Below are 44435 nucleotides of genomic sequence, written 5' to 3'. Positions count from 1 at the left end.
AGGCGTGATGCCATTGGGGGTGGCGGCGGGCAGTTGGGCCTCGCTCCAGCGCCAATGGGCCTGGATCTCAGCGGGAGGTTCGCTGATCAGCTCGTGGCGGTTGATCGGGGTGTCGTCGGCCAGGGCGCTGGCGGGCACTTCGGCCGCCACTTCGCCGTTCTGGAGCACGCGCACGATGTTGTCTTCGAGCACGCGGCCCACCACGGCGGCCTGCAGACCCCAGCGGGTGAAGCTCTGCATCAGCGCCTGCTCGCGGCCGGGCTTCACCACAAACAGCATCCGCTCCTGGGATTCGCTCAGCAGAAACTCGTAGGGGGTCATGCCGGCCTCGCGGGCGGGCACCCGGTCGAGATCGAGTTCGATGCCGAGGCCCCCCTTGGCGGCCATCTCCGAGCAGCTGCAGGTGAGGCCAGCGGCGCCCATGTCCTGAGCGGCCACCACATCACCGGTTTGGAACGCTTCGAGGCAGGCCTCGATCAGGCCCTTCTCCAGGAAGGGGTCGCCCACCTGCACGGCGGGGCGGTCGTCGAGGGAGGCTTCGGTGAGCTCGGCACTCGCAAAGCTGGCGCCGCCCATGCCGTCGCGGCCAGTGGTGCTGCCCACGTAAACCACGGGGTAGCCCACGCCCTCGGCGCCGGAGCACACGATCTCCTCGGTTTCCATCAAGCCGAGGGCCATGGCGTTCACCAGCGGGTTGCCGGAATAGCTGGCGTCAAACGCCACCTCACCACCCACGGTGGGCACGCCCACGCAGTTGCCGTAGTGGGCGATGCCGGCCACCACGCCCTCCATCAGGCCCACATTGCGCTCATCTTCGAGCGGGCCAAAACGCAGGGCGTTGAGCAGGGCGATCGGCCGGGCGCCCATCGTGAAGATGTCGCGCAGGATGCCGCCCACGCCAGTGGCCGCACCCTGGAACGGCTCCACAGCCGAGGGGTGGTTGTGGCTCTCGATCTTGAAGGCGAGGCGCTGGCCTTCGCCCAGATCCACCACACCGGCGTTCTCGCCGGGGCCCACCAGGATGCGCGGGCCGGTGGTGGGGAAGCCCTGCAGCAACGGCCGCGAGTTGCGGTAGCAGCAGTGCTCCGACCACATCACCCCGAACATGCCCAGCTCAGCGCGGTTGGGGGCGCGGCCCAAACGGCGGCAGATCTCGTCGTAATCGGCCTGGCTGAGGTTCTCCTTCTTCAGCGCTTCGGGCACGGAGTAGTTCGACTCAGCAGCGGCCACCACAACACGTGCATGCAGATCCATCCAGTGTCGCCGAGCGTCATCCCCAGCTGCCCGCGAAGCCTTCCGGCACCCCCAGCAGACAGGCCTGCAGCTGCCGGCGTTGCAACAGATCACCGGTGTAGATGGCCTCGAGCTGCTTGCCGATGCTGATCCCGAGGCCGCTCAGGCGACCGTGTTCTGTGCTGTTGAGCTTGATCCGCCGCACCCGCAGCTCCTGGGTGCTGGCCCCCAGCACCGCCACACGATCTTCGCTGCCGAGCGCCTCAATCACGTCAATGCTGCGACCGGCGACCCGGCGTCTAGCAGAGCCATCAGGCGTAATCAACAGCCAATCCACGGCCCCATCGGGCGCACTGCTGAAGCGATTGCTACCGCGCCCGCCCCACAGTTCATCGGCGCCAGCGCCGCCGATCAGGATGTCGTGGCCGCCATGGCCGAGGAGCAGATCGCCAGCCAGACCTCCGGTGAGGCGATCGGGCTGGTTGCTGCCGATCAGGCGCTGCGGCCAAGGCTGCGCCAACGGATCCACAGCCGTCTCCACCCCCCAGATGCGCTGCAAGGCATGAATGTCGTTGCTGGAAAACCAGGTGGGCCACGCCCCGAGCAGAGGATCGCGGTAGGCCATCAGCGTTTCCTCAGGGAAAGCGCTCCAGGCCGACACCCCACTCACAAACACATCGCCATCGGAGCGATCAAAGGGGTGCTCGAGGCCGAGGGCGTGGCCGATCTCGTGCAGGAGCGCATAACGCAGATAGAGCTCCTGACCCGCAAAAGCGGGGGTGTTGATGAAGAGCTCCCAGAAGTGGCGATCCGCCACGCTGTTGGAGAGGGCGATCCCGAGGGCGACGCCGTCGTCACCCAGATTGATCTCCGTGTCGAGATACAGCCGCAAGTCGGCCTGATCCACCTGATCGGTGAAGCGGAAGTCGAGCTGGATCAGAGCGTCGAGCTGGCCGAGGGCGGTCTGCAGAAATCCATACAGGCCGTCGTCCATGGCCATGGTGTTGATCCACTGGGCCCCAAAACCTCCGCCCTGCACCCAGGCCGCTCCGGCGGGGCGATGCAGGTAGAGATCCAGCACCCCATCGGGGGGAACCACCAGCTGGGTGGTGAAGTCGCGAAAGTCGGGCGCGATCAGCAGCTCAGGATCGATGCTGCGCAACTCAGTCACCAAACCCAGGCGGTGGGACAGACCCACCTGAGCCGCATCACCGGAACGCAGGAAGCAGCCGTAACACATGGTTCAGCCCTCAGAGCCAGGGATCATCGTCTTGCCCGCCCGGCCGCTGGGGGCGTGACCGGGATGGCGGAGCGTCGTAGGAATCCCGGTCGTCGTCCCAATCATCCCAGGCTTCGGCCGGCCGTCGAGGGGGCTGAGGCTGGTCGGGCTGCCGCTCCCAGCTGGGTTCCTCTTCCATCCAACCCTCCAAGCGCTCCTCGAAGCGATCGCCGGCCTGCTGGAACTGGTCGCGCAATCGCTCGGTTTCCTCCTGCAGCTGATCGCGCCAGCGGCGGCCGCGGCGCAGAAACTCCTGGCGCACGCTGGCGCGAGCTAAGGGCAGATCATCCAGCTCGCTCAGCCCTGTGAACACCTGACCGGGCTGCTGATCGCTGATGCGCTCAGGGCTGAGGCGCCAGCGGCTGCTGCCGGGCAGACGCGGGTCGCTGCGCGACACCAAGTAGTGGAGAATCCGACCGCTGCTGAGCTCCACCGCCGCATCAGCCACGGTGCCGATCGGATCACCGCGGCGATCGAGCAGCGCCGCATCAATCAGGGTGGGCAGGCGATCCACCGTGGGGAGATCGGTGTCGGCCGGGTCTCCCTGCACCAGCGCCTCCTGCTCACTGAGCCCCCGCAGCTGATCGAGCCGCCAGGCGAGGCGACGATCGCCGAAGGCCGAGGGCTTGCTGATCCAGCCCAGAAGGCGATGCACCGGCGGATGCATCCAGGCGAGCGCGCCAGCGCCGTGATCCACCCCCCGATCACAGCGCACATGGCGCCGCAACAGGTCGCTGAGCAGCAACTGCTCCGGGAGGCTCACTGGCGGATCTGCACCGGCATCACCAGGTAGGTGAAGGCCGAGGCATCCTCCGGGGCCAGCACCACCGGCGTGGTGGGGGCGTTGCAGCGCACCTCCACCCGCTCGGCGCTCATCGCCTTCAAGCCCTCGAGCACGTAGCGCACGTTGAAAGCGATCTGGATGGCGTCACCGCTCACGGCGGCGGCGATCGATTCGGAGCCGCTGCCCACGTCCTGAGCGTCGGCGCTGATCGCCAGCTGACCGGCGGCGGGATCGCTGCTGATCTTCACCACGTTGTTGTGCTGATCAGCCAGAACCGCCACCCGTTCCAGGGCGCTGAGCAACCCCTTGCGATCCAGCTTGAGGCTGCGGCCGAAGCTCTCCGGGATCAGCTGGCGGTAGTTGGGATAGGTGCCATCGAGGCTGCGGCTGGTGAGCACCTGATCAGCCCACTGGAACACCACCTGGCCGCGATCACAGAACAGGCTCACCGGATCGCTGCCGCCACGGCTGGAGAGCAACCGCTCCAGCTCCCGCAGGGAGCGGGCAGGCACGGTCACATCCAGTTCGGCTTCCGCCTCAGCGCTGTTGGGCAAGCGCAGCACCGCCAGCCGGTGGCCATCGGTGGCGGCGCATTCCAGGCCGTCGGCATCCAGGCCCAGATGCACCCCTGTGAGCAGCTGCTTGGCTTCGTCGCTGCTGCTGGCGAACAGGGTGGCCCGCAGGCCTTTCACCAGCATCTCAGGGTCAAGCTTGATCGGCGTGGCGGCCTGGGCGAGGGGCAGCTCCGGAAAATCTTCAGCGGGCATCCCACGCATCTGATAACTGCCGGAGGCGCTGGTGAGTTCCACCTGCTCGCCGCCCTCGAGCGCCGTGAGCCCGATCGGACTGTCGGCAGGCATCCGCGACACGATCTCACCCAACAAACGGGCCGGCAGGGTGATGGCACCGCTGGTCTGCACCGCGGCGCTGAGGCTGGTCTGAATGCCCAGGCTCAGGTCAAACCCGGTGAGGCTGAGGCGGCCCGTGCCGGCATCGGCCGTGAGCAGCACATTGGCCAACACCGGATGGGTTGGCCTACCCGCCACGGCCCGGCTCACCAGCTGAAGGCTGGCGTTGAGTTCGGCCTGGGAACAGACCAGCTTCATGGCATGGGCAAAGCGGCTCCCACGCTTCCACAACAGGGCGGGAAGTGCAACGGGGCCAGCGAGCGGTTTCCCCACTTCTCCCCAACCCGACGTCTAACGGATCAAGAGATTCAAAGAACAAAATCCAAATTCGCAGCCGTAGAGGGTGGGGAAACGGATCAAAACCCTTCTAAAGCACTGCAGCGCAACTGATCTTGTTTCCACAGCCCTGGTGATTGCGTCAGTGAGCGCATCCGGAAAAGCTTGTTTTCCGCTGATTCCCGCCATTGCGGAAAACTCACGGGTTCAGGCTGTGTTGGACGCCCATAGTTTTCCCTGGTTGGTCTGGCGGGTTTTCCTCAGCCTGTGAACAGACGCTTTTGTGGTTGTCTTGCAGCAAAAAGCCCCGCCGAGGAAACCCGGCGGGGCTTTTTGGGGGCGTAAACCCTCGTTTGTTCAGGTTGGTGGGTTCAGAACCCCATCACCTTCGCCACGATGCTCGTGTCAGGTTCCAGCCCCGTGTGGAACTTGGAATCGTTGTGTTCGATGGCGGTGGTCGGGTCCTTCAGGCCGTTGCCGGTGAGCACGCACACCACCGTGGCGCCGGCGGGCACCTCCTCACGGCGCTTGAGCAGCCCGGCCACGGAGGCGGCGCTGGCGGGCTCGCAGAACACACCTTCACCGCTGCCGAGCAGCTTGTAGGCCTCGATGATTTCGGTGTCCGTCACGGCCATGAAATCGCCGTTGCTTTCAGCGCGGGCTTTCAGGGCCCGTTCCTTGTTCACCGGGTTACCGATGCGGATGGCGGTGGCGATCGTGTCGGGCTGCTCCACGGTGTGACCCAGCACCAGCGGCGCCGATCCAGCGGCCTGGAAGCCCATCATCCGCGGCAGGCGGCGGCTGTGGCCTGCTGCCTTGTATTCGTTGAAGCCCATCCAGTAGGCGCTGATGTTGCCGGCATTTCCCACGGGGATGCAGAGCCAGTCGGGCGCCTCGCCCAGAGCATCCACCACTTCGAAAGCCGCCGTTTTCTGGCCCTGCAGGCGGTACGGGTTCACCGAATTCACGAGGGTGATCGGGTATTGGTTGGCCACCTCCTGCACGATGGCCAACGCGCGGTCGAAGTTGCCCTTCACCGCCAGCACCTCGGCGCCGTAGAGCAGAGCCTGGGCGAGCTTGCCCTGGGCCACGTAGCCATCCGGGATCAGCACAAAAGCGCGCATGCCGCCGCGGCGGGCATAGGCGGCAGCTGCCGCCGAGGTGTTGCCGGTGCTGGCGCAGATCACGGCCTCGGAGCCCGCTTCCTTGGCCTTGGAGATGGCCATGGTCATCCCCCGGTCTTTGAAGGAGCCGGTGGGGTTGAGGCCGTCGTATTTCAGGTACACCTTCACGCCACGGCCGATGCGTTCCGCAATCACCGGCGCCGGGATCAGCGGGGTGGCCCCCTCCCGCAGGGTGATCACCGGCGTTTTGTCGCTCACCGGTAGCCACTTGCGGTAGGCCTCGATCAGGCCGGGCCAGTCCTGCATGGCCGGGCGGGTGTGTCCCAGGCGCCGGCGAAGGGAGGACAACAGGGCCACAGGCTGCAGGGACGGTCTGAAGGCGAATCTACGGGGCGGGTTTCGTGGTGCTGCCGCCGGTCCCCCGCAGCCCATCCAGGGGCGACTCCATGAAGAACTGGGCCAGCTCGCTGATCGACTTGGCTTTCTGCAGCACCGCCAGCAGCGCCGGGATGCTCACCTCCATCTCATCCACGGGGTAGGCCTTGATGAAGCCGATGGCGCTGAGCTTGCCGTCGGTGGCCACCAGGGCATTGATCACGCCGGCCCGCAGCGCCGGGATGCCGGCCCCTTTGGCGTAGAGGGGGTAGATGATCTGCGCCACCCGGGCCAGCAGCGCTTCCCCCAGGCGGGTGCTGAGCAGGCGGCTGGTGAGCAGCAGCGGGATCGAGAGCTCGGCCTTGAGCAGCTTGCTCACCTCCTCCGGCTTCTGTTTGGCGATCTTGAGCACGTCGGCGATCAGGCCCCGGGCCTCGCCCGTGGAGGCCAACAGCTCCAGGTCGGCCACCGCGATCGAGCGGCGGAAAGCCCCGGTGACGAACACCACATTTTCGGCTGCCAGCGCTGCTGGTGAACCGCCGATCAGGCCCAGACCCAGCAGTGCGGCAACCAGACGCTGACGCTTGCGTGCGGCCATGGTGAGCGGATGAGCAACCTGGGGCCGACCTTAGGCGGGTTGCTGGGTGGGGATCGGTCGGCTGCGATCCACCCCGATCAGCACATCGCGCACCAGGTGCACCACACCGCGCTCCGCCAGACCGCGGGCCAGCTCGGCCCCCATGCGGCGCAGCTCAGTTTCCTGCAGCAGCCGCGGGATCCGCTTCAGCAGCAGCTGCGGCTCGAAGCCAGGGAGCTGGCCCAGGATGGCCACAAGCCGTTGGATCGGTTCGAGTGAGAGCAGTTCGGCGTCGTTGGCGCTCATCGGCAGGGCATCGCGCAGGCCGGGCGGCCGCAGCAGCCGTGGCAGCCGCTGGGTGATGCGCAGGGTGGTTTGCCAGCCCAGGGCATCCATCTGATTCACCGCTGCCTCCACCAGCTGCCCGCGCAGCATCCCGGCGTTGGGGGAGAACAGGAAATCGAGCACCTGATCCAGCAGGCCGTCGAGATCGAGCTGGCTGCCGCTGGCGGCGCTGCTGATCAGGTTGTCGAGCCGCTGCCAGCGGAAGATCTCGCCGTCGAACAGCATCTCCTTGAGGCTGTTGCGCAGCTGCGGATCGGGATCTTCCATCAGCCGGCGGGCGAAGTAGGGATAGGCGGCGCCGAGGATCTTGAAGTCGGGGTCGACGCTCAGGGCGATGCCTTCGAGCGTCACCAACGAGCGGATGATCAGGGCGTAGTAGGGCGGCACCTGGAAGGGGAAGCGGTACATCACGCCGCTGAGGTCGTCGGTGACGGCCTTGAAATCCATGCGGCTCACCCCCATCTCCAGGGCCTGACCGAACACCTGCTCGAAGGCCGGCACGATCGGTGAGAGATCCACGTCTTCCGCCAGGAAGCCGAGGCTCACAAAGTCTTTGGAGAGCTTGCCGAAGTTGCGGTTCACCAGGTGCACCACCGCCTGGATCAGCCCCGTGCGGCTTTCGCGGCTCACGGTGCTCATCATCCCGAAATCCAGATAGGCGAGGCGCCCATCGGCCAGGGCCAGCAGGTTGCCGGGGTGGGGATCGGCATGGAAGAAGCCGTGCTCCAGCAGCTGCTGCAGCGAGCAGTTCACGCCCACGCTCACCATGTCGTCGGGGTCGATGCCGAGCTGGCGCACCGCCTCGAGGTTGGTGAGCTTCACCCCATCGATCCACTCCATCGTGAGCACCCGCCGGGCCGTGGCATGGCGGTGGATGCGCGGCACGGCGATCCGAGGGTTGTGGGCGTGCAGTTCGGCGAAACGCTCGGCGTTGGAGGCCTCGTTGCAGTAGTCCATCTCCTCGAACACCCGCTTGCCCAGCTCATCGATCAGGGCCACCAGATCGGAGCGGATCAGGCCGATGTTGCGGTTGAGCCAGGCGGCGATGTTGCGCACGATGTAGAGATCAAGCGTGATCTGCTCGCGCAGGCCCGGCCGCTGCACCTTCACGGCCACCTTCTCGCCGTTGAGCAACACGCCCCGGTGCACCTGGCCCAGGGAGGCGGCGGAGATCGGTTCGCGCTCCAGCTCGGCGTAGATCGAGGCGATCGGGGCGCCGAGGTCGTCTTCGATGCAGGCCATCGCCAGGGCTGAATCGAAGCCCGGCAGTTGGTCTTGCAGGCCCGCCAGCTCCTCCAGCAGAAGGGGGGGCACGATGTCGGGCCGGGTGGAGAGGGCCTGGCCCGCCTTGATGAAGGCGGGGCCGAGGGAAGCCACCAGGTCGGCGGCTTCCTTGGCGCGAGCCCGCGCGTGATCGGGATTGCTGAGCCGGCGGGTGAGCCAGTCGATCCCCACGCTTACTAGGTAGAGGCCGATCGGCACCAGCGTTTGCCAGATGCGCCGAATCAGGCGCTGGGGGGCGCCGGCATAGATGCGGCTGATGGCCGCGGGGTCGTATTCGAGCAGGCCGGACACCTCAATGAAATCGCTGAGGTCGGCGTTGGGTGGCGCAGAGGGAGCGATCGGCGACGGGCTGGATTGTGTTTGGGGGAGTGTCCGGTTCTCTGTACTGTCTGTACAAAATTCTGGAAACGACGCTGATCCTTCTTTGACCGTCCCGGTCGGTCCGTGATCTGCGTGGGTGCTGGTTGTGTGGTCAGTTGTGCCCTCGGTTCGGTCGTCCCGCGTGGGGTCGTCGATCAGCTCGCCCAGAACAGAGCGGCGCATGGCGGCGCTGGCGGCTTCCAGGGGGGTGAGTGGACTGTTGGTGCCTGGCATACCGCGGGTTCGGGCCCCGGGTGCCCATTCAGTGTTGTCCCTCTTCTAAACGAAAGACGCAGCCGCTACGGTCGGGCTCAACACCGGCCGCCAGCTGTGCTCACCGGACTGCGCCTGCAGAACATCGCCCTGATCGAGCACTTGCAGCTCGATTTCAGTGGTGGGTTCACGGTGCTCACCGGTGAAACCGGCGCCGGCAAATCCATCCTTTTGGATGCGCTGGATGCACTTCTGGGTGGATCCGGAGGGCCGCGGCTGCTGCGCCAGGGGAGCGAGCGGGGTGTGATCGAGGCGAGCTTCAGCCTCACGCCGCCGCTGCAACGTTGGCTCGAGCAGCAGGAGCTCGACGCCGAAGACGGTGAAATCCTGCTCACGCGGGAGTGGCGCCTGAGCGACGAGCGCCTCAGTAGTCGCCACCGACTCAATGGTGTGGCGGTGAATCGCGCCCAGATCCAGGAGCTGCGCCCCCTGCTGCTCGATCTCACCGTGCAGGGGCAAACCCAGCACCTGGCGCGCCCGGGTCAGCAGCGGCGCTGGCTGGATCGTTTTGCCGGTGATCTGCTGCAGGGTCTACTCGCTCCGGTAGCGGAGGCTTACCGCGCCTGGCGTGCCGCTGCTCAGAAGCTCGAGCAGGCCCGCAGCAACTGGGAGCAGCTGCAGCAGGAGCGCGAGCGGCAGGAGCAACTGCTCACGGATCTGGAGGCCGCCCAGCTTGATGACCCGACGGAGCGGGAGCGCCTCCAGGCCGAGGAAAACCGCCTCGCCCATGGGGTGCGCCTGCAGGAAGGGGTGATGACCCTGCTGGGCCGGCTGGTGGATGGAGCGGAAGAAGCTCCGTCTGTGCTGGACCACCTGGCGGCCTGTGAGGGCGAGTTGGCGGCGATGCAGCAGCTGGACCCTGAGGCGGCGGCGCTGGCTAGCCGTTGCAGCGAGGGCCTGGCCCAGCTCCAGGATCTGGCCCGCGATCTCGATCGCTATGGGGCGCTGCTCGAGAGCGACCCTGAGAGCCTCGGGCAACTGCAGGAGCGCATCGCCCAGCTCAAGGCCCTGGAGCGCCGCCATGGCAAGAGCCTTGAAGAGCTGATGGCGTGGCGCGATCAGCTGCGGGAGCAGCTGGCTCCCGGAGGAGCTGAGGCCAGTTTGGAGGCGCTCGAGGCGGCTGAGTCTGCAGCCCGCCAGCAGCGCGATCGTTGCAATGCTTCTCTCAGTGCGGCTCGCCGCGCCGCTGCCGCTGAGCTGGAAAACCAGCTGATGCAGGCTCTGCGGCCGATGGGCCTGGCCAATGTGCGCTTCAGCGTGGCCATGGAAGCGGCGGCCCCTGGCGACGAGGGTGCCGATGCCGTGCAGTTCTTGTTTTCCGCCAACCCTGGCCAGCCCCTCGCTCCCCTGGCCGAGGTGGCTTCCGGCGGTGAGATGAGCCGCTTCCTGTTGGCCCTCAAAACCTGCCTCGCTGCCGCTGACCAGCACGTGACCCTGCTGTTCGATGAGATCGACACCGGCGTGAGCGGCCGCGTCAGCGGTGCCATGGCCGAGCTGCTGCAGCGCCTGGCCCAGCAACGCCAGGTGTTCTGCGTCACCCACCAGCCCCTGGTGGCCGCGGCGGCTGATCACCACTTCCGCGTGTCCAAGCAGGTGCGCGATGGTGTCACCCACACCCAGGTGTCCCAACTGCGGGACACTCAGGCCCGCCAGGCCGAACTGGCCGAACTGGCCGGTGGTGATTCCGGCGAAACCCGCAGCTATGCCGCCAGCCTGCTCAAGCGCGCGGGCTAGCCGTCAGGCCACTGCTGTCTTGGGGCTTGTGCGCTCCAGCCTCTAGCGAACAGCCGCCCTAGGCTGAAGCTGGCGTTGCGACCTGGCCATGACGCTTGCAACGGTGCCTGCTAACGGTCTGGCTCCGCTCCTCCTGCCTGAACGTCTGCGGCTGACAGCCGACCAATTTGAAGCCGTCTGCCACGCCAACCCCGATGCCGTGCTGGAGCTTGATGCCAGCGGTGAGTTGATTCAGATGACTCCCACCGGCAGTGAAACAGGTGCCAGAAACCAGGCACTCGGCGCCCTTCTTTGGCTTGGTGTTCGCGCATCTGGGCTGCCCCTCAAACTGTTCGACAGCTCCACAGGGTTTCGATTGCCCGACGGCTCGGTGCTGAGCCCCGATGCCTCGTTGGTGCGGCGCGAGCGCTGGGAGGCGCTGACGGCCGAGGAGCGGCGTGGTTTTGCGCCCCTGTGTCCGGATCTTGTGGTGGAGCTGGCCAGCCCCAGCGACGAAGGTCCTCGCGGCCTCACGGCCCTGCGTCGAAAGATGGCCGCCTACCAAGCCAACGGTGCTCAGCTCGGCTGGTTGTTGATTCCCGAGCAGCGGGCTGTGGAGGTGTGGTTGGCCGGGGCTTCACAGACTGAGCGGATCGCGCCTGCCACAACACTCGATGCCGGCAACCTCTTCCCGGGGTTGCAGATCGATCTGGCTGAGGTATGGCAGGGCTAGCCAGGTTCAGTTTCTCTTTCGTTGCTTGAGATGTTGTTCCAGCTGCTCGCCGGGGTTCTGTACAGCATGCGCAAAAGGCTGGACAGTGCTGCGGGATTGCCTTAGCGGCCACCAGGTCTTTCAGCCGTGGATCCTGAAACAGGATGGCGCCCGTATCTGGATCCACGCTCTGCTGCATCTGGCGCAGCCGCATCAATCGCATGACTGCTGAGGGCTGGTCGGCGCCCGTAGACTCCTTGATTCCCGAGCCGCCCGGATGCCCCGCGCCCTCGCCAAGAGCGTGAACGAAAAAGCGGCCCTGCAGGCGCTGAATGGCGGCTCGCTCGAGGATGTAATCCGGGTGCGGGGTGCCCGCCAGCACAACCTCAAGAACGTCGACGTCACCGTTCCGCGCAACAAGCTGGTGGTGTTCACCGGTGTAAGCGGCAGCGGTAAGAGTTCGCTGGCGTTCGACACGATCTTTGCCGAGGGTCAACGGCGCTACGTCGAAAGTTTGTCGGCGTATGCGCGGCAATTCCTCGGGCAGGTGGACAAGCCCGATGTGGATGCGATCGAAGGGCTGTCACCGGCGATCTCGATCGATCAGAAATCCACCAGCCACAACCCCCGCTCCACGGTCGGCACGGTCACTGAGATCCAGGACTACCTGCGCCTGCTGTTCGGCCGCGCCGGTGAGCCCCACTGTCCGGAGTGCGATCGCTCGATCCGGCCCCAGTCGATCGACGAGATGGTCGATCAGATCCTCAAGTTGCCCGAGGGTACCCGTTATCAGCTGCTGGCTCCCGTGGTGCGCGGCAAGAAGGGCACCCACGTGAAGCTGCTGAGCGGCCTGGTGGCGGAAGGCTTCGCCCGGGTGCGCATCAACGGCGAAGTGCGCGAGCTCGCCGACAACATCGAGCTGGATAAAAACCACGCCCACAACATTGAGGTGGTGGTGGATCGCCTCGTGTCGCGCGAGGGCATCCAGGAGCGCCTCACCGATTCACTGCGCACGGCGCTCAAGCGCGGTGATGGCCTGGCCCTGGTGGAGGTGGTGCCCAAGGCGGATGAGGAGCTGCCGGAGGGCGTGGAGAAGGAGCGCCTCTACTCCGAAAACTTCGCCTGCCCGGTGCATGGCGCCGTGATGGAGGAGCTCTCGCCGCGGCTGTTCTCGTTCAACAGCCCCTACGGCGCCTGCCCCGATTGCCACGGCATCGGCCATCTGCGCCAGTTCACGATGGAACGGGTGATCCCCGATCCTTCGCTGCCGGTGTATGCGGCGGTTGCCCCCTGGGCGGAAAAAGACAACGCCTATTACTTCTCGCTGCTCTATTCGGTGGGCGAGGCCTTTGGCTTCGAGATCAAAACCCCCTGGAACGAACTCACTCCGGAGCAGCACGAGGTGCTGCTGCACGGCTCCAAAGAGCCGATTCCGATCCAGGCCGATAGCCGCTACCGCAAATCGCAGACCTACGTGCGGCCATTTGAAGGGATCTTGCCGATCCTTGAACGTCAGCTGCGTGATGCCAGCGGCGAATCAATGCGCCAGAAGCTGGAGAAGTTTTTGGAGCTGGTGCCCTGCGCCAGCTGCAATGGCCTGCGGCTCAAACCCGAAGCCCTGGCGGTGCGGGTGGGGCCGTATCGCATTCATGAGCTCACCAGCAGCAGCGTGGGCGAGAGCTTGCGGCGCATCGAGGAATTGATGGGCGTTGGCGCCCATGAGGGTGATGAGCCTCTGCTCAATGCCCGCCAGATTCAGATCGGCGATCTGGTGCTGCGAGAGATCCGCATGCGCCTGAAGTTTCTGCTGGATGTGGGGCTCGATTACTTGAGCCTCGATCGCCCGGCGATGACGCTCTCCGGTGGCGAAGCGCAGCGCATTCGACTGGCCACCCAGATCGGCGCCGGCCTCACCGGTGTGCTCTACGTGCTCGATGAGCCGAGCATCGGCCTACACCAGCGCGACAACGACCGGCTGCTCAACACGCTGATCAAGCTGCGGGATCTCGGCAACACCCTGATCGTGGTGGAGCACGACGAAGACACGATCCGCGCCGCCGATCACATCGTCGACATCGGCCCCGGTGCCGGCGTGCACGGCGGCCACATCGTGGCCGAGGGCGACTTCAACGCCCTGATCAGCGCCGAAGACTCGCTCACCGGCGCCTACCTGAGCGGTCGCCGTTCGATCCCCACCCCCGCCGAACGGCGCGATACCGGTTCGCGCAAGCTCACCCTGGTGGGCTGCGAACGCAACAACCTTTCGGGTTTCGATGTGGAGTTCCCGCTGGGCCGGCTGGTGTGCGTGACCGGCGTGAGCGGCAGCGGCAAGAGCACGATGGTGAACGAGCTGCTGCACCCGGCGCTGGAGCACAAGCTCGGCATGAAGGTGCCCTTCCCCTCCGGTGTGAAGGAGCTCAAGGGGATCAAGGCGATCGACAAGGTGATCGTGATCGACCAGTCGCCGATCGGCCGCACCCCCCGCTCCAATCCCGCCACCTACACCGGCGCCTTCGACCCGATCCGCCAGGTGTTCGCCGCCACGGTGGAGGCCAAAGCCCGCGGCTACCAGGTGGGGCAGTTCAGCTTCAACGTGAAGGGCGGACGCTGCGAGGCCTGCAGCGGCCAGGGCGTGAATGTGATCGAGATGAACTTCCTGCCCGATGTCTACGTGCAGTGCGACGTGTGCAAAGGCGCCCGCTACAACCGAGAGACGTTGCAGGTGAAATACAAGGGCCACACCATCGCCGATGTGCTCGAGATGACGGTGGAACAGGCCTCAGAGGTGTTCTCTGCCATCCCTCAGGCAGCTGATCGCCTGCGCACTCTGGTGGATGTGGGCCTCGGCTACGTGAAGCTGGGCCAACCGGCGCCCACCCTCGAGGCTCAGCGCGTGAAGCTGGCCACCGAACTTTCCAAGCGCGCCACCGGCAAAACCCTCTATCTCATCGACGAGCCCACCACCGGCCTGAGCTTCTACGACGTGCACAAGCTGATGGACGTGATTCAGCGGCTCGTGGACAAGGGCAATTCCGTGCTCGTGATCGAGCACAACCTCGACGTGATCCGCTGCTCCGACTGGATCATTGATCTCGGTCCAGAGGGCGGCGACAAAGGCGGGCAGATCGTGGTGACGGGAACCCCTGAGGAGGTGGCGGCTCATCCCACCAGTCACACCGCTCGCTACCTCAAGCAGGTGCTGGAGCAGCATCCGCCGCAGCCCGTGGCGGCCTGACGCGCTTGGCTTGGCACCTGGTGCCAGGTTGCAGGCCTCCATCGACCGGAACGGCCGCTTGGTGCTGGTGCCCTCCAAATACGAGCCGGAGGATCTGTTCCAGGACCGCCCCAAGGTTCCGCCAGGGAGGAGATCTGGCTGATCAGCTGATTCTGGCCTTGGCCACCAACACCGCTGCCTTGCCAGTGTTGAGCTTTGACCGTCGGTTTGCCGATTTTGAACGTGTTGAACTGCACCGCTCAAGCTGAGGTGAGTGGCTCAGAGGCCACTGCCAAGGCACGGCGGTGAGGATGCTTTTCTTGGCGCCGAGCCTTGAGGAGGCCGAAGTCCAGGTCTTCATCGATCTGGCGGATGACGACCTGTTGCGCTGAGCGTTTCAGCCCAGCAGCGGCACCAGCTCGGCCACGGCTTCATGGCCGCCCAGCCCCAGGGGCTGACCGCTGCCGGTGTCATCCTCGGCCTGCAGTTCGGCTATATCCAGCCGCAGGCTGCGGCCATCGCTGAGCACGGCGGCCAGCACGTTGCTTCGAGCTTCCTGTAGATCGATCAATTGATCTCCTCGCTCGCTGAATCGCACTCCGATCTGGCCGATGTCGCCCCGTTGGCAGCGGCGCAGGCTGTTCACCGTGAGGCGTTTGAGCTGGCCGCTGCGGCTCGCCAGCAGCACGCAGCCCCCGAGGGTGACGCTGGCGGCGCCTACCACTGCTTCTCCGGGCAGCAGCCGGAACAGCACTGGTCCCTGGGCATTGCGGCCCATCACCGGCAGGTTGGCTTCATTCACCGCCAGCCGCAGCAGGCGACCGGTGGAACTCCCCACCACCAACTCGTCGCCTTCCCGGCAGAGCACCACCCGCCGCAGGCTCACGCCGTCCTTGAGCTTCAGCACCGAGGCGGCCCTGCCAGAGAGCTCCTGGAAATCCTCGATCGGCAGCCGCTTGAAGCGGCCATCGCTGCTCAAGAGGCCAACACTGGTGCCTTCGGCGTCAGCACCGCTGGGGAGAGGCAGCAGTTGCACCACCCGTTCACCGCTCATGCCTTCCGGCAGGAACTTCTCGAGCGTTCCCGGCTGCTGGCCAGCGAATTCCCAACGCAGCAACGCCACCCGGCCGGCATCGGTGAAGGCGAGCAGCGCTGGCTTCTCGCTGATCGGCAGGATCAGCCTTGCCGGTGAGGGGTTGTCGCCCAGCGGTGCCGGTTCATCCAGGTGCAGCCGGCCCAGCAGTTGCGGACCCACCACCTTCACCTGGCCATCGGCCTGGATCACCAGGCGGCCATCGCTGCTCAGGCCCTCGAAGGCGCGCTGACGCAGCAGTTCGGTGTTGGGGCGTTGGGCGGCGGTGCGCTGGGCCACCAGTTCATCGCCCCCTTCCACCAGGCGGGTGCGGCGTGGCGTGGCGAAGCGTTTTTTGAGCGCTTTGAACTCGGCCACCATGGCGTCGAGCAGGGCCGGGCGCTCATCCAGCAGGTGGCGCAGGCGGCTGCGTTCCTGGCGTAGATCCTCGGCTTCCTTGCGCAGGCTTTCCTGCTCCAGACCCGTGAGCCGGCGCAGGGGCATTGCCAGCACCGCATCGGCCTGGCGTTCAGTGATGTCGAGATGCACCTGCAGGCTGGCCCGGGCGCTGGCGGCATCGGGGGCGGCGGTGATCATCTCGATCACTTTGGGCAGGGCGTTAAGAGCGGTGATCAGACCCTCCACCACCTCGAGGCGATCTTCCGTGCGTTTCAGCGCATGGCGCGTGCGCCGGATCAGGGTGAGTTCGCGGTATTCGAGGAACTCCTGCAGCAGTTGGCGCAGGGTGAGCTGGATCGGCTTGCCGTGCACCAGCGCCAGCAGGATCGCGCCGTAGTTGCTTTGCAGAGCGGTGCGGCGCTGCAGTTCGGCGAGCACTGTTTCGGGGTTGGCGTCGCGGCGCAGCTCCACCACCACGCGCATGCCTTCGCGGTCGGATTCGTCGCGGATGTCGGCGATGCCGTTGATCTTGCCCTCGTTCACCTGCTCGGCGAGCTTCTCGATCCAGCCGGCCTTGCTCAGCTGATATGGCAGCTCGGTGATCACCACGGCGCCGCGTTTGTGGCGGCCCTTGCCGGGCTGAACCTCCTCGATGTGAGCCACGCCCCGCATCGGGATGCTGCCGCGGCCCGTGAGATAGGTGTCGCGCACACCGCTGCCCGTCAACACCTCGCCGCCGGTGGGGAAGTCGGGGCCGGGCACCAGCTCCAGCAGTTTTTCGTCGCTCAGATCGGGCTTGCGCACCAGGGCGATCAGGGCATCCACCACCTCGCCCAGGTTGTGGGGTGGGATGTTGGTAGCCATGCCCACGGCGATGCCCGTGCAGCCGTTGAGGATCAGAAACGGCAGCTGGGCCGGCAGCACCGTGGGCTCCTGTTGGGAGCCATCGAAGTTGGGGGCGAAATCAACGGTGTCGTCGCCAATTTCATCGAGCATCGCCTCGTTGGCGATCGGTGCCAGCCGCGTTTCGGTGTAACGCATGGCGGCCGGTGGGTCGTCGTCCACCGAGCCGAAGTTGCCATGGCCATCCAGCAGGGGGTTGCGGCTGGCGAAGGTCTGCACCAGGCGCACCAGGGCGTCGTACACCGCCTGATCGCCGTGGGGGTGGTACTTGCCGAGCACATCGCCCACCACGCGGGCGCACTTGCGGTAGGGGCGATCCGGGGTGAGCCCCAGCTCGTGCATCGCATAGAGGATGCGGCGCTGCACAGGCTTGAGGCCGTCGCGGGCGTCGGGCAGGGCCCGGCCCACGATCACGCTCATGGCGTATTCGAGGTAGGAGCGCTGCATCTCCTGGTGCAGCTCGATCGGCTGGATGCGCCGATCGTCGGATGGGTCCGGCAGCGGCTGATCGGGGCGCGCCTTGGGCATCCGTGGCTCAGGCCGGGGGGCTGAAAGTGGCGCTCAGCCTACAGATCACGGGCTTATTCGTCGCCCAGGTCGTCGTTGCCGCCGGCGTTGGCCTGAGCGCGTTCCACATCGGCCTTCAGGGCTGGCTCCGTGAGCAACCGGGCCGCAGCGCTGCGCAGCCTGGGGCCCCAGAGCTGCTCCTTCTGCCAGCTGTCGAGCACGTAATTGGGGTCTTCGGCCAGGGCTTTGGCCGCGAGCTCCAGGCTTTCGGCGTTGCCAGGGGTTTTGCTGTTCAGGGCAGTGGCCAGGGCGAGGTTGGGCTCGGCGGCGGGTTTGATCTCCAGCACGCGGCGCCAACGCTTGATCGCTTCAGAGTCTTTGTTTTGCTCGTAGAGCACCAGGGCCTGGTTGTTGATCGCTTCCCAGAAATCGCTGCGCAGCTTCGAGGCCTGCTCAAACGCCCCCAGCGCATCTCCCGGTTTGCCCATCAGGATGAAGGCGTTGCCGAGGTCGAAGTAGGCACCGGCGTTCTTGCCGTCGAGCTTCAGGCCCTGGCGGATGAGATCAGCGGCTTCTGAGGGGCGGCTGTCTTTGAGGGCCAGGGAGCCCTGGGCGAAGAGGATGCCGGCGTTTTTCGGATCCAGCTCCCGCGCCTTGGCCAGCGAGACCGCGGCCTCCTTGTCTTGGTTGCTGCGCAGTTGGGCTTCCGCCAGCAGCACCCAGCCGCGCGGATCGCTGGGAATCAGTTGCACGGTGAGGGCCGCCAGCCGCGCCGCGTCTTCGGCCTGGCCCAAGCGCAGCAGCCGCGCCGCTGCCTGGGCGATGCCGAGCCCCGCTCCCTCGAGGTTTTGCTCGCTCGGCACCACCACGTAAGGCACCAGCGCCTGCGCCGGTGCGGCGCTGAGGGCCGAAAACATCAACGGTGCTGCCGCCAGAACCTTCAACCAGCGCGCAGCCATCGATGCAGGGCGATCACAGCCGCAGGTTAGGCAGCAATGCTCAGGCTGACCGCGGGCTGCGGGCCCCGTTGCGGCGATTTGTGCGCTCGCACAGCTTCTGTACATACCGTACGGAACCTGTGCGTTCACCGCGCCATCTGTGCGGACCTTGCTCAGCTGTCCGCCAGCGATCGTTCGGCGCCTGCGCCTTCACCGGATCCAAGCCCTGTTGCCGCGCGGATGTTGCGTCGCCACATCGTTGGCTTGATCCGGCGCAGGGCGGAGGCGCGCAGCTTGTCGTCCCAGTCCTCATCACTCCAGCCCAGGGCCTCCTCGGCGCGCAGATCCAGCCACCAGGGGCGTGGTTGCAGATCGGGATCGCTGCTGCTCGCGAAGGGTTTCTGATTCCACGGACACACGTCTTGGCAGATGTCGCAGCCGGCCACCCAGCCTTCGAGGGAATCCGCGATGGCGCTGGGCAGTTCGGGACCGCGGTTTTCGATGGTGTGAAAGGCAATGCAGCGGCGGGCATCCACCACGAACGGTTCCGTGATGGCGCCGGTGGGGCACGCCTCCAGGCAGGTGCTGCAGGCACCGCAGGCCGGCACTGCAGGCGCATCGGCCGGTAGCTCGAGGGTGGTGAGCAGGTGGCCGATCAGCAGCCAGGAGCCGTGCTCGCGGCTGATCAGGTTGCTGTGTTTGCCGATCCAGCCCAGGCCCGCTTCCTCGGCCCAGGCCTTGTCCAGCAGGGGTGAGCTATCCACACAGGCGCGCCATGCCCCGTCGGGCACCTGAGATTCCAGCCAGCGCCCCAGGGCCCGCAGCCGCCCATCGATCACCCGGTGGTAATCGCGCCCCCAGCCGTAGCGGGCCACCTTGAGGGAGCCGGGGGCTCGCGCCGCGTCCACCCAATAGGGCAGTCCCACCGCCACCACGCTGCGCACCCCTGGCAGCAGCGCTTCCACCGCCCGCCGGCGCGGATCCGCCATCCAGGCCATGTCGGCTTGATGGCCGGCCGCGAGCCAGCGCTCCAGGGCGGCCGTGCGCAGCCGCAACCGTTCGCTGCCTGCGGCGGAAGCAATGCCCACCGCCGCAAAGCCCAGCTGCCGGGCCTGTTGCTTGAGGGTGTCAGCGAGTTCCACCACCCCTACGATTGCGCGATTGCGTCAGCACCACTGTGAGTTCAGCAGCGTCCGGCCGATTCGGCACCTTGTTCCGTTGGCTGGGCATCACCCTGGTGGTGCTGCTGTTCCTGCAGCTCCTGGCGGTGCTCAGCGTGAACGGCTGGGGCGAAGAGAGCTTCCGCCAGCTGCTCGCCACCACGCTGGTCACCCAGTCGCCCATGGCGTTTGTGGGGATGCTGCTGATGCTGATCGGTCAGCGCCTGGATGAGCCGGTGCCGGGCCGCACCCCGCTGCGCTGGTTCGTGTGTGTCGTGAGCGCCCTGTTGGCACTGGCCGTGCTGATCACGATTCCCGTGAGCATCAGCGGCGATCGCGCCGTGAGCGATCAGGCCAACCAGGCGCTGTTGGCTCAGCGCGGCCAGCTGGAGATGGCCAAGGCCCAGCTGGATAACCCCCAGGTGCTGGAGCAGGTGATTGCCCAGGGCGAGCAAGCCGGTCAGATCCCTGCCACCGCAAGCGATGAGCAGAAGAAGAAGGCTGCTCAGGCCTTCATGAACCGCCAGCTGGACCAGGCGGAACAGCAGCTCAAGCAGGCTGAAAACCGCCGCGACCTGGCCGCCAATCAGCGCCGCATCGGCGGCACCGGCACGGCTGTGGTGCTCCTGGTGGCCTTCACCTTGCTGGCGGTGGTGGCCGTTCTGTGAGGGCGGCTGGCTAAGTTGCGGATTGGACTTTTTTCACCGGACGCCCCGGCCTGTCATTGGTGCAATCCAGTCCCAGACCTGAGCAGCCCCTGGGCGATCGCCTCCAGCAGGACCTCAAGAACGATCTGATCGCCGGCCTGTTGGTGGTGATCCCATTGGCCACCACGATCTGGTTGGCCACCACGGTGACGCGCTTTGTGCTGGCGTTCCTCACCTCGATCCCCAAGCAGCTCAACCCGTTCAACACCCTGGATCCGATCCTCCAGGAGTTGATCAACCTGGGCTTGGGTCTGCTGGTGCCCCTGCTGGGGATCTTGTTAATCGGCCTGATGGCCCGCAACATCGTGGGCCGCTGGCTGCTCGAATTCGGCGAGGGCACCCTGCAGCGGATCCCCGTGGCGGGCTCGGTTTACAAAACGCTCAAGCAGCTGCTGGAAACCTTCCTGCGCGACAACTCCACGCGCTTCCGCCGGGTGGTGTTGGTGGAATATCCCCGCGAGGGCCTGTATGCCCTGGGTTTCGTTACCGGTGTGCTCGGCGCCACCCTCTCCGCCGGCTTTGATCAGCCGATGTTGAGCGTGTTCATTCCCACCGCCCCCAACCCCACCACCGGCTGGTATGCCGTGGTGCCGGAGGCTTCGGTGAAGGATCTCAACCTCTCGGTGGAGGATGCTTTCCGCACGATCATCTCGGCCGGCATCGTCAATCCCGACGAGCGCGAAACCCCCGCCAGCCGCAGCTTCTCCAGCCTGCTGGCGCAGCTCCGGGCCCCGGCCTACTCCCCTCTTCCTTCCAACAAGGCCTGATGCAGAGCCGCACCGTTGCCCGTGAACTGGCCCTGCTGATGCTCGGTCAGATCAGCGATCGCCAGCCAGCGGCCGACACGCCGCTCGATGCCTTGTTGCAGCAGGCCCAGGCGACGCTGAGCCAGCACGTGCGCGAGGCTCTCGATCAGGCCGCCACCGACCTCCAGGCCGCTCAGCAGCAGTTGCTCGACAGCGAATTGCAGGATCAGGGTGGTGTCGAGCAGCTGCCCCGCATCCGCCAGCACCTGCAAGACGGCCTCGCCCACGCGGAGCAGGGCCTCAACCGCCTCTCCGCCAGCCTCGAGTTGCCGCGGCTGCTGATGCTCTCCGATCAGGACGAGGTCCGCCGTGGTGCAGTGGAGCGTGCCCGGGCTGTGCTCAGGGGCCGTGAAGATCTCGATCAACGCCTCGATGCCGTGATGGAAGGCTGGCGCCTCACCCGCTTGCCCCGCATCGACCGCGACATCCTGCGCCTGGCTGCGGTGGATATCGAGCAGTTCAACACCCCCGCCGCCGTGGCTTGCAACGAGGCTGTGGAACTGGCCAATCGCTACAGCGACGAACAAGGCCGCCGCATGATCAACGGCGTGCTCCGCCGTTTCACCAGCGCCCCCGCCAAGGGCTGATCAGGAGGCGCCCATGGTTTTCGACTGGTTCAAGCGCAGCGCGGCCCCCCAGAACCCCGAGGAGCCCCAGCCGGAACAAACCTCGCCGCCTCCGGCCGCCGCTGAGGCACCTGCCGTGCCAGCGCCCGAGGCTGTTCAGCCGGAACCAAACCCTGAGCCTTCCCTGGCGGCTCCTGCTACCCCCGCTCCTTCCGCCGCGGCACCCGCGTCAGCGCCAGCTGTTGGTGCCGTCGATCAGGACGCCCTCGATTGGGCTCGTCAGGCCTATGCCCGGTTGAAGGCCCAGCAAGAAGCTGAAAAACAGCCCGCATCGGCGCAGCCATCGCCCCAATCAGCGGCTCCTGCCGCGCCAGTCGACCTCTCTCCATCGTTGCCAGCGCCGCAGCTGACCGCTGCAGATCCACCTGCAACACCTGTCCAGGAGTTTGTTCAGTCTGTACAGATTCCTGGGCAGCTCTCCCAGATCACGCAACAGCCTGCTCCGGAGTCGGCCGGTGATCAGGCGGCTCCTGCGCCCTCCGCTCCGCCAGAGCCTTCTGCCCCGGCGGCTGGTTTGTCGTTGCTGGAGCAGGCCGCCGCCCAGCGGGCGCAGCGCCAACAGCAGCTGTTGGAGCGGGCGATTGATGTGCCCGCGGCGGCCCCCCCTGCGCCAGCGACCCCGGTTGCAACACCCGCCGATGATGCGGCCCCGCAGCTCGGTGCCTTCGATGAGGAGTTCACCTGGTCGGCCGAAGTGCTCGCCGCCCAGGGCCGCCAGCTCAGCGACATCTCGCTTGAAGAGATCGACTGGCTTGGCCGCTTGCGGCGTGGCATGGAGAAGACCCGCCGCGGCTTCGTCACCCAGCTGCTCGACAACCTCGGCGACGATCCCCTCACCCCCGAGGTGCTCGACGACCTCGAGAGCCTCTTGCTTCGCGCCGATGTGGGCGTCCAGGCCACCGATCAGGTGCTCGAGGCCCTGCGCAAGCGGCTCAACGAAGAGGTGGTGGAGCCCGCGGAGGGCATCCGCTTCCTGAAGGAGCAGCTCAAGGGCCTGCTCGATGCGCCGATTCAGGCCAGTGGTGCTCCGCTGCTGGCGCCCGAGCGCGGGCGCCTCAACGTGTGGCTGATGGTGGGTGTGAACGGCGTGGGCAAAACCACCACCCTCGGCAAGCTTGCCAACCTCGCGGTGCGCAGCGGCTACAGCTGCCTGATCGCCGCTGCAGACACCTTCCGCGCTGCGGCCGTCCAGCAGGTGGCGGTGTGGGGGGAACGCAGCGGCGTCACGGTGGTGTCGAACCCCTCCCCCAATGCCGACCCTGCCGCTGTGGTGTTTGACGCCATCGGCGCTGCTCAAGCCAAAGGCACCGATCTGGTGCTGGTGGATACGGCCGGTCGCCTGCAGACCAAGCACAACCTGATGGAGGAGCTCAGCAAGGTGCGTCGCATCGTCGACAAGCTGGCGCCCGATGCTGTGGTGCAGTCGCTCCTTGTGCTGGATGCCAGCCAGGGTCAGAACGGTTTGAAGCAGGCGATGGCCTTCGCCCAGGCTGCCGGCCTCACCGGTGTGGTGATCACCAAGCTCGATGGCAGCTCCCGCGGCGGCGTGGCCCTGGCGGTGGCGTCGGAAGCCGGTCTGCCCATCCGCTTCATCGGTGCCGGTGAGGGGATCCGTGATCTGCGTCCGTTCAACAGCTTCGAGTTTGTGGAGGCGTTGCTGGCGAAGTAGGTCAGAGCGCCGCCAGCTCCTCCACAAAACGCGGCTATCTTGCGGGCACTTCGCGGCCGCTCGGTGAGCAGCAAGCCGCCCCCACGGCGGTCTGATCCACCGCTTCAGAGCCACGTCGACCGCGCTGCGCTGCCGCGGCCCTCATCGCCGCTGGCTTCGGTGCGGCAGCTGCTCGACAGCCTCAGCCGCGAGCAGCGCCGCAACCAGGAACTGCTGGCCTCGCTCGGCTTTGCCTTGCGCAGCTTCACCAACCTTGGCCGCTTTCTGGAGCTAGTGCCTCTCGTGGCCACTCGGTTGGTGGAGGGCGAAGGGGCGCTGCTGATCACGTTCCACCCGGATGGCCGCCTCTGGCGCGAGCAGTTGCATGGCGGGCCGCCGGAACTGTTGCGGGCCTTGGCCAGCCTTTCTGATGAGGAGCTGCTCCAGGCCTCCGGCGATGAAGCGGTGGCTCTGTTGCTCGATCGCTTGGTGCGGCGCCAACTCACCGATCGGCCCCTGTTTGCCACCTCGGTGGTGGCCCGCAGCCGCAGCCGCGGTCGTCTCTACGTGTACGGCCCGCGTAGCGGCTTGAGTTGGAGTGAGAGTTACCGCCGCTATGCCCAGCTGGTGGCGGATCTCACAGGGGTGGCGATCGAGAGCGAACAGCTGCTGCAGGAGGCGCGGCGCCATGAGCGCGTCGACCGGCAGCTCTCCACCGGCGCCGAGATCCAGGCCCAGCTGCTGCCGGATCACTGCCCGGTGATTGAAGGGGTGGAGCTGGCAGCCCGATGCCGCCCGGCCTTTCAGGTGGGCGGCGATTACTACGACTTCATCCCCACCCGCCCCCAGCTGCTCGGTCGCCGCCGCGAGCAGGGGCGCTGGGCGCTGGTGGTGGGGGATGTGATGGGCAAGGGCGTTCCGGCCGGTCTGTTGATGACGCTGCTGCGCGGCATGCTCCGCGCCGAGGTGCTCAGCGGCCACGCCCCGGATCGGATCCTGCACGACCTCAACCAGCTGGCCCAGGAGGACCTGGCCCAGTCGCACCGCTTCGTGACGCTCTTCTATTCCGACTACGACCCCCGCACCCGTCTGCTCCGCTTCGCCAATGCGGCCCATAACCCACCGCTGATCTGGCGGCGGATACGCCACGCCGTCGACCGCTTGGATGCGCCGGGCCTGTTGATCGGGCTGCAGCCGGAAGCGCAATACGGCTGCGAACAGATCGTGCTGGATCCGGGGGATGTGCTGCTTTGCTACACCGATGGTGTCACCGAAGCGAGTGGTCTCAACGGTGAGCGTTTCGATGAGGAGCGCTTGATCGCCGCTTTGCAGGCGGCCTGTCGCTCCGGCCTTGGTGCCCAGGGCATTCTCGATCAGTTGTTCGCCCGCCTCGATCGCTTTGTGGGGCCCGATCGCCAGCTCGATGACGACGCCTCGATGGTGGTGCTCAAGGTGCGTGAGGAGGTGATGCTCCCCTCACTGAGTCGCCTGCCAAGCTGACCCTCAACTGATCGAGCCGGGCCCCGATGGCCGTTGAGTCGTCTTCCTCCACTTGGAGCCAGCGTTTCGAGGAGGGTCTGCATCCGGCGATCGAACGCTTCAACGCCTCGATCGGGTTCGACATCACCCTGCTCCAGCAGGACCTCGACGGCTCCATCGCCCACGCCCGCATGCTCGCCAGCACCGGCGTGATCACGGTTGAGGAAGCCGAGCAGCTGGTGGTGGGCCTGGAGCAGGTGCGCAGCGAAGCAGCTGCCGGCGAGTTCAACCCCGGCCTCGACGACGAAGACGTGCACTTCGCGGTGGAGCGCCGCCTGATCGCGATCCTCGGCCCCCTGGGCAAAAAGCTGCACACCGGCCGCTCCCGCAACGATCAGGTGGGCACGGATCTGCGCCTGTGGCTGCGGGGCCAGATTGATGCCATTGATGGCGCGTTGGTGCGCTTCGAGCGGGCGCTCCTGGATCAGGCCGAAGCCCACGCTGAGGTGATGATTCCGGGCTACACGCACCTGCAGCGGGCTCAGCCGATCTGCCTCGCCCACCATCTGCTGGCCTATGTGGAGATGGCCGAGCGCGACCGGGCTCGGCTGCAAGATCTGCGCAAACGCGTGAACATCTGTCCGCTCGGGGCCGCGGCTCTGGCGGGCACACCAGTGCCGATCGACCGCCGCCACACCGCCGCGGCTCTTGGCTTCGACGACGTATATGCCAACAGCCTCGATGCGGTGAGCGACCGGGATTTTGCGGTGGAGTTCAGCGCCGCCGCCAGTCTGGTGATGGTGCACCTGAGCCGGCTGAGTGAGGAGGTGATCCTCTGGGCCAGCGAGGAGTTCGGCTTCGTGAAACTCACCGACCGCTGCGCCACTGGCAGCAGCCTGATGCCCCAGAAAAAGAACCCCGATGTGCCGGAGTTGGTGCGGGGTAAGTGCGGCCGGGTGTTTGGCCACCTGCAGGGCCTGCTGGTGATGATCAAGGGTTTGCCCCTCGCCTACAACAAAGACTTCCAGGAAGACAAAGAAGCCCTCTTCGATGCCGTGGCTACCACCCTGGCCTGCCTGGAGGCGATGGCGATCCTGTTTGAGGAGGGGCTGCAGTTCCGCCCCGAGCGGCTTGAGGCCGCTGTGGCTTCTGATTTCTCCAATGCCACCGATGTGGCTGATTACCTGGTGGCCAAGGGGGTTCCGTTCCGCGAGGCCTATCAGCTGGTGGGCGGTCTGGTGAAGGGCTGCCTGCAGGAGGGGATCCTGTTGCGTGATCTGGCGCTGGAGCGTTGGCAACAGCTGCATCCGGCCTTCGAGGCGGATATCTATGAGGCGATCCATCCGCGCCAGGTGGTGGCGGCCCGCCGCAGCGAAGGCGGCACGGCCTTTGATCAGGTGCGCTTGCAGCTGGAGCGGGCGCGTTTGCGGCTGACAGCCGCGGCGTGAAGCCCTCCGAACTGCCGGAGCCGGCTTAGTCTTCCTGGGCTGAAGTTCTGCCTGATCGGCCCCCTCGGCCTGTGAGCATTTTTGTAGGAAACCTCCCCTTCCGCGCGGAACAGGAGGACGTGGCCGAGTTGTTCGCACCCTTCGGCGAGGTCACCAACTGTTTCCTGCCCCTCGAGCGCGACACCGGCCGCAAGCGCGGCTTCGCCTTCGTGGAGCTGGCCGATGAAGACAGTGAGTCCCGCGCCATCGATGCCCTCCAGGGCGCCGAGTTGATGGGTCGTCCGCTGCGCATCAACAAAGCTGAACCCCGCAGCAATGGCGGCGGTGGTGGTGGCGGCGACCGGGGTCCCCGGCGCGGCGGCTATGGCGGTGGCGGCGGTTACGGAGGCGGCGGCTATGGCGGCGGTGGTTATGGAGGTGGTGGCCGCAGCGACTTCGGCGATCGCTCCGGTGGTGGCGGTGAGCGTGGTTCCGGCGCCCGTGGCTGGGAGGACCGCAGCTATGGCGGCGGCGATCGCGGCGCTGATTCCTTCGGTGCCGGCCGCACCCGTCGCCGGCGCAGCTCTGGCGGCGACGACTGAATCGATCAAGGGCGACTCAGCCTGGTGGGGGTCTCAGTGCTTGGAGGGCCTGCTGCTTTCACTGCGGTGATCTGACCGAAGTTCTGCAAGCTCTGTACAGAACCTGCCTGTGCCCTCGTTCTTGGCAGCAGGTCCTTCTCCTCACTGGCATCCAGGTTTCTGTACGCCACGTACAGAGCTGCAAGCAGTCTTTGCGAGACGCCTTCCCATGCACGCAGCGCGTTAGGTCCTTGCAGGCAACCCGTTAGAGCCCGCGCTCTTCCAGCTGCGCGGCAGCCCACTCGAACACCTCTGGCCCGGCATCGCGGGCGCCAGCAGCCAAGCCGAGGTCGCGGCGCCAGTGCCGAGCCCCGCTCACCCCCTCCACCACTTGCACCAGGTGGCGGGCGATGGCCCAGAGGCGGCCCCCACCGTTGACCCACCGCTCGGCGTAGGGGATCAGGCCTCGCACCACCGTGGAGGCGCAAGCGATCGGCTCGCTGTCGTCGTGGAACAGGCGCCGGTCCACGTTGGCCCAGCGCAGTGGGTGGTCGTAGGCGGCGCGGCCCACCATCACGCCATCCACCTGCTGCAGCTGTTCCTCGCAGCTCTGCAGATCCAGCAGGCCGCCATTCAGTTCGATCGTGAGCTGGGGGCGCTCGCGCTTGAGCTGATGCACCAGCTCATAACGCAGCGGCGGGATGGTGCGGTTTTGCTTCGGATCCAGGCCCTCCAGCCAGGCCTTGCGGGCGTGCACGCTGAAGCGCTGGGCTCCGGCCGCGGCCACCGTATCCACGAAGGCCAGCAGCTCGTCATACGAATCGCGCTCATCGATACCGATCCGGTGTTTCACCGTGACAGGCAGCGGTGAGGCTGTGGCCATGGCGCTGATGCAGCGGGCCACCTGCTCGGGTTCGGCCATCAGGCAGGCCCCGAAACGTCCCTTCTGCACCTTCTCGCTGGGGCAGCCCACGTTGAGGTTGATCTCGTCGTAGCCGCGATCGGCTGCAATGCGTGCCGCTTCGGCCAGTAGCTGCGGATCGTCGCCGCCCACCTGCAGGGCGATCGGGTGTTCGCAGGGGTCGAAATCGATCAGCCGCTCGCGCCGCTCGCTGTAGTGCAGCGCCTGGGCCACCACCATCTCGGTGTAGAGCAGGCTGCGCCGGGTGATCTGCCGCATCAGCACCCGGAAGTGCCGATCGGTGTAGTCCATCATCGGGGCCACACTGAAGCGGTAGGCCCCGTTCAGTAGCGAATCGGGCATGCCCTCATGCTGCCCGGTGCCCAGGCACGCTGATCTCTGCCCCTCTCGCCGCGATGCCCCCCTCCCCCGAACACTGGTCGCTGGTGGTGGCGGGGGGCGGCCCAGCCGGGTTCATGGCAGCCATCGCCGCGGCGGAGGCGGGGCTCCAGCGGGTTCTGGTGCTGGAGAGCACGCCCGAACCCCTGGGCAAGGTGCTGATCAGCGGCGGCGGTCGCTGCAACGTGACCCACGCCTGTTGGGATCCGCGCGAGTTGGTGGGTTCCTACCCGCGCGGCGGCAAAGCCCTGCGCGGTCCATTCAGCCGCTTTGCTGCCGGCGATGCGGTGGCCTGGTTCGACGATCACGGCCTTGAGCTGGTGGAGGAGCCCGATGGCCGCATGTTTCCTCGGGCCAATCGCTCCACAGCGGTGATCCAGTGCCTGCGCCAGGCGGCCTCAGCCGCCGGCGTGGAGTTGCGCACCCACTGCGCGCTGCAGGGGGCAGACGCGCTGCCTGACGGGGGTTTTGCGCTCACGGTTCGTGTGGCGTTCCAGGGCGGGCACGACCAACCAGCGGCACTCACGGCCGATCGTCTCCTGCTCGCCACCGGCAGTCATCCCAGCGGTCGTCGCCTGGCGCAGGGTCTTGGCCATGGCCTGGTGGCGCCGGTGCCGTCGCTGTTCACCCTGGCCTTCAAGCCCAATCCGCTCGTGGCCTTGGCGGGGGTGGTGATGGATCCGGTCGATCTGGAGCTTGAGCTGGATCTTGATCAGGGCGCGGGTCCACCGCCGCCGGGCATGGCCCATCGCTTCCGTCAGCAGGGGCCGCTGTTGATCACCCACTGGGGCTTGAGTGGACCAGCCACGCTCAAGCTCACTGCGTTTGCGGCCCGGGCGCTGCACCACTGCGGCTACCGGGGCAGCGTGCGGGTGGATTGGAGCGGCGGCCGCACCCAGCCCCAACTCGAGCAGCTCTTCGCCGACTGCCGCCGTGATCAGGCCCGCCGCCAGCTGAGCAACGCCCGCCCCTGGCCTGCCCTGAGCCGCCGCCTCTGGCAGCACCTGCTCGATCAGCAGGGCGTGGAGCCCGATCGCCGCTGGGCAGATCTGGGCAAGCACCAGCAGCAGGGCCTGATCGAGAGCCTGCGGCGCAGCACATACGCCGTGGCGGGCCGCGGTCCCTTTGGCGAAGAGTTCGTGACCGCGGGCGGCGTGCCGCTGGGGGAGGTGAACCTGGCCACGATGGAGAGCCGCTGCACGCCTGGGCTCTACCTAGCCGGTGAGCTCCTGGATGTGGATGGCATCACCGGTGGCTTCAACTTCCAGCACTGCTGGAGCTCCGGCTGGCTGGCTGGGCAGGCGATCGCTGAGGCGGTGGCGCAGCATGCACCAGCAATAAACTAGCTCTCGAACCAGCTTGCTGATCCGTGCAGCCCTCCATCGGCGCGTTTGAGGCCAAGGCCCAGCTCTCGCGGTTGCTGCGGGCTGTGGAGCAGGGCGAGCACTTCACCATCACTGTGCGTGGCAAGCCTGTGGCCGATCTGGTGCCCCATCGCGCGGCATCCAGTGAGGGTCTGGCCGCGGCGATTGAGGCGCTGCAGGCCTTTCCCCGCATCCGTGGCGTTGGTGATACCGATGTGGCCAGCTTCATCGAGGAGGGTCGCCGTTGACCCTGGTGATCGATGCCTCCATGGCCCTGGCCTGGGTGTTTGAGCGTGAGCAGACCTCTGATGCGGCCCGGGCGAATCGGCTGCTTGCCGCCTGTGGTGATCAGGCGTGGTGGGTGCCTGGGCTTTGGCACCTGGAGGTGGTCAATGCCCTGCTGGTGGCTGAACGTCGTCGCATGATCGAGTCGAGCGCCAGCGATCTGTTTCTCGCCCGCTTGAGCGGTTTGCCGATCTGCATGGATGGCGATCTCGGGCCGGAGCAACAACCTCGGTTGATCGCCTTGGCCCGTGCCCATGGCCTTTCCAGTTACGACGCCACCTACCTTGATCTGGCCCAGCGCCTTGGGGCCACGCTGGCCAGTTTCGATCGCAAGCTCAACCAGACCGCGGCAGACCTTGGTGTGCCTCTCTTTAACTGAGCGCCATGCCTCTACTTGATCTGATCGAAGATCGAGAACATCGGCAGATACATCGCCAGCAGGATCGAGCCCACGATTCCGCCCACAATCACGATCATGGCGGGCTCCAGCATTGAGGTGAGCGCTTTCACGGCTGCTTCCACCTCGTCTTCGTAGAAGTCGGCCACCTTGGAGAGCATCGTGTCCATCTGGCCTGTTTCCTCGCCGATGGCGAGCATGCTCAGGGCCAGCTCGGGGAACACCTGTTTGCGCCCCAGGGCGACGCTCAGAGGGATGCCCTCCTGCACGTCTTGCCGTGATCCCACGATCGCGTCGGCGATCACAGCGTTGCCCGCCGTTTCCTGCACGATCTCCAGCGAGAGCAGGATCGGCACCCCCGCCCGGGTCAGGGAGCTGAAGGTGCGGCAGAACTTGGCCGTAGCGGTTTTCTGAATCAGATCGCCGAACAGGGGCAGCTGCAGCAGCAAGCCATCCACGCGGCGGCGGCCCGCGCTGGTGGCGTAGTAGCGGCTGAACAGCCAGGCCCCCACCAGCAGAACCAAGGCCAGCAACAGCGAAAACGAGGAGCGCAGCAGCTTGCTCAGGTCCACCATTAGTTGGGTGAACAGCGGCAGCTCGGCGCCGAGATCCTCAAAGATGCCGGCGAAGGTGGGGATCAGGAAGATCGTCATCCCCAGGAATACGAGCACGGCGATCACCAGCACCGCCACCGGGTAGCCCATCGCCCCCTTGATCTGGTTCTGGAGCATGGCGTTGCCCTCCAGCAGCTTCGCCAGTCGCCTGAGGCTCTCATCGAGCACCCCGCCCGCTTCGCCGGCCTCCACCATGGCGATGGTGAGCTTGTCGAACACCTTCGGCCAGCGCCGCAGGGCCGCCCCCAGGCTGCCGCCCTCATTCACATCGGCGCTCACCGCCGTGAGCGCCCGCTTGAACAGCGGCATCCGCTGCTGCCGCGCCATCAGATCGAGGCTGCGCACGATCGGCACCCCCGCATCCACTAGCGCCGCCAGCTTGTTGGCGAACAGGGCTTTTTCGCGGATCCCAGGCCGGGCTTCCAACAGGCCGGAGAGATCCAGGCCGAACACGGTGGTGGCCGCGGGGCTGGAGCCGGCGGGAGTTCCTGGTGCTGCGGGAGCGCGGTTGGCCATGGCCGGACCGCTGCGGCCTCGCCCGCTGGCGCTGTCCACCAGCTCCAGGGCGCTGGGCACGATCCCGCGCCGGCGCAGGTCGCGGCGGGCACTGGCGGCATCGGCGGCCGTGAGGCGCAGCTGCCGGGTCTGGCCGGCGCGGGTGGTGTACGTAGCGCTGAAGCTGGGCATGGGGGTTGGCTCAGCTCAACCGCTCTGGCCGTCGAGCAGGCGGCCCAGCTCCTCCGGTTTGCTCGCTTGGGCCATCGCCTCCTCGCGGCTCACGGCTCCCTGCACCACCAGATTGGCCAGGGCCCGCTCCAGGGTTTGCATGCCCTGCTGGCCACCGGTCTGGATCTGGGAATAGAGCTGCGCCGTTTTGCCCTCGCGAATCAGGTTGGCGATGGCAGGCGTGTTGATCAGGATCTCCTGGGCCATCACCCGCCCGAACTGCCCGGGCTTCGGGTTGAGCCGTTTGCAGAGGGTCTGGGAGAACACTCCCACCAGCGAGCTGCTCAGCTGCACGCGGATCTGGGTCTGCTGCTCGGCGGGGAACACATCCACCATGCGATCCACCGTCTGCGCCGCGGAGCTGGTGTGCAGGGTGCCGAACACCAGGTGCCCCGTTTCCGCGGCCGTGATCGCCAGTTGGATCGTTTCCAGATCACGCATCTCCCCCACCAGGATCACGTCGGGGTCTTCCCTTAGGGCAGCGCGCAGGGCGGCGGCGAAACTGCGGGTGTCTTCCCCCAGCTGGCGCTGGTGGATCACGCTCTGCTCGTTGCGGTAGGTGAATTCGATCGGGTCTTCGATCGTGAGGATGTGCTCGGCGCGGCTGCGGTTAATGTGATCCAGCAGGGCCGCCAGGGTGGTGGTTTTGCCCGAGCCGGTGGGCCCCGTCACCAGGATCAGGCCCCTCGGCCGGCGGCTGGTTTCCTCCACTACCGGGGGCAGCTCGAGGCTCTCCAGGCTGGGAATTGTGTTGCCCAGAGCCCGCAGGCAGGCGGCATAGCTGCCCCGCTGGCGGTACACGTTGACCCGGAAGCGCGACACGCCCCGCAGCCCGTAGGCGCAGTCGAGTTCCCAGGTTTGTTCCAGCTGCTTGCGCTGGGCGTTGTTGATCATCGAGAAGATCAGGCGGTTGCACTGGTCTTCGCTGAGCTTCTCCTCGCGCATCGAGCGCAGCGCCCCGCTGAAGCGGCCGTAGGGGGGCTGGCCCGCCGCCAGGTGCAGATCACTGCCGCCCTGCTGCACCAGCTCCTCCATCAGCTGCTCGATCTGGAGCTCCATGCCGCTGCGATGCCCTGCCTGCCGTCAGTGTGAGCTCGGCGGATCGTGGCGGCAATGGCGCCGCTGCGGGGTGGGCCCCCTGTGTCAGCTGAGCCCTCGTGGCGTGAGGCAGTAGGGGCACTCCAGCCATTCATCACGCATCCCGGCGCCGCAGCCGCCGCAGGTGATGGTGTGCAGCGCCTTGGCCCGCCGCTCCGATTCCAGGCTGGAATCCGTGAGGATCATGCGCTCGATCTCCTCGAGGGTGGTGTGGCCCTGGCGCACCAGATCGAGGCCGTAGCCGAGCAACGTTTTCATGCCCGACTCGATCGCTAACTTGCGGATCCGATCGGTGCTCGCCTGCTGGGCGATGGCGGTAGCCAGGGTTTCGTTGATGCGCAGCACCTCGTAGACCCCCACCCGGCCGCGGTAACCCAGGCCCTGGCAGCTGGGGCACACCGCGTCGTCCTCGTCGCGTTGGCGGCGGGCCTTGAAGAAGGTGATCGACTGCTCGTTGCTGGCGAACAGGCCGAAACGTCCCAGCTCCTGCTCGCTGGGGTGATACGGCTGGCGGCAATCGGGACACACCCGCCGCACCAGCCGCTGCGACACGATCCCCATCAGCGAGGCGCTCACCATGAACGGCTCCACCCCCATCTCCGAGAGCCGGGCGATGGCGCTGGGGGCGTCATTGCAGTGGAGTGTGGTGAGCACCAGGTGGCCGGTGAGGGCGGCTTCAATCGCCGTTTTGGCGGTTTCCTGGTCGCGGGTCTCCCCCACCAGCAGCACGTCCGGGTCCTGACGCATGAAGGCCCGCAGGGCCAGGGCGAAGTCGTAGCCCTTCTCCCGGTTCACCTGGGTCTGGGAGATGCCCTTCAGCGTGTACTCAATCGGGTCTTCCACCGTTGAGATGTTCACGCCCGGGTCGTTGCGCTCCGCCAGCAGCGAATAGAGCGTGGTGCTCTTGCCCGAACCGGTGGGGCCCGTCACCAGCAGCATCCCGAAGGGCTTGCTGCCCATCTCGCGCACGCTGGCCAGGGCCACCGGATCGCTGATCAACCGGTCGAGCCCCAGATGAGTGGTGCCGCTGTCGAGCAGGCGCATGCACACCTTCTCTCCGTAGCGCGTTGGCAGGGTGCTCACCCGCAGGTCGAAGAGCTTGCCCTGGTAGCGGCGGCGGATCCGTCCGTCCTGGGGGAGGCGGCGTTCGGCGATGTCCAGGTCCGCCATGATCTTCAGGCGGGAGGTCACCGCAGGGGTGAGGTTCTTCGGCAGCTTGTCGAGCTGCTCGAGCACGCCGTCCTGCCGCAGACGGATGAGCAGTCCATCCTCCTGGGGTTCCAGGTGGATGTCGCTGGCGCTGCGCTTCAAGGCCTGCACCAGGATCCGGTCCACCAGGCTCACCACCGGCGAGGCGTTGGAGACCGACAGGCTCGACTCCACGTCGAGATCGTTGAAGTCATCGTTCGGCGCGACCTCCAGCGTGTCCTCCAGCTGGAGGTCTTCTACCAGTGAGGCCGCTGCAGCAGGGCGCTCTGGCGCTGAGCTGGGGGTTGGCTTCGGTGTGGGTTCTGGCGCTGGGGGGCTTGCGGTGGGAGCAGTGGTTTGCAGCGCGGCTTCCAGCTCATCGGGCAGGGCCAGTCGCAGCCTGATCGTGATCGAGGCGGCTGCGGCGCTCTGCTGCAGGTGCTGGCGTTGCTCTGCCCCCCAGTGGCTGGGGATCGCCAGTACCAGCTCGCCATTGCTGTGGGCCACCGGCAGGCAGCCCAGCGCACGGCAGTGATCCAGCGAGAACGCCTGGGCCCAGCGCCAGCGCTCCTCCCCGGCGGCCTGAAGCTCCTGGCGGGTCAGCACCGCTTCGCCCAGGAGCAGTTCCACCTCCAGCCGTTGCTGATCAGCGCTGGCCGCGGCCGGTACGGGCCTCGTGGGGGTGAGGGTCATTAGCGGCTGTGCACGGGAGGTGCGGGCTTCCGCCGCTTGTGGGGGGGAGCCCCTTCACACCAACATGTCTAGAACAGATCTCCGGTTCGGTCAGCATGAGCGGCGAAGCGACCCCCTTCCCCCAGGAATCCGCCGATACCCTCAACACCTCTGGTGAAGCCCCTGCTGAGGTGGCGGCAGAGCAGGCTCCTGCTCCCGAAGCTCCTGCTGAGGCTCCTGCGGCCAGCGCTGATCCTGAGCAGCGGGTGCGGGAGCTGGAGGCGGAGCTCGAAGCGCTGAAGGCCGAGCACGAATCGGTGCGCAGCCAATACATGCGTATCGCCGCCGATTTTGATAATTTCCGCAAGCGTCAGAGCCGCGATCAGGATGATCTGCGCGTGCAGATCGCCTGCAACACCCTCAGCGAAATCCTGCCGGTGGTGGACAACTTCGAGCGCGCCCGCCAGCAGCTCGAACCCCAGGCCGAGGAGGCCCAGACCATCCACCGCAGCTACCAAGGCCTCTACAAGCAGCTGGTGGATGTGTTCAAGCAGCTCGGCGTCTCGCCGATGCGCGTGGAGGGTGAACCTTTCGATCCCAACCTGCATGAGGCCGTGCTGCGGGAGCCCAGCGATGAGCACAGCGAAGACGTTGTGATCGCCGAGCTGCAGCGGGGTTACCACCTCAACGGCAGGGTGCTGCGTCACGCCCTGGTGAAGGTGTCGATGGGCCCCGGTCCCGGCGGCTCCGAGGCTGCCCCGGCTGACAGCGCGCCCGCCGAGAACGAGGCCTGATCGATGGCCGATTACTACGACCTGCTGGGGGTCGCCCGCGATTCCGATGCCGACACCCTCAAGCGGGCCTATCGGCGTTTGGCGCGTCAATACCACCCGGATATCAACAAAGATCCAGGTGCCGAAGACAAGTTCAAGGAGATCGGCCGCGCCTATGAGGTGCTGAGTGATCCCCAAACCCGCGCCCGCTACGACCAGTTCGGTGAGGCCGGCCTCGGCGGCGCTGCCGGCATGCCCGACATGGGCGATATGGGCGGCTTCGCCGATCTGTTCGAAACCTTCTTTAGCGGTTTTGGCGGCGGTGGCATGGGCGGCCCCGGTGGCGGTGGTGCCCGCCGCCGCGGCCCCCGCCAGGGTGATGACCTGCGCTTCGACCTCACCGTGAGCTTCAGCGAAGCGGTGTTCGGCAAGGAAAAAGAGATCCAGATTCGCCATCTGGAAACCTGCAGCACCTGCAGCGGCTCCGGCGCCAAGAGTGGCAGCGGCCCCACCAGTTGCGGCACCTGCGGCGGGGCCGGCCAGGTGCGCCGCGCCACCCGTACCCCCTTTGGCAGCTTCACCCAGGTGGCCCCTTGCCCCACCTGCGAGGGCAGCGGTCAGGTGATCGCCGACCCCTGTAACGCCTGCGGCGGTCAGGGTCTGCAGCAGGTGCGCAAGAAGCTGCGCATCAACATCCCCGCTGGCGTGGACAGCGGTACCCGCCTGCGGGTGGCCAACGAAGGCAACGCCGGTCAGCGCGGTGGCCCGCCGGGTGATTTGTATGTGTTCCTCACGGTGCAGTCGCATCCGCACCTGCGCCGCGACGGCATCAACATCCACTCGGAGGTGACGGTGAATTACCTCCAAGCGATCCTCGGCGACACGATCGAGGTGGAAAGCGTGGATGGCCACGAGCAGCTGGAGATCCCCGCCGGCACCCAGCCTGGCGCGGTGCTCACCCTCACCGGCAAGGGCGTGCCCAAGCTGGGCAACCCCGTTGCTCGCGGCAATCACCTGATCGCGATCAAGGTGCAGCTGCCCACCAAGCTCAACCGCGAGGAGAAGGAGCTGCTGGAGCAGCTGGCCGGCCATCACACCGCGAAGGGGCACAAACACCCCCACAAGAGCGGTCTGTTCGGCGGGCTGTTTGGGTGAGCGATTCTGCTGCTGTGCCGGATTCAGCCCTGCAGCTCGACCTGCGCGGCACGCCCTGCCCGCTCAATTTCATCCGCAGCAAGCTGGCACTGGAGAAGCTCGATCCCGGCGCCTGGCTGCAGCTCGAGCTGGATCCAGGTGAGCCCGAGCAGATGGTGGCCTCCGGGTTGCGTGAGGCTGGGCATCGTGTTGAGCGTCAATCCGGGGAGGGCGGTGGTGTGCGCCTGCTGATCCAGCGCCTTGGCTGAAGCGGCGCGGGTGATGGCCCTGGAGGCCAACTTCTGCCGTGTGCAGCTCGATCAACCCGGACCTGATGGCATCGAGCACCTGCTCTGCGTGCGTCGCACCCGCCTCGGCAAAACCGGCCAGCAGATCTGTGTGGGCGATCACGTGCAGATCGATGGCATCGACTGGCCAGAGCGCCGCGGTGCCGTGGCGGGCCTCGAACCGCGCAGCAGCCTGCTGGAGCGACCGGCGGTGGCCAACTGCAGCCGGGTGGTGGTGGCGGTGGCGCTGGAGCAGCCCGAGCTCGATCTGCTGCAGCTCACCCGTTTTCTGCTCACGGCGGAGCGCACCGGCGTGGCGGTGGAGCTGGTGCTCACCAAGGCCGATCTGCTCAGCGCCGCGCAGCAACGGAGCTGGCATGAGCGCCTGCAGGCTTGGGGCTACGAGCCGCTCTTGGTGTCGTCGCAGCAGGGCGAGGGGATCGCTGCCTTGCGGGAGCGCCTTACCCAGCCCGGGATTGCGGTGCTGTGCGGCCCCTCCGGTGTGGGCAAAAGCAGCCTGATCAATGCTCTGGTGCCTGAACTGGCCCTGCGGGTGAGTGCCGTGTCGGGCCGGCTGCAGCGCGGCCGACACACCACCCGGCATGTGGAGTTGTTCCCGCTGGCCCCTGGCGCCTTGTTGGCCGACACGCCGGGTTTCAACCGCCCGGATCTGCCCGCGGATCCCGAGGAGCTGGGGCCGCTCTTTCCTGAAATTCGTGAGCGCCTGCTAGGAGGCGTTTGCCGCTTCAAGAATTGCCTGCATCAAGGCGATCCCGGCTGCGCCGTGGGCGCCGACTGGGATCGCCATCCGCTCTACATCAGCTGCCTGGAGGCCGTGCAGGCAGCGGCGCGGCGGGAGCGTTCCCGCAGCGCGGAAGGGGCTGGCCTCAAGCAGCGGGGCAGTCGCCGCGAGCCGCTGCTGGATCAGCGTTTGCGGCAGGTGTCGCGGCGCCGTCAGCGCCAGAATGAACCCGACGAGGCGGAGTGAGCCTCGGGCTCAGCCCAGGCCAGGCAGGTTGAGATTGAGCCCGCCGGTGAGCTCTTCCATGCGCTGCTTCATCGTGCCCGTGGAGAGCTCATAGGCGGCTTTGAGGGCATCGAGGGTGGCGGCTTCTGCGGCAGGAGCACCCTCGGCCAGCAGGGCGGGATCGAGGCGCACCTTCAGCGGTTGCTGGTTGCCGGAGAGCCACACGCTGGCGCGGCCGCAGCTGCTGGTGCCTTCGAGCTCCATCGCATCGAGCTCCTCCTGGAGCTTGGCGGCATCCTGTTGGATCTGCTGCGCCTTCTTGAAGGCTTCGGTGAGCTGGCCGAAGTTGGGAAGTCCGAAACCGGCCATCGCGGCGCCTGTGCAGTTGGGCGCAGGTTACGCGGTGCTGCGGGTGGGCTCAGGCGGCGAGAGCAATGCCCTTGAAGGGGCCCAGCCGCTTCACTTCGGTGTGCAGGGTGATGCCGTGGGCGGCCTGGATCCGCTCCTGTACCGCGCTGATCAGGTGATCGATCTCGGCGGCGGTGGCGGCGCCGGTGTTCACGATGAAATTGGCGTGAATCGGCGACACTTGTGCCCCGCCGATGCTCAGGCCCTTGAGGCCCAGGGCCTCGATCAGTTGGCCGGCCTTCTGGGGTTCGGGATTGCGGAACACGCTGCCGCAGCTGGGCTGCTGATACGGCTGGGTGCTGGTGCGACTGTGCAGATTGCTGCTGGTGCGCCGGCTCACTTCGGCTGGATCGTGGCCGGCGTTCAGCCGGAAGCGAGCGGAGAGCACCACCAGCGGCTCCTCTTGCAAGCGGCTGTGGCGGTAGGCGAAATCGAGCTCGCCGGCGCGTAGTGCGAATGGCTGGTTGGGCTTGTGGGGCTCAATCACCGTGACGCTCTCCAGCACCTCCGCGGTGCAGCCCCCCTGGGCGCCGGCGTTCATCACGGCGGCGCCACCCACCGTGCCGGGGATGCCGACAGACCACTCCAGGCCAGAGAGGCCAGCCCGGGCGGCCCGGCGCGCCAGGCTCGGGATCGGTTCGCCGGCCTGGGCTTCGATCAGGCCGGTGCTGGAATCGAGAGCGGCGCCCTGTAGGCGGCGGTTGCAGAGGGTGAGGCCTTCAAGGCCTGCATCGCTCACCAGCAGGTTGGAGCCGGCGCCGATCACCAAACTCGGCAGGCCTTCGGCCTGAGCCCAGGCGAGTAGAGCCTGCAGCTGAAGAGCGCTCTCCGGTTCCGCAAACCACTGGGCCGATCCGCCCACCCGCCAGGTGGTGTAGTCCGCCAATCCCACGGAGCGCCGCAGGCCGAGGGGGGTGGCGGACGTCATGCCGCTAAGGGAAACGTGGCGAGGGGGTCTTCGCGCTTCTGCAGGCGCCCCCAAAGCCCATTCACATCGCCGGCACCCATGGCCAGCACCAGATCGCCTGGAACGCTCCGCTCGGCCACCGCATCGGCCAGCTCGTCGAGGCTGTCGGCCACCGTCACCGCCAGGTCGGGCCTGAGCCGTTGGATGGCGGCGGCCAGGGCATGGCTGGAGATACCGGCGATCGGCGCTTCCCCGGCTGCGTACAGCGGAGCCAGCAGCACCTCATCGGCCTGGCCCAGGGCCGCGGCGAAGGGCTCCAGGAATTCGGCGGTGCGGCTGTAGCGATGGGGCTGGAACACCGCCAGCACCCGTTGTGGGGGCTCTGGTAAGGAGCTGCGGCCACTGCTCACCATCAGCTGCGCGGTGGCCAGCGTGGCACCCACCTCGCTGGGGTGATGGGCGTAGTCATCCACCACTTGGCGCTCGGCCCAGGTGCCGCGGTAGTCGAAGCGGCGACCGGGCGCCTGCAGGCCCTCCACCGCCTGGCGCAGCTCCGCAAACGACACGCCATGCAGCCGGCAGGCGGCCATGGCAGCGGTTGCATTGCTGAGGTTGTGCAGTCCGGGCAGCGGCAGCGTGAACCGGCCCACGCAGGTGCCCTGCTCGTAGAAGTCCGCCAGGGTGCTGTCACCGCTGAGCTCTACAGGGATGGCCGCGAAATCAGCTCCATCTGGGCTGCTGGTGGACCACCAGTGGCTGGCGTTGAACTGCTGGCTGAGGATCGGACAGTCGCGGTTGGCCAGCAGCTGCCCGCAGCCGCGCCCGAAGCGTTGCAGTGTGGCGATCAGGGCGGCCAGATCGGGGTAGTGATCGGTGTGATCGAGCTCCAGGTTGGTGATCACTCCCAACCAGGCCTGGAACTTCACCAGGGTTCCATCGGATTCATCGGCCTCGGCCACCAGCAGGGCGCCCTTGCCGTTGCGGCCATTGCTGCCGAAGGCGGGCACCACGCCGCCGATCACGGCGGTGGGGTCGTGGTTGGTGGCGTGCAGCAGGCTCGCGATCAGCGTGCTGGTGGTGGTTTTGCCATGGCTGCCAGCCACGGCCACGGAGCTCTGGCCGGCGATCAGCGCCGCCAGCACATCGGAGCGATGGGCGATCTCCAGGCCTGCCCGGCGGGCTTCCTGCAGTTCAGGGTTCGTGGCGGGCACCGCTGAACTCACCACCACCAGCGGCTGGGTGGAGGTGCCGCTGCGGATGGCGGCGATAGTGGTGGCGCTCTGCTCGCGGAAGACCCGTACACCACGGCTGCGCAGGTCCTGCAGCACAGCGTTGTCGCGTGGGTCGGAACCACTCACTTGGTAGCCCCGATCCGCCAGGATTCCGGCGATGGCCGACATGCCGATGCCGCCGACTCCAATGAAATGGAGGGGTTGACGGCGATCGAGCTGTTGGGCCAAGGGCATCTCCAAGCCTGGGGAGACGGTAAGCCGGGAAGTTCCCCTTGTCTGCCCGGATCGGTGTGTTTGAGAGGGATTTGAGAGCCTCGATCCAGGCTCTGAAACCCATGTCCCCAGATGGGGACATCCCAATGATCTCTGTATGATCGGCGGCCAAATCCCCCTTGCTAGCGGGCTTCCCCGCTCGATGCCATGACCATCAAGGTTGCGATCAATGGATTCGGCCGTATCGGTCGCAACTTCATGCGTTGCTGGCTCAGCCGTGGAGAGAACACCGGCATCGAGCTGGTGGGCATCAACGGCTCAGGTGACACGACCACCAACGCTCACCTGCTCAAGTACGACTCGATGCTTGGCCCCCTGCGCAACGCAGAGGTGACCACCACCGACGACACCATTGTCGTCAACGGCAAGACGATCAAAACCTTCTACGACCGCAACCCCGCCAACCTCCCCTGGAAGGAGTGGGGCGTGGATCTGGTGATTGAGTCCACCGGCGTGTTCAACGATGACGTGGGCGCCAGCAAGCACTTCGAGGCCGGTGCCAAGAAAGTGATTCTCACCGCCCCCGGTAAGGGCGCCAAGGTGGGCACCTTCGTGGTGGGCGTGAACGCCGACCAATACCGCCACGAGGACTGGGACATCCTCTCCAACGCCAGCTGCACCACCAACTGCATGGCGCCGATCGTGAAAACGATCGACCAGGCCTTCGGCATCGTGAAGGGCACGATGACCACCACCCACAGCTACACAGGTGACCAGCGCATTCTTGATGCCGCCCACCGCGACCTGCGCCGCGCCCGGGCCGCTGCAGTGAACATCGTGCCCACCAGCACCGGCGCCGCCAAGGCCGTGGCTCTGGTTTACCCCGAGGTGAAGGGCAAGCTGAGCGGCATCGCCCTGCGCGTGCCTACCCCCAACGTGTCGGTGTGCGACATGGTGTTCGAGACCGGTCGCGACACCACCGCTGAGGAGGTCAATGCCGTACTCAAGGCCGCGTCTGAGAACGGCATGAAGGGGATCATCAAGTACTGCGATCTGCCCCTGGTGTCGAGCGACCACGCCGGCACCGATGAGAGCACCATCGTTGACGCCGATCTCACCTTGGTGATGGGCGGCAACATGGTGAAGATCGTGTGCTGGTACGACAACGAGTGGGGCTACAGCCAGCGCGTTGTTGATCTCGCTGAGATCGTGGCCAAGAACTGGAAGTGAGTTCGGTTGCAGCCCGGGGCTGATCAGCCTGGGCTCACCCGCTTCAGCCGCCCCTTCAAGGGCGGCTGTTTGTTGCTGGCCTGTGCTTTGGGTTGATCGCGACCCTGGCTGGCAGGTCAGCGGTAATGCGTAAACCCTTGTTCCGCTGCCGCCAGCGCTTCACCGCTCTCCTGCCAGCGCACCAGGCCTGGCTCTGCCTCCACAAGCCTGCCGATGCGGCTGGTGCCAGATAAGGCCCCGAGCAGTGCCTCGGCCCAGCTGGGCGGCAGCGCCAGCACCAGCTCGAAATCTTCGCCGCCCCCCAGGCACCAGCGCTCGCCGGGCTCGAGCTGGGCCAGTTCGGGGTCGATCGGCAGCTGGTTGCGCTCCAGTAGGGCCCCGCAGCCACTGGTGGCGGCAATCGCTTTCACGGCGGCCGCCAGGCCATCGCTGCTGTCGGTGCCCCCCACCCTCCAGGGTTGCCCGCTGGGCCGGCAGCTGTGCAGGGCCCTGGCGACATCCAGCCGTGGCTTGGGCCTGCGGTGGGCCTCAATGGCCCGCTCCCGCAGTGCTGGACTCACCTGGGAGGCCTCCCACTCATCCAGCAGCAATGTCAGCCCCAGACGGCTCAGGCCATGGGGGCCGCTGCTCACCAGCCAGTCGCCCGGGCGCCCGTCGCCCCGCCGGATCGCCATGCCGTTGGCCACATGTCCCAGGGCGGTGATCGAGAGCAGCCGCTCGCGGCCGCTGCTGCAGTCGCCCCCGAGAATCACGGCCCTGTAAGGCTCCAGCGCATCGCGCAGCCCCGCGTACACCCCTTCCACCCAGCTCCAGGCGGTGTCACCGGGGGCCACCAGGGCCACGGTGACACCGGCCACGCCGGTGCAGCCCATGGCCGCCAGATCCGAGAGGTTGGCGGCCGCGGCGCGCCAACCCAGATCTCTCGGCCCAATGGTGGCGTCACGGAAGTGCACGCCCTCCACCAGCACATCGGTGTTCACCACCAGTTGCTGGCCGCTGCGTTCCTCCAGTAGGGCGGCGTCGTCGTTGAACTGGCCGGCCGGGGCGTAGGCGGCTAGGAGCCGCAGCAGCTCCCATTCGCCCAGGTCGCGCAGCAGCATGGGATCAGGCGTGCGCCTGGAGGTTCTCGGCCCCTTCGATCACCTTGGCTTTCACGATGCCGTCTTCGATGCCGAGCTCCTCGAGCACATCGAAACCGTCCACCACGTAGCCGAAGGCGCTGTAGCGGCCATCCACCAGGTTGAGGCCCGCGGGGGTGAGTTCCGCCTCATAGAGGAAGAAGAAGAACTGCGACGATCCGTCGTTGAGCGCTTCATCGGAATGGGCCCAGCCCAGGGTGCCGAGAGTGGCGAAGGGCAGCACCGGCTGCGCCGTGAACTGACCCAGATCTTCAAAGGTGGCGTTGTAGAAGGGCTCGGCTTCGCCGGGAACCTTGATTTCCAGGGGAACGGTGCGTTCAGCCTTTGTTTTTGGATCGAGGTAGCCGGTTTCCGGGCCCTTGGGATCGCCGGTCTGCAGCACGTAGAAGTCTTCGGCGCGAGTGAACGGGAGGCCGTCATAGAAGCCCTTCTGCACCAGATCCACAAACGCACCGGCTGTGAGCGGCGCGTTGTAGCCATCCACCACGGCGATGACGGTGCCTTGGGTGGTTTCGATCTCCACCGTGGCCCGGCCGAGCAGACGGGGTAGCTCGGCGTATTCAGCTGGGATCTCAAACGGGAAATTGCCCACCAGCAGCGCCTCGAGCTGGCCGATCGTGCTCAGAGCCATCCGGCGGGCCTCCAGGAAGCTGTCGCGATCGCTCACCTCGGTGGCAGCGGCCACGGCCTGTAGCTGTGTTTCCAGCTGATCCAGCAGGGCGTTGCCCTCGGCTTGGTCAGCGCTGGGCAGGCTCTTGAGAATCGCCTCGCGCTTGCTGCTCAGCAGCGTCTGGCTGCGGCGGGCCGTGCTGGTGAGGGCGCTCCAGCGTTTGGCGCGTAGGTCGTCACTGGTGCTCTCTAAGCGGTGCTGCAGTTCCTGCAGATCCGGTGCATCGATCGGCAGGGCGTTGCGCAGGATCGCGGTGGGGTCCTTCACCGCATTGCCGGGGGGCAAAGCGGCGTGGGCCGGGGCGGCGCTGATGGGGCCCCACAGGCCCAGCAGCACCACCAAGGCCAGGAGCCAGCGCTTGAGATCCATGCTGCAGCCTCGTTTCTGCCCGGACTCTGGCACAGCCGTACAATCCGGCCTGACCCGTTCTGCCGGAATGATCTCAAGCAACGACTTTCGCACCGGCACAACGATTGAGCTCGATGGCCAGGTCTGGCGCGTCGTTGAATTCCTGCATGTGAAGCCCGGTAAGGGCTCAGCGTTCGTGCGCACCAAGCTCAAGGCGGTGCAGAGCGGCAACGTGGTGGAAAAAACCTTCCGCGCCGGGGAGACCATGCCCCAGGCGCAGCTGGAGAAGGCTGTGCTGCAGCACACCTACATGGAAGGCGACGACTACGTCTTCATGGATATGGCCTCCTACGAGGAAACCCGCCTGACCGCCAAGCAGATCGGCGATCAGCGCAAGTACCTCAAGGAAGGCATGGAGGTGAACGTTGTGTATTGGAACAGCAAGCCGCTTGAGGTGGAACTGCCCAACTCGGTGGTGTTGGAGATCACCGAAACCGACCCCGGCGTGAAGGGCGACACCGCCACCGGCGGCACCAAGCCCGCGATTGTGGAAACCGGCGCCCAGGTGATGGTGCCGCTGTTCCTGTCGATCGGCGAAAAGATCAAGATCGACACCCGCACCGACAGCTATCTCGGCCGCGAGAACTGAGCGCCATGCAACTCGATCACAACCAACTGCGGGAGCTGATCGCTCTGCTCGGCGAGAGCGATATCCAGGAGCTCAAACTCGAAGGCGACGACTTTCGCCTCGAGCTGCGGCGCAATCTGCCGGC

At 66.6% G+C, this 44435-nt stretch carries 38 protein-coding genes and 1 pseudogene; 20 read left to right on the top strand and 19 right to left on the bottom strand.

What is annotated here, in order from left to right; all coding sequences use genetic code 11:
* The 7 genes from purL to ACIQ2E_RS00165 all read right to left on the bottom strand — a co-directional run.
* The coding region (gene purL / locus ACIQ2E_RS00195; protein WP_398324441.1) for a phosphoribosylformylglycinamidine synthase subunit PurL at positions 1–1254 on the bottom strand (1254 nt) is incomplete at its 3' end.
* A 16-nt stretch (positions 1255–1270) separates the two neighbouring features.
* A complete protein-coding gene (locus ACIQ2E_RS00190; RefSeq protein WP_398324439.1) occupies positions 1271–2473 on the bottom strand; it encodes a hypothetical protein in 1203 nt (400 codons plus the stop codon).
* Positions 2474–2483: 10 nt separating this feature from the next.
* On the bottom strand, positions 2484–3275 hold the full coding sequence (locus ACIQ2E_RS00185; protein ID WP_398324436.1) for an RNA methyltransferase: 792 nt from the start codon (positions 3273–3275) through the stop codon (positions 2484–2486).
* Positions 3272–4402 carry a DNA polymerase III subunit beta gene (dnaN, locus tag ACIQ2E_RS00180; protein ID WP_398324434.1) on the bottom strand — a complete coding sequence of 377 codons (1131 nt, stop codon included), beginning with the start codon at positions 4400–4402 and terminating at the stop codon, positions 3272–3274. Before dnaN ends, ACIQ2E_RS00185 begins: the two co-directional genes overlap by 4 nt.
* 449 nt (positions 4403–4851) lie before the next feature.
* Positions 4852–5910 (bottom strand): threonine synthase, encoded by a 1059-nt coding sequence (gene thrC / locus ACIQ2E_RS00175; RefSeq protein ID WP_398324452.1) that lies wholly within the window; start codon positions 5908–5910, stop codon positions 4852–4854.
* A gap of 79 nt (positions 5911–5989) precedes the next feature.
* A complete protein-coding gene (locus ACIQ2E_RS00170) occupies positions 5990–6577 on the bottom strand; it encodes an alpha/beta hydrolase (RefSeq protein ID WP_398324431.1) in 588 nt (195 codons plus the stop codon).
* A gap of 30 nt (positions 6578–6607) precedes the next feature.
* Entirely contained in the window at positions 6608–8524 is a 1917-nt protein-coding gene (locus tag ACIQ2E_RS00165; protein WP_398324449.1) for an ABC1 kinase family protein, read from the bottom strand.
* Between the two features lie 351 nt (positions 8525–8875).
* Between ACIQ2E_RS00165 and recN the strand changes: the two genes are divergently transcribed.
* The 3 genes from recN to uvrA all read left to right on the top strand — a co-directional run bounded on the left by recN (position 8876) and on the right by uvrA (position 14478).
* Positions 8876–10552: a DNA repair protein RecN gene (recN, locus tag ACIQ2E_RS00160; RefSeq protein WP_398324429.1), complete on the top strand. Its 1677-nt coding sequence runs from the start codon at positions 8876–8878 to the stop codon at positions 10550–10552.
* Between the two features lie 88 nt (positions 10553–10640).
* Positions 10641–11264 carry a Uma2 family endonuclease gene (locus ACIQ2E_RS00155; RefSeq protein WP_398324426.1) on the top strand — a complete coding sequence of 208 codons (624 nt, stop codon included), beginning with the start codon at positions 10641–10643 and terminating at the stop codon, positions 11262–11264.
* Between the two features lie 256 nt (positions 11265–11520).
* Positions 11521–14478 carry an excinuclease ABC subunit UvrA gene (uvrA, locus tag ACIQ2E_RS00150; protein ID WP_398324423.1) on the top strand — a complete coding sequence of 986 codons (2958 nt, stop codon included), beginning with the start codon at positions 11521–11523 and terminating at the stop codon, positions 14476–14478.
* A 376-nt stretch (positions 14479–14854) separates the two neighbouring features.
* Here the strand turns inward: uvrA and ACIQ2E_RS00145 are convergent, their stop codons facing one another.
* From ACIQ2E_RS00145 to queG, 3 genes are all read right to left on the bottom strand, one after another.
* The gene (locus tag ACIQ2E_RS00145) at positions 14855–17359 is read right to left on the bottom strand and encodes a DNA topoisomerase (ATP-hydrolyzing) subunit A (RefSeq protein ID WP_398324421.1); all 2505 of its coding nucleotides are present in this window, start codon (positions 17357–17359) and stop codon (positions 14855–14857) included.
* 53 nt (positions 17360–17412) lie between these two features.
* On the bottom strand, positions 17413–18297 hold the full coding sequence (locus tag ACIQ2E_RS00140) for a tetratricopeptide repeat protein (protein WP_398324418.1): 885 nt from the start codon (positions 18295–18297) through the stop codon (positions 17413–17415).
* Between the two features lie 152 nt (positions 18298–18449).
* On the bottom strand, positions 18450–19421 hold the full coding sequence (gene queG, locus ACIQ2E_RS00135) for a tRNA epoxyqueuosine(34) reductase QueG (RefSeq protein ID WP_398324415.1): 972 nt from the start codon (positions 19419–19421) through the stop codon (positions 18450–18452).
* A 32-nt stretch (positions 19422–19453) separates the two neighbouring features.
* On the opposite strand from queG, the gene ACIQ2E_RS00130 reads away from it, so the two are divergent.
* From ACIQ2E_RS00130 to ACIQ2E_RS00100, 7 genes are all read left to right on the top strand, one after another.
* Positions 19454–20104 (top strand): HpsJ family protein, encoded by a 651-nt coding sequence (locus tag ACIQ2E_RS00130; RefSeq protein WP_398324412.1) that lies wholly within the window; start codon positions 19454–19456, stop codon positions 20102–20104.
* A gap of 56 nt (positions 20105–20160) precedes the next feature.
* Entirely contained in the window at positions 20161–20910 is a 750-nt protein-coding gene (locus ACIQ2E_RS00125; protein WP_296445305.1) for a DUF502 domain-containing protein, read from the top strand.
* Positions 20910–21536: a transcription antitermination factor NusB gene (gene nusB / locus ACIQ2E_RS00120; RefSeq protein ID WP_398324408.1), complete on the top strand. Its 627-nt coding sequence runs from the start codon at positions 20910–20912 to the stop codon at positions 21534–21536. The genes ACIQ2E_RS00125 and nusB overlap by 1 nt, the downstream gene beginning before the upstream one ends.
* Positions 21537–21549: 13 nt before the next feature.
* Positions 21550–23244 (top strand): signal recognition particle-docking protein FtsY, encoded by a 1695-nt coding sequence (ftsY, locus tag ACIQ2E_RS00115; RefSeq protein WP_398324406.1) that lies wholly within the window; start codon positions 21550–21552, stop codon positions 23242–23244.
* Between the two features lie 63 nt (positions 23245–23307).
* Positions 23308–24723, top strand: a complete 1416-nt coding sequence (locus ACIQ2E_RS00110; RefSeq protein ID WP_398324403.1) for a PP2C family protein-serine/threonine phosphatase — start codon at positions 23308–23310, stop codon at positions 24721–24723.
* Between the two features lie 26 nt (positions 24724–24749).
* Complete coding sequence (gene argH / locus ACIQ2E_RS00105; RefSeq protein ID WP_398324400.1) at positions 24750–26150, top strand: argininosuccinate lyase; 1401 nt, start codon at positions 24750–24752, stop codon at positions 26148–26150.
* A 71-nt stretch (positions 26151–26221) separates the two neighbouring features.
* Positions 26222–26731: an RNA recognition motif domain-containing protein gene (locus ACIQ2E_RS00100; RefSeq protein WP_398324397.1), complete on the top strand. Its 510-nt coding sequence runs from the start codon at positions 26222–26224 to the stop codon at positions 26729–26731.
* A 244-nt stretch (positions 26732–26975) separates the two neighbouring features.
* Here ACIQ2E_RS00100 and dusA read toward each other — a convergent pair whose 3' ends face one another.
* Entirely contained in the window at positions 26976–27974 is a 999-nt protein-coding gene (dusA, locus tag ACIQ2E_RS00095) for a tRNA dihydrouridine(20/20a) synthase DusA (protein ID WP_398324395.1), read from the bottom strand.
* A gap of 53 nt (positions 27975–28027) precedes the next feature.
* Between dusA and ACIQ2E_RS00090 the strand changes: the two genes are divergently transcribed.
* From ACIQ2E_RS00090 to ACIQ2E_RS00080, 3 genes are read left to right on the top strand one after another with little or no spacing between them, the layout of a single operon-like run.
* Positions 28028–29356, top strand: coding sequence for an NAD(P)/FAD-dependent oxidoreductase (locus ACIQ2E_RS00090; RefSeq protein ID WP_398324392.1), 1329 nt, complete (start codon positions 28028–28030; stop codon positions 29354–29356).
* Between the two features lie 23 nt (positions 29357–29379).
* Positions 29380–29622 carry a type II toxin-antitoxin system Phd/YefM family antitoxin gene (locus ACIQ2E_RS00085; protein WP_398324390.1) on the top strand — a complete coding sequence of 81 codons (243 nt, stop codon included), beginning with the start codon at positions 29380–29382 and terminating at the stop codon, positions 29620–29622.
* A gap of 5 nt (positions 29623–29627) precedes the next feature.
* On the top strand, positions 29628–30038 hold the full coding sequence (locus ACIQ2E_RS00080; RefSeq protein WP_398324446.1) for a type II toxin-antitoxin system VapC family toxin: 411 nt from the start codon (positions 29628–29630) through the stop codon (positions 30036–30038).
* Positions 30039–30049: 11 nt separating this feature from the next.
* On the opposite strand, the gene ACIQ2E_RS00075 is transcribed toward ACIQ2E_RS00080, so the two are convergent.
* From ACIQ2E_RS00075 to ACIQ2E_RS00065, 3 genes are all read right to left on the bottom strand, one after another.
* Complete coding sequence (locus ACIQ2E_RS00075) at positions 30050–31357, bottom strand: type II secretion system F family protein (RefSeq protein WP_398324387.1); 1308 nt, start codon at positions 31355–31357, stop codon at positions 30050–30052.
* Positions 31358–31372: 15 nt separating this feature from the next.
* Positions 31373–32455: a type IV pilus twitching motility protein PilT gene (locus ACIQ2E_RS00070; protein ID WP_398324385.1), complete on the bottom strand. Its 1083-nt coding sequence runs from the start codon at positions 32453–32455 to the stop codon at positions 31373–31375.
* An 84-nt stretch (positions 32456–32539) separates the two neighbouring features.
* Positions 32540–34375, bottom strand: coding sequence for a GspE/PulE family protein (locus ACIQ2E_RS00065; protein ID WP_398324382.1), 1836 nt, complete (start codon positions 34373–34375; stop codon positions 32540–32542).
* Between the two features lie 95 nt (positions 34376–34470).
* Here ACIQ2E_RS00065 and grpE point away from each other — a divergent pair, with 95 nt between their 5' ends.
* The 4 genes from grpE to rsgA are packed head-to-tail and all read left to right on the top strand — an operon-like array spanning position 34471 to position 37536.
* Entirely contained in the window at positions 34471–35148 is a 678-nt protein-coding gene (gene grpE, locus ACIQ2E_RS00060; RefSeq protein ID WP_398324380.1) for a nucleotide exchange factor GrpE, read from the top strand.
* A 3-nt stretch (positions 35149–35151) separates the two neighbouring features.
* Positions 35152–36282 (top strand): molecular chaperone DnaJ, encoded by a 1131-nt coding sequence (dnaJ, locus tag ACIQ2E_RS00055; RefSeq protein ID WP_398324378.1) that lies wholly within the window; start codon positions 35152–35154, stop codon positions 36280–36282.
* Complete coding sequence (locus ACIQ2E_RS00050) at positions 36279–36530, top strand: sulfurtransferase TusA family protein (RefSeq protein WP_398324375.1); 252 nt, start codon at positions 36279–36281, stop codon at positions 36528–36530. The genes dnaJ and ACIQ2E_RS00050 overlap by 4 nt, the downstream gene beginning before the upstream one ends.
* On the top strand, positions 36523–37536 hold the full coding sequence (rsgA, locus tag ACIQ2E_RS00045; protein ID WP_398324372.1) for a ribosome small subunit-dependent GTPase A: 1014 nt from the start codon (positions 36523–36525) through the stop codon (positions 37534–37536). Before ACIQ2E_RS00050 ends, rsgA begins: the two co-directional genes overlap by 8 nt.
* A gap of 9 nt (positions 37537–37545) precedes the next feature.
* Here the strand turns inward: rsgA and ACIQ2E_RS00040 are convergent, their stop codons facing one another.
* The 3 genes from ACIQ2E_RS00040 to murC are packed head-to-tail and all read right to left on the bottom strand — an operon-like array spanning position 37546 to position 40290.
* On the bottom strand, positions 37546–37884 hold the full coding sequence (locus tag ACIQ2E_RS00040; protein WP_010312646.1) for a YbaB/EbfC family nucleoid-associated protein: 339 nt from the start codon (positions 37882–37884) through the stop codon (positions 37546–37548).
* A gap of 49 nt (positions 37885–37933) precedes the next feature.
* The gene (murB, locus tag ACIQ2E_RS00035) at positions 37934–38851 is read right to left on the bottom strand and encodes a UDP-N-acetylmuramate dehydrogenase (RefSeq protein ID WP_398324368.1); all 918 of its coding nucleotides are present in this window, start codon (positions 38849–38851) and stop codon (positions 37934–37936) included.
* On the bottom strand, positions 38848–40290 hold the full coding sequence (gene murC, locus ACIQ2E_RS00030; RefSeq protein WP_398324444.1) for a UDP-N-acetylmuramate--L-alanine ligase: 1443 nt from the start codon (positions 40288–40290) through the stop codon (positions 38848–38850). Before murC ends, murB begins: the two co-directional genes overlap by 4 nt.
* Before the next feature lie 192 nt (positions 40291–40482).
* On the opposite strand from murC, the gene gap reads away from it, so the two are divergent.
* Positions 40483–41505: a type I glyceraldehyde-3-phosphate dehydrogenase gene (gene gap / locus ACIQ2E_RS00025; protein ID WP_398324365.1), complete on the top strand. Its 1023-nt coding sequence runs from the start codon at positions 40483–40485 to the stop codon at positions 41503–41505.
* A gap of 116 nt (positions 41506–41621) precedes the next feature.
* Here the strand turns inward: gap and thiL are convergent, their stop codons facing one another.
* Positions 41622–42605: a thiamine-phosphate kinase gene (gene thiL / locus ACIQ2E_RS00020; protein ID WP_398324363.1), complete on the bottom strand. Its 984-nt coding sequence runs from the start codon at positions 42603–42605 to the stop codon at positions 41622–41624.
* A gap of 4 nt (positions 42606–42609) precedes the next feature.
* Positions 42610–43683: a peptidylprolyl isomerase gene (locus ACIQ2E_RS00015; protein ID WP_398324360.1), complete on the bottom strand. Its 1074-nt coding sequence runs from the start codon at positions 43681–43683 to the stop codon at positions 42610–42612.
* A gap of 67 nt (positions 43684–43750) precedes the next feature.
* Between ACIQ2E_RS00015 and efp the strand changes: the two genes are divergently transcribed.
* On the top strand, positions 43751–44311 hold the full coding sequence (efp, locus tag ACIQ2E_RS00010) for an elongation factor P (RefSeq protein WP_398324358.1): 561 nt from the start codon (positions 43751–43753) through the stop codon (positions 44309–44311).
* Positions 44312–44316: 5 nt separating this feature from the next.
* Positions 44317–44435 (top strand): annotated as a pseudogene (locus ACIQ2E_RS00005) (acetyl-CoA carboxylase, biotin carboxyl carrier protein); the annotation flags it as partial.

The organism is Vulcanococcus sp. (genome assembly GCF_044369115.1).
Taxonomy (GTDB): domain Bacteria; phylum Cyanobacteriota; class Cyanobacteriia; order PCC-6307; family Cyanobiaceae; genus Vulcanococcus.
Note: the sequence above shows the minus strand (reverse complement) of the source record. Positions and strands in the feature narration are given on the sequence as shown.

What these genes read in the sequence shown, in the direction of transcription:
- gap (WP_398324365.1), top strand. Translation starts at nt 40,483, where the DNA reads ATGACCATCAAGGTTGCGATCAATGGATTCGGCCGTATCGGTCGCAAC.
- thiL (WP_398324363.1), bottom strand. Translation starts at nt 42,605, where the DNA reads ATGCTGCTGCGCGACCTGGGCGAATGGGAGCTGCTGCGGCTCCTAGCC.
- ftsY (WP_398324406.1), top strand. Translation starts at nt 21,550, where the DNA reads ATGGTTTTCGACTGGTTCAAGCGCAGCGCGGCCCCCCAGAACCCCGAG.
- ACIQ2E_RS00145 (WP_398324421.1), bottom strand. Translation starts at nt 17,359, where the DNA reads ATGCCCAAGGCGCGCCCCGATCAGCCGCTGCCGGACCCATCCGACGAT.
- dnaJ (WP_398324378.1), top strand. Translation starts at nt 35,152, where the DNA reads ATGGCCGATTACTACGACCTGCTGGGGGTCGCCCGCGATTCCGATGCC.
- dusA (WP_398324395.1), bottom strand. Translation starts at nt 27,974, where the DNA reads ATGCCCGATTCGCTACTGAACGGGGCCTACCGCTTCAGTGTGGCCCCG.
- argH (WP_398324400.1), top strand. Translation starts at nt 24,750, where the DNA reads ATGGCCGTTGAGTCGTCTTCCTCCACTTGGAGCCAGCGTTTCGAGGAG.
- dnaN (WP_398324434.1), bottom strand. Translation starts at nt 4,402, where the DNA reads ATGAAGCTGGTCTGTTCCCAGGCCGAACTCAACGCCAGCCTTCAGCTG.
- ACIQ2E_RS00075 (WP_398324387.1), bottom strand. Translation starts at nt 31,357, where the DNA reads ATGCCCAGCTTCAGCGCTACGTACACCACCCGCGCCGGCCAGACCCGG.
- ACIQ2E_RS00070 (WP_398324385.1), bottom strand. Translation starts at nt 32,455, where the DNA reads ATGGAGCTCCAGATCGAGCAGCTGATGGAGGAGCTGGTGCAGCAGGGC.
- efp (WP_398324358.1), top strand. Translation starts at nt 43,751, where the DNA reads ATGATCTCAAGCAACGACTTTCGCACCGGCACAACGATTGAGCTCGAT.
- ACIQ2E_RS00090 (WP_398324392.1), top strand. Translation starts at nt 28,028, where the DNA reads ATGCCCCCCTCCCCCGAACACTGGTCGCTGGTGGTGGCGGGGGGCGGC.
- ACIQ2E_RS00170 (WP_398324431.1), bottom strand. Translation starts at nt 6,577, where the DNA reads ATGGCCGCACGCAAGCGTCAGCGTCTGGTTGCCGCACTGCTGGGTCTG.
- nusB (WP_398324408.1), top strand. Translation starts at nt 20,910, where the DNA reads ATGCAGAGCCGCACCGTTGCCCGTGAACTGGCCCTGCTGATGCTCGGT.
- thrC (WP_398324452.1), bottom strand. Translation starts at nt 5,910, where the DNA reads ATGCAGGACTGGCCCGGCCTGATCGAGGCCTACCGCAAGTGGCTACCG.
- ACIQ2E_RS00065 (WP_398324382.1), bottom strand. Translation starts at nt 34,375, where the DNA reads ATGACCCTCACCCCCACGAGGCCCGTACCGGCCGCGGCCAGCGCTGAT.
- ACIQ2E_RS00015 (WP_398324360.1), bottom strand. Translation starts at nt 43,683, where the DNA reads ATGGATCTCAAGCGCTGGCTCCTGGCCTTGGTGGTGCTGCTGGGCCTG.
- ACIQ2E_RS00155 (WP_398324426.1), top strand. Translation starts at nt 10,641, where the DNA reads ATGACGCTTGCAACGGTGCCTGCTAACGGTCTGGCTCCGCTCCTCCTG.
- ACIQ2E_RS00140 (WP_398324418.1), bottom strand. Translation starts at nt 18,297, where the DNA reads ATGGCTGCGCGCTGGTTGAAGGTTCTGGCGGCAGCACCGTTGATGTTT.
- grpE (WP_398324380.1), top strand. Translation starts at nt 34,471, where the DNA reads ATGAGCGGCGAAGCGACCCCCTTCCCCCAGGAATCCGCCGATACCCTC.
- ACIQ2E_RS00190 (WP_398324439.1), bottom strand. Translation starts at nt 2,473, where the DNA reads ATGTGTTACGGCTGCTTCCTGCGTTCCGGTGATGCGGCTCAGGTGGGT.
- murB (WP_398324368.1), bottom strand. Translation starts at nt 38,851, where the DNA reads ATGACGTCCGCCACCCCCCTCGGCCTGCGGCGCTCCGTGGGATTGGCG.
- uvrA (WP_398324423.1), top strand. Translation starts at nt 11,521, where the DNA reads ATGCCCCGCGCCCTCGCCAAGAGCGTGAACGAAAAAGCGGCCCTGCAG.
- ACIQ2E_RS00040 (WP_010312646.1), bottom strand. Translation starts at nt 37,884, where the DNA reads ATGGCCGGTTTCGGACTTCCCAACTTCGGCCAGCTCACCGAAGCCTTC.